Raw genomic sequence first — 57,671 nt, 5'->3', positions numbered from 1 at the left:
GCTGACGCCCTCAATGATATACTTTGATGCCAATTCGCGGATGGCGTCTCGTCCCCAGTGGTCTTTAATGTCCGAGAAGTCCTTCGAGCGATCCATCATGGCAACGGAACGATTGCCCTTGAACTGGAAGGCGTATACCGCAACGCCTAGCTCCTGCTTCGTCACTGTAGGCACATATCCCGCCTTGTTCAGCACGGAATCATAACGAACGGCTGATGCATTACTACGCTGTATCAATTGTGCGTTGCGCACTTTATATTTCAAGTTAGCCTCAATTGTACGCGGCGTAGCGGAGCCAGCAAATGCCGACAAGCGGAATTCAATCGGATTGACACGCACGCGTGCACCTGTATCGTTCAGGCTGCGCAGCAATGCATTGGAATCCGATCCCGACTGTGATTCTGCTTGAAGCAGCAGATATGCCTGATTGTTTCCCCACTCGCGTTCAAGCGCACGGAAATCCAGCTCACGAAGCGGTACCGACATCAATATATCGCCATAACGAATGGAGAAAATCGCATCATTCGCCTTATTGTATACTTCATTCAACGTTTGCAATGGAACAGCAACCACTGCTCCGCGCTCGGATGTCGGCACATCAAATGCCAGATGATTACGCGTGCCGTTCTTGAGTACATATTCAAAAGATGATTTCAACTTTGTTGCCGGTATTGTATAACGCTTCGCAGTGCTTCCGCTCAAGGAACGATCAGAGCTTGTGTCCGCTGCCGAACTGGAGAGCAAATACCATCCATCATCCAAGAACCAGCGGAACGTAGCCGGTTGCAAATCTCCGGGACGTGTCGTGGAACCATCAGTTTTATTCGTAACGGTCGTAGAAGCAAACGACTGCAGCGAATTCCCTGCCAAGTCCTTAATCGGATTTTTACCCTGCAAGTAAGCAACTGTTACCGCACTGTATGCATTGACCGCTTCGTCCAGCGTCAAGGTAACTTCTTCATTGCGTGTCGAAGCACGCTTTACCTTAATCACCCGATTGTCCGAGTGCACCACGAATTGAGATTCATCCGGCGAAGGCAATTCCTTCAAGCGCTCGGAGAAGACAAGTGTCATCGTGCTGCCCTTCACAGAAGCTGAACGCAAAGTTGGAGCCGTTCGGTCAGAACCATTATCCACCTTCTTCAAGGTAAATACAGGAGCCTTGTTCCCCGCCAGATCCGAAATACGAGGTTCACCCGTACCTGGCACATAGGATACCGTGACATCATCACCATCGCTAACACTGGAGCTCAAGATCAGATTAACCACGTTATCACGCACTTGAACAGAATCGACATTTCGGGATGAGCGATTGACATACACCGAGAAATGACCGCGCGGCGGTACTTTGCTCGTGTCTAATTGCTCATTATAAGTCAACGTCAGCAGGCTCCCGCTTACTTCTGCCCGTTGAAGCACTGGCGCCTTCGTATCCGCATCATTGCGCGCCAGCACATCTGTAAATGCTTCAAGCTTGTTGCCGCTCCGATCCGTCAACGGATATCGATCTGGCTTGTAACTTACTCGCACCGTTTGATTATCGCGGATTACATAAATAAGCGACAGCGTTACCTTCGAGCCGTCCACAGATATGCGGCTGACTGTCTTCTCGCTTCCATCCACGGTCACCTTGAATTGCTCATAAGCACGCGCCGACACTGTATCCAGCGGCTCCGACATATCCAACACTACCTTCATGCCTTGCGCATTCGCTTGCTTCACAACAGGAGGCGTACGATCAACCTCATTGCTTACCGATACTTTCTCAAATGCAGCAGCCGCATTGCCTGCCGTATCCTGAATAGACTTGCGGTCAGCACCAGGACGATAGGAAATGGAAATGCTCTGACCCACAGAGACTCCGTTCTCCAGGCTTACATCCACATAATCGCTGCCCATAGCCGTACCCGTTACACGGCGTGTGTCACCATTTACCCATACTTCGAAGCTTGCAGCTGGTGGAACCGAGGTCTTCTTCAATTCCTTGTCGAACGTTAAGCGAATCGTGTCCACCTTGCTCAGCGCAGCGGACTTCAACGATGGAGCCACTGTATCCGGATTGCCTGTTGTGAATTTCCATGTATTCAATCCAGCATAAGACTTCCCACTTGCATTGCGCAGAGAATCTGCCGCAATCTCGATCGTGTAATCCATATTTGGCTTCAATTGTTGAACGGGATCAATCGTAATTGTATTTGTTCCGTCTCCCGTAACCCGGTTAGAAGACATCGGCAGCGCTTCGAGCACTTTGCCGTCCTTCGCCTGCTTCATAATGACGCTCCCGCCGGATTGCTTCCATACCTTCTCCTTGAAAGTCAACACAAGCTTGGAATCCACACGGACGTCCCGTTGCCCGATCGCTGGCGATACCGTATCCAACTGAGGCGCTCCAGTATCAGCTGCTGTCGTGAACGTCCACTCCGTAGGGTCATAAATACCCAGGAACTCAGAGCTGCCAGACTTGAACGTACCGAAATCAGCTTGAACCCGATAGGAAGTCCCAGACTCCAACGACTTGGATAGCGTAATCGTTGCTTTTTTCTTCGTATCATCGAGCCGAACTTGGCTGCCGTCTACTGCAACATCTTCTACCTTATCGCCATTTTTCTTTCTTACGGTGATGTTCCCGCTTCCTTTTTCCACTTCACTAGTAAATGTAAGAATAAGTTCAGTTCCGACATTGACATCCGTCGCTCCAGCAGCTGGAGACATGGATGCCACCTTAATTGTTTTCAAGCCCTCTATTTTATCTTTCACTGAGTCTTTAAGCACTGTGCTTGAGTCTGTCTGCGGCAATGCCATTGCGGCATTCGCAGAAAGTTCCATCGCTAAAGCAATGGTGAGCAATATCGCAAGTGTTCGTTTCACGTAGAACTCTCCTCCCTTAATTCCCCGTTCGTTCCCCAGGACGCAGCTTCGCATAGTTTCACGAATAAAATATACGGCGTCCATCCTTAATTACCGCCGTATCCAATTCTTTAAACGCGCCGAACAACATATTTGTTGTTCATAATTGCGAAACTTTCTGAAAAATAGGTCTTAAGTAGGATATTCCGTTCCCGTGATTTCCCTCCACTACCGATAAATGCTCACACTGTCTTTCTTCGGATTTGATAGGCTACAATATGCTGACAGATTACTTTTACGACTGCAAAGAAAGGAACCGCAAGGATTAGCCCCACAACTCCAGCAATCTCCCCGCCCACTAGCAGGGCGAAAATGATCGTCAACGGATGCATATGAAGCGTCTTGCCCACGATCTGTGGAGAAATAATATTCCCCTCTACAATTTGGCAGATGGTATTTACAGAAATGACAAAAATAACCATTTTGAGCGATACCGTCGCTGCGAAGATAAGTGCGGGAGCAGCACCGAAGTATGGCCCGAGATAAGGAATAATATTGAACACGGCTACACATAACGCAAGCAGGAGCGCATAGGGCATGCCAATTATCCAATAGCCGATATATGCAAGCACACCGATAATAAGGCATACGAGAAATTGACCCCGGACGTAGCTTCCTAGTGCAGCATCAATTTCTCTAAATAGCATCACCGTATGCTTGCGATGCGAACGCGGCACATAAGCTATTACCGCCCTCTCGAATACGTCAAAATCTTTCAATATGTAGAAAATGAGGAATGGTACGATAAGCGCAATGAATAGCAAATTAATGGCGGCCCCAATATTCTCCATAAAGTCCGATATCGCTTTGCCTATACGCTCCTCTAGAGCATAAATGGAGTCATTTAATCCGGAACGTACAGATGACGGCATCGTCTTGCTAACCCCGTCCATCATCTGTTCCGCCTTCGCATTTAGGTGGGGCATCTGATTGTTAAGCTCAGCAAGCTGCTTCACCAGCATGGGGATGATATTGACTAAAATCACGGTAACTACCGCAATAAACACTGCATAAATAAGCAGCACTGCCATCGTTCGCGGCACTTTCCGCTCATTGAGCAGGATTACGATCGGATTTAACACATAGGCAATGATCATGGCCACGAAGAAGGGGGCAAGCACGGCCTTGAGGAAGCCGTATACATGCCCGATAAGAGGTTTCATCATAAATAGAAAATAGAGGATGATAAGACCAAGCAGACAATAGATAGCCATTACAAAAAGACGGTTCTTCCAAAAACGCTCCACTGTATTACACACTCCGTTCATGTACGCTTGTGATGTAGAATGCTTGCAATACAGTAAAGTATGTGTAGCCTAGAGAGAAATTAATCCAACTGGTATCCCTTCCTCCATCCGCCATATGCGCTGATTGTCACTGCCGCGGAAGGGAAGTCCTGGACAACGGCGCTCCGCTATGAACGGACCATCAACCAATACATCCACACAGCGAAGCAGCTCTTGCTGGTCAGCTGTTCCTCTTTCAAGCAGCTGCTCCACCGTATATCCCGTATATACCCATATATGTCGACCCGACTGACGCAGTAGCCGGGTCAATTCCTTCACTTCCTTTGCTTGCATGAACGGTTCTCCACCGGACAGTGTGACATCCGTAAGCGGATTGGACAGCAACTCGGCTGCCACCTCCGCTACACTCATTTCCGTGCCGTTCATCATGTTCCACGATTGCGGGTTATGACACCCCTCGCACTGATGGGGGCAGCCGCTGAAGAACACAACTGTACGCAGCCCTTCGCCGTCAACGACACTGTCATGCAAAATAGATAGAACACGCATACTCATCGATGCTTCACCCGCTCCGTCTCTTCCTTCCGCTTCGCAGAGTTCCACTTGTCCATATCCCCTACCAAATAACCGGTAATGCGGCGAATGCGCTCAATCTGCGAACCTGAGCTTCCACACATCGGACAGCTATCTTCAATCGTATCTTGATGGCCGCATGTACGACAGCGATCAACAGGATGATTAAGAGAACCATACCCAATCCCGCTCATCGCCATTGCACGCACGATACGGTCAAGTGCCTGTGGGTTGGCTTTCGCGCTTCCATCCAGCTCAACATACGTGATATGCCCGGCATTGCACAGCTCATGGAACGGCCCTTCGATTTGAATCTTGTCGATTGCTTTCAACGAGTAATAGACGGGTACATGAAACGAGTTGGTGTAATATTTCCGATCCGTAATTCCTTGTCTCACTCCAAAATCATCTCGATCCCGGCTCGTAAATTTACCCGATAGACCTTCAGCCGGCGTCGCGATTAAGGAGAAATTAAGACCTGTCGCTTCAATCGCCTCATCCATTCGCATACGCATATGAGACACGATGCGCATGCCTAGCTTGCGTGCATCCTCAGACTGGCCATGATGGGAACCAACAAGCGCTACAAGCGCCTCAGCAAGTCCAATAAAGCCAACACTAAGTGTCCCCTGCTTCAGGATATCTCCCAGCTCATCCTCGGGTTGCAAGTCCTCGCTTCCGCGCCATACCCCTTGCTTCATAAGAAAAGCAAAGTCACGCACCTGCTTCTTCGATTGATAGTCGAATCGCTCCCTCAACTGCTTCACTGTCAAGGACAGAAGTGAGTCCAATCGGCCAAAGAAATCATCCACACTGGACGACATCATAGCAAGGCGAACAAGATTCAAAGAGGTAAATGACAAGTTCCCTCTGCCGATCGCCGTTTCGTCCCCGTTCACATTGCCCATTACGCGCGTTCTGCAGCCCATGTAGCATGCCTCGCTCTCGGGTGTGCCGTTATCGTACTGCGCATTGAACGGAGCATCGAGAAAGGCAAAGTTAGGGAACAGCCGCTGCGCTGTCGTTTGCAAGGCAAGCTGGTACAGATCATAATTCGGATCAGCAGGATCGAAGTTGACGCCTTTCTTCACTTTGAATATTTGAATCGGGAAGATAGGTGTTTCTCCTCTGCCGAGACCAGCCTGCGTTGCGAGAAGAAACTGTTTAATCAGCATTCTCCCCTCCACAGAGGTGTCCGTGCCATAGTTCAATGAAATGAACGGTACCTGCCCGCCGCCTCTAGAATGCATCGAGTTCGCATTATGAATGAATGCCTCGCAAGCCTGATATACGTCACGCTCCGTTAGTCTCCACGCCTCTGTCTCTAGATCGAAGTCTGCTTGCAGCGGCAGTGATTCCATATAGCGAATATGGCGATTGAATGTCTTGCGCACATAAGGGGCCACATCATAATCGAACATCGGATACGCCTGTCCGCCATGCTGCTGGTTTTGGTTCGCCTGCAATATAATCGATGCCAGCGCAAGCGCGCTCTTAATATCCTGCGGCTCGCGCATATATCCATGACCTGTGTTGAACCCCTGCTTCAACATCTTGCCCAGAGGAATCTGGCAGCACGTTGTCGTACCGGAAGCATAGAAATCAAGATCATGTGGATACATCAAGTTCTGCTCCACTGCATCTCTTACGTCTGCAGACAGCAGATGTTGAACCGCATACCAGCGTGCGCTTTCGCTAGCGATCTTCCCCATCATACCCATTGGCGATCTTCCATCTACATTCGCATTTTCCTGCATCAGATCCTGATTGCCACCGTCAACAATCTCATGCAGCGATGCCGTCAGCCGCTCTGTGCTGGTCCGTTTGCTCCGATCCCATACTGCGTTCGTCCGTTTCATGGATACCATCGTCATATCAACTCATTCCTTTCTCTTTATGTACCATCATTTTCAGTGCAATTTGTCTATGTTAACTATATCTAGTGTTGTTATTTGAAAATGAGCACAATATGCATTATGAACGAACTCTTTTTCTCACAATATGAGATTCATCACGGACAAATGGCCGACCATGCAAAAAGCGCCCGCAATCGCCTCTACAAGGCGATTACGAGCGCTCATGTTCCATATGGTGGATATTTCTGCCTGACCCTTACGATGAAGCCTGCGCCTCTGGGAACGAAGGTGCAGCAAATTCATCACCAAAAAACAAGTCATCCAGAGAGCTTAATGTGCCATCCTCTTCGACCTGGTAAACAGACATCTTGTCACCGTTCACCGTCAGCTCTATATAACATCCCCAGCAATAAAATTGGTGGGAACCAATTTTCCCGATATCTTTGGAATTGCAATTCGGGCATCGCAACATCGTATTCACCATTCCGTCCATTGACTAATTTGTTCGTACCGTTCAGGTTATCCGCCATCCTCGAAGATGATAACATCTGATCCCCATTTCAAGCGGCTTGTCCCATCTATCCGCCGTCTGCCTTCCAACAAGTCAGACAGCAAACCGTCTGAAATTTCCAGACCTGTTACTTGGTTACCCATATTTGGCTGAAAATAAACATCGGCGACCCATCCTAATTGCGATCCTTCACTTGTCATGACAGGCAAATCCTTCAACGCTCCATTCCCTGTCAAGAAAGCCCTCTCTATATGGATAGCCTCCGTATGCCGGATGGCTGTATCATTCGCGATCATTATTGCATCCTCACCACAAGCCGTTACCTCTTCCCAGCTCACAGAAGGAGGTGGTGATCCCTTGCGGGAACGACCTTCAAGCTCTATATGTGTGATAGTCCAATCATTCGATATGCGGATATCCTTTACCTTGGTCAACCGCTTCCCCGTCTCGATTCCGTATACGGGAAGGCCGATTAGTTCCAACAGCTTCATATCGGGGCCCCCTCTTCAGCTAACGGCATTCACTTCAAAATGCAGGACGTTCCTCATCAGAATCAGGGAGATTCTCATTTCACGTACGTCCCCGGCCAACATGCCGCGTTATCTTCAAACGCCCCTCCTTTCACGCTGTGACAGTTCCCTTACTGTCTAGTACGAACACGTGATACGATGGTTGCAATTTGTTGCGCAGCGCAAGCAGCCTCTTCCCTAGTATTGCCCAAACCGAAGCTGAATCGTACAGCCGTTCTCTTGCGCTCATCTGGTAAATCCATAGCCTCTAGCACATGCGACAATTCAAGCGAGCCTGATGTGCAGGCAGATCCGCTCGATGCCATAATTCCCGCCAAGTCCAAATTCATCAGCATTGTCTCCGTAGGCACATCCAAGAAACTGACATTCAATATATGAGGCAAATGCTCAGTAGGATGGCCATTCATGACCACTCGATCGCCGAGAACTGCTGACAACTCTGTCCACAGCGTGCTGCGCACCTGCGCTAGTTCCTCCAGCTTCGCTGGAAGTGAGCCATTCGCTATCTCCATTGCCTTCGCCATTCCGGCAATCCCTGCTGCATTCTCCGTCCCTGCTCTGCGCTTGCGTTCTTGGCTTCCACCATACAGCAGAGGATCCCAGTGAACACCTGCGCGAGCATAGAGAACGCCTACTCCCTTGGGGCCATTAATCTTATGGGCAGAGAAACTGGCGAAGTCAACCGGCAAAGCGCGCAGTTCGAGCTTCAAATGGCCGAGCACCTGAACAGCATCCGTATGCATCAGAATGCCACGCTCACGTGCCAAGCGGCCAATTTCTTCTATCGGCTGAAGCGTGCCCACCTCGTTGTTGCCATACATGACACTAATGAGACAAGTATGCGGGCGCAGTGCAGCTTCAATTGCCTCAACCGATACTCGACCCATCTGATCCGGCGCAACATAAGTAACCTCGAAGCCCAACTGCTCCAAGCGCTCGCATGCATGCAGCACTGCATGATGCTCCAATTGAGTCGTCACGATATGCGGCTTGCGTGCGGATGCATCGCCACTGCTACCTTGTTGAGCAGCAGTTTCTGACGATTGCTGCAGCCAGGCAGACCATGCTGCACCGAAGATGGCAGCATTATCCCCTTCCGTTCCTCCACTCGTGAAGACAAGCTCCTGCGGCTGGCAGCCCAACTGGGCGGCAATATGATCGCGAGCTTGATTCAAGGCGAGCTTCGCTTCACGTCCGAACGCATGAACGCTGGAAGCGTTTCCGAACACTTGATGCATACTGTCGGTCATGGCTTGAAGTACGTCCGGATGAAGCGGAGTTGTCGCTGCATGGTCAAAATAGATGCGTTCCATTGTATTCCCTCGTTTCTGCTAATCCGTATGACAAATAACAATATCAAACTTCTCTCTCAAGATAAGTGGTCGTCAACCTATAGCTTGCTGTCCATCCATCGTCTAAATATAGAACATGTAGCTGTCCTGGCTTCCCACGTCCTTAAAGTTAACCAGATCGGCAAGAGTCGTGGAATCAAGCACCTGCGCAATGCTGTCCCGGATACGCAGCCACAAGTCACGCTTAGCCGGATCATCCTCTTCCGTGAAGTCGACTGGGGAGATTGGCCCTTCCAGCACGCGAATAATTTCACCTGCTGTAATATGTTCAGGAACGCCTGCCAGTATATAGCCGCCGTATGCGCCGCGAATACTCTTAACCAATCCAGCATTGCGTAGCGGCGCAATCAGCTGCTCCAAATAATGCTCGGACAGTTGGTTCTTCTCTGCAATACTCTTTAGCGACGTTGGGCCTTCTCCACAGCTCTTTGCCAGCTCCATCATAATCGTCAGGCCATAACGGCCTTTCGTTGAAATTTTCATATTATACACCTCATAGTTTTATTATCGTATAAATCCAATGTATTCCGATTAAGGTTCCCTGTATATCGTAACATAACTCTTCTCTTTATGGACAATAAACTGATGTGCTATTCCCGAATTATTTCCATTTGCTTGAAATTTTCTTGACATCATCTCTTATTTCCGGTATACAAGCCCTTATGGTACAATACTAAAGGAAGTGAATAAAACTCACTTTTGTATCAAGCCTGTATTAGTTTCAAGCTATTATGATAAAATCGCGAGCCGATAGCCATTATCGCAAGGCCATTCTTACAGCTCGCAGCAAAGACGGTGATACCATGACAAACTCTAATGCGAACACTCGCGTCGTCGTCGGCATGTCGGGCGGCGTAGATTCCTCGGTGACAGCACTGCTGCTTAAGCAACAAGGCTACGATGTCATCGGCATATTTATGAAAAACTGGGACGACACTGACGAGTTCGGACAGTGTACAGCCGAAACCGACGCGGAAGATGTTCGCCGCGTATGCGAACAAATCGGCATCCCTTATTATACGGTGAACTTCGAAAAGGAATATTTCGATAAGGTCTTCACCTATTTCTTAGACGAATATCGTCACGGTCGTACGCCAAATCCAGATGTAATGTGCAACCGTGAGATCAAATTCGGTGAATTCCTGCAGAAAGCACTCGATCTGGGTGCAGACTATCTGGCGACAGGCCATTACGCGCGTGTCCTTCATGAAGACGGCAAGCATACGCTGCTGCGCGGTGTGGACGGGAATAAGGATCAGACTTATTTCCTTAATGCGCTGAATCAAGAACAACTAGCGAAGGCTATGTTCCCGATCGGCCATCTGCCGAAGCCGGAGGTTCGCCGCATTGCAGAAGAAGCAGGACTAGCCACTGCCAAGAAGAAGGACAGCACCGGCGTATGCTTCATCGGTGAACGCAACTTCAAGCAGTTCCTGAGCCAGTACTTGCCTGCACAGCCTGGACAGATGATTGACATCCGTACAGGCGAGGTGAAGGGCCGCCATGACGGGCTTATGTATTACACGCTAGGTCAACGCCAAGGCTTGGGCATAGGCGGCTCAGGCAACGGAGAGCCATGGTTCGTTGCTGAGAAGGACTTGGCCAACAATGTTCTGTATGTGGTACAGGGCGATGATCACCCAAGCCTCTATTCCACAGGGCTCGTTGCATCTCAGGTCAACTGGATCGAAGGCGACATGCCAACTGAACCGATCCGCTGCACAGCCAAATTCCGTTACCGTCAGCCTGACCAAGGCGTTACTCTCCAGAAGAATGCGGACGGAACAGTTGAGGTAACATTCGACGTCAACCAACGCGCTGTAACACCTGGACAAGCAGTCGTCTTCTATGATGGCGACATTTGCCTGGGCGGTGGCACGATTGATGTCGTCCACAAATTGAAGGCGTAACACCCAGCAGGATTGCTGAACGAATACAGGGGGTTATCCCGCACTGTGGAATTTTCACACGGTGCAGGATAACCCCCTTCGTCATTGGTTCTAAATGCTTGATGCCGGATTCAGCATCGCATCATGGCTGGTTGCCGCCCCCAGCTTCTTCACATGAAGTCGCGCAATCCGGAAATGATCTGTCTCCTCAATGATGAATTCGTACTCAAAGGCGCCTTCCACTCGAGTTCGCAGCCCCACTCTCGGAGGTACCTCCACCATGGCATACATCCAGCCGCCAATTGTATCATAATCCTCGGAAGAAATATTCGTCCCGAAGTACGCATTCACTTCTTCAATCAGCAAACGTCCATCAATCGAATAATTGGTTTCATTTTTCTTCTCAATTTGCGGACGCTCTTCATCAAATTCATCCTGAATCTCGCCAACGATCTCTTCCATAATATCTTCTAATGTGACCAAACCGGCTGTCCCACCGAATTCATCAATAAGCAGCGCGATTTGCACCTTATTTTTCTGCATCAGTTTCAACAAGGCACTAATTGACATCGATTCTGGGACACTTAACATTGGCCGAACAATCGAATGAATGCTCTCCAAATCATCAGGAGCCTTCACAATGTCGCGAATATGGATAAAGCCGATAATATTATCCTTATCGTTATCGCATACCGGATAACGAGTATGCATTTCCGTCAGCACTTTGGTCTTGTTTACTTCAAATGAATCCTCTGCATACAAACAGACCATATCGGTTCTTGGAATCATAATTTCCCGTGCATGCGTTTCCGTAAAGTCGAAAATGTTGTCTACAAGTGCCAATTCAGTATTATCAATGAGACCGCTCTTATGGCTTTCCTTCACTAGGATACGAATCTCTTCTTCCGTATGAGCTGATTCATGCTCAGAAGCCGGCTCGATGCCGAATACCTTCAGCACCATATTAGCCGTACCATTCAATAGCCAGATGAACGGATACATCACTTTGTAGAATAAGCTTAATGGTCCTGCAGTCCACAATGCTACACGTTCCGATTTGCGTATCGCAAGCGTCTTAGGCGCAAGCTCGCCGAGAACGATATGCAGCACGGTAATGATAATGAAGGCGATAGCAGTAGATATCGATGTAATCACCGCATTACTTGCACCAAGTGCCGTCAACGGTTCATACAGCAGCTGTGCGACAGTCTTCTCCCCGATCCATCCGAGACCAAGAGAAGCAAGCGTAATTCCCAATTGGCAGGCAGACAAGTAAGCATCCAAATGCTCTGTCACATGCCGAGTCAGCTTCGCTTTCGCATTCCCCTCCTGCACGAGTGTATCCAGACGACTTCCGCGCACCTTCACCATCGCGAACTCTGCCGCAACGAAAAAGCCATTCAAAAATACTAATAGCAGTACAAACAACAATCCCCAAAATATCGGTAACGGATCACTACTCACCCGATCTCCTGCCCACTCCCACTTCGAAACGGACAGGAACACCTCCCCATACAATAAAATAAAGACATATATATATTATATAAGAAAATACATAAGAATCCTACTCCCATACGCCTCATCGTTGAACATATGAGAATTAGCGGGATTTGTTGTCTTTATGTATATTCTTTCTTTATATCGTCCTATCACCATTTTTGTTGAATATGAATCGGAACAATCAGTCTGCGCTTTCGCGAAATTACTGCTCAATCGCGTATCGAACTGCTTCATTTAACAGCTCAAGTATATAAGCATCATCGCAAATATATAAAATATTTTGACCTTCTCTGCGATATCTGACGAAGCGATATGCACGAAGTGTTTTCAACTGATGAGATACTGCCGATTGTGACAATTGCAGAGCGTCAGCGACTTGATTTACGGCGCATTCCTCACGCGCAAGAAGTGACAAAATTCGAATACGTGTCGGATCACCCAACGCTTTGAACGTTTGCGATACCCGCTCCAGTACATCTGCATCCAAATCTTTTCCCAGGAAATAATTCATCTTCTTCTTCTCCTTTGTGTTGTTCATCTATATCTGGCTGCTTATGCGTGGGAACGAGATGAACATACCTACATATGTATGGCCCTGTTGCCTGTAGGTTATGACAAAGCGAAGAAAAATAAACATGGATTCCGAAGGAATCCATGCCAATTGATTCAGAGCATGCATGAAGCCTGCTCCTACACAGCAGGAAGTGGTGTAGGAGTAGGTTCTGCATATCCCTCTTTGTATTTGGTATCAATAGCTTGGCGAATGTCTTTGACCGACTTCCCGTCCCTCAGCATGAGGGACGCCTCTACGGCAATATCAAGGCACACACCACAGCGAGTGCCGTGATCATCCCATTCGATCTTCGCCTCTTCCTTCGAGGCGACGAAGCAATTTAAATTGCTCTGGTGGCCAGCTACTTCTCCGCATCCGCAATAACAAGGAATATATTGAAGTAATTCACTGTTCGCAGCAGCCAGTTGATAAATTTGTCGCATTTCCTTCTGTTTGTCATTCAAAAAAGGCGGAAGTTCGGCAACCGATGCCGTCGTTTGACGCAGATCGCCATTCTTCATCAGACGTTCATGATCTCCTGATGCTTGTCCGGCATGTTCTGCGCCTTCTTTGCCCGCAGGAGAACTGCCACAGCCTGCGACAATTGTTAATGCGATAAGACCAATAACCAATGAAAATGGTGCGAGTCGATTCAGACGATGTCCTTTGTTTCTGTTAGCTCTGTGCCTACGAATGAACATGAAAATACCTCCATCAAAGTATTCATTTCAAATTCAGTACAGGTCTGTCTACATTAAACGTACTAAACGTCGCCTCGCCCATGCGAGCCTCTTCTCCGCTCTTGGTTGATGCGCATCTTCGCTTCTGTCCCCTGCTCGTTCGCCATAAAGAATACCCGCTTCTTGATTAGGTCAGGCAGGTATTGCTGCTCTACATAGTGTCCTGGGTAGTCGTGTGGATACTGATAGCCCTTGTGTCCGAGCTTGTCCGCGCCTTTATAATGGGTATCTCGCAAATGCAATGGCACTTCAGCAGTCTTAATATCTTCAAACGCCTGCATGACGCGAGCAATGGCAAGCGGTATCGAGTTGGACTTCGGACTTTCTACCGCGAATAAGATAGCTTGTGCCACGATGTACTTCGACTCCGGCCAGCCAATTCGATGATAGGCCTCCAATGCGCTCACAGCCTGCACCATTGCTTGCGGGTTCGCCAATCCGATATCCTCGCTGCATGCAACGGTTAATCTGCGAATGAACGTCATTGGATCCATGCCCAGCTTCTCTACCGCATACAGGAACCAGTACAATGCCGCATCACTGGAGCCGCGAATACTCTTGTGGAAGGCGGACAAGACGTCATACTGTACAGATTCATCTGCCTGCACAGTCGGCCGCCGAACGGATTCTTCCGCCACTTCCAGCGTAATGTGGACTGTCCCGTCTTCCTCCGGTGTCGTCGTCATTGCCGCCATCTCCAGCGCGTTCAATGCCCGGCGTATGTCACCATTCGCCATGGAAGCGATATGTTCAAGCGCATCCGGGTCTGCCTGAATCGGCATGAAGCCAAGCCCACGCTCCTTATCCACCAAAGCACGCTTCATCGCCATCAGCGAGTGCTCCTTCGTGAGCGGCTTTAATTGGAACAAGGTCGAACGACTGATCAACGCTCCATTTACATGATGGAATGGATTTTCCGTTGTTGCGCCGATGAATATAATCGTCCCCTTCTCAACGGCAGGCAGCAAGGCATCCTGCTGCGATCGATTGAAGCGATGAACCTCATCCAAGAACAGAATGGTCTTGGTGTTGTACATCTTCTTGTTCGTATCCGCCTGTTCAATTACAGCTCGAACATCCTTAACTGATGCATCGACAGCATTTAAACGAACGAATTCACCCTTTGTCTGCTCCGAGATGATATTCGCGAGCGTTGTCTTGCCGCAGCCTGGGGGGCCATACAGTAATATCGAGGAGACCCGATCCGCTTCAATCGCTCTCCGCAGCAGTCTCCCCGGCCCTACAATATGTTCTTGGCCAATATATTCTTCCAATGTTCTTGGCCGGATTCGATCAGCCAGCAATCGCATCGTCGGATGCTGCTGTTCTTCCCCATAAGAGAATAGATCCATATCTGTCACCACGAATTACAAGTCTGCCAGCATATCGCGAATCACGACACTGACCATAATAAGCCCGGCTACCGGCGGTACGAATGCGTTACTGGATGGCGGCTGCTTCGCCTTGCGAATATCAGGGGCAGTATCCGGTACGATGCGCTCCGTAACATCCTCACGCGGCTTGATCGGCTCCTCTGTAGAGAACACAACCTTGACCCCTTTGCGAATGCCATCCTTGCGCAGCTTTTGCCGAATGACGCGGGCAATCGGGTCGTAAGATGTCTGTGAAATATCAGCCACTTGGAAGCGCGAGGGATCCATCTTGTTCGCCGCACCCATGCTGGAAATGATAGGTATTTTACGTTTCAAACATTCTTTGATCAAGTGAATTTTATATACAATCGTATCTGATGCATCGACAACATAATCTAGCTCATACTTGAACAGTTCCTCATAGGTTTCTTCCGTATAGAACATGTTAAGCGCGATCGCGTCACAATCTGGATTAATTAGCTTAATCCGCTCACGCATCAACTCCGCCTTCTTCTGACCTACTGTTGTCGTCAAGGCGTGAATTTGCCGGTTAATGTTCGTAATATCGACTGTATCTTTATCAATGAGAATAATTCGGCCTACACCGGTGCGTGCCAACGCTTCTGCAGCCATTGAGCCGACACCGCCGATTCCTAGAACTGCAACTGTGCTGTTTTTCAGCTTCTCTAATCCTTCAGGTCCAATTGCGAGTTCCGTACGTGAAAATTGATGCAGCATAACGTCCTTTTCCTCCTGCGTCTCATTATCCATGCATGGTTTATGCATCGTGTGATGTGCAATATTTGCACGTCAATTGGCACACGCCTGCACAAATGGCAACACTTCTGCACAAAAAGCCATCATGCATCAAGTTCGCATCTTAGATGCTTAATCTACTACCTTCTATCGTACCATAGACGGGCTCAAGAACATAGCGGAACGCCCCTTGCCCAAGCATCCGCTAGATAGGAATTTCGGGCGAGGGGCGTTATATGCTAACAGCTTCTTTTCAGCCGTCCGGCTTATTGCTCTTCGTTATTCTCTTGAGTCTTCTCTTCTTTTTCTTTCTTCTTGTACGTCGACTTAATATGCAATACATCCAACTGAGACTTATCAACTACGTTAGGCGCATCTGTCATCAAGTCTGTTGCGCTTGCCGTTTTCGGGAATGCGATCGTCTCGCGCAAGTTCGTACGTCCTGCAAGCAGCATTACGAGTCGATCTAAGCCGAATGCAATACCGCCGTGTGGAGGCGTACCATATTCGAAGGCATTCATCAAGAAGCCGAATTTCTGCTGTGCTTCTTCTGGTGTGAAGCCAAGCGCCGCGAACATCTTCTCTTGTACATCGCGGTTGTAAATACGCATCGAACCGCCGCCGATTTCATAACCATTCAATACAAGGTCATAAGCCTGCGCACGGATTTGACCTGGATCTGTGTCGAACAATGCCAAGTCTTCGTCCTTCGGACGTGTGAACGGATGGTGTTCCGCTACATAACGCTTCGCTTCTTCGTCGTAGCCAAGCAATGGGAAGTCAACAACCCATGCGAACTTGAACGCATTGTCATCGATCAGGTTCAAGCGGCGGCCGATCAAGAGACGAAGGTTGCCGAGCACATCGTATACCACTTTACGCTTGTCCGCAGAGAAGAGCAGCAAGTCTCCCTCTTCTGCGCCTGTACGCTCACGAAGGGATGCGATTTCTTCCTCGCTCATGAACTTCACGATTGGACCGCGGAATTCGCCGTCCTTCACTTGAATCCAAGCCAAGCCTTTCGCACCATAGCGTGCTGCATACGGTGCCAAATCATCGATGTCCTTACGGCTCCATGTTCCGCAGCCTTTCGCATTCAGGACTTTAACAACGCCGCCCTTTTCGATTACCGACGCGAACACCTTCACACCGCTGTTTTGAACGATATCACACACATCTACAAGCTCAAGGCCGAAGCGAAGATCCGGCTTATCGGAACCGTACTTCTCCATTGCATCTTGGTACGTAATGCGTTGGAATGGTGTAGGAATATCTACTCCTAATGTTGTCTTGAACAAACGAACCATCAATTGCTCCATCATTTCATGCAATTGCTCTGTAGACATGAAGGACGTTTCGATGTCCACCTGAGTGAATTCTGGTTGACGGTCTGCACGCAAGTCTTCATCGCGGAAGCAGCGCGCAATCTGATAGTAACGCTCAACGCCGGATACCATAAGCAGCTGCTTGAAGATCTGCGGCGATTGCGGCAATGCATAGAATTCGCCTGGATGCACACGGCTTGGTACCAAGTAGTCACGTGCGCCTTCTGGTGTAATCATCGTCAGGATTGGTGTTTCTACATCGATGAATTCATTCTCTTCCAAGAAATCACGGAATACTTTCGTTGCTTTGGAACGAAGCATCAGTGTCTTTTGCATTTCCGGACGACGAAGATCGAGGTAACGATATTTCAAACGAAGGGACTCATCAATTTCGATGCCATCTTCGATGAAGAATGGCGGGTTCTTCGCTGCATTCAAAATTTCAATTTCTGTTACGCGAACTTCAACATCGCCTGTCGGCAAGTTCGGGTTTACCGTTTCTGCATCGCGTTCAACGACTGTACCACGAACAGCAAGCACATACTCGTTACGCGCACGATCTGCAATGTCGTGAGCCTCTTGAGAGAAATCAGGGTTGAATACGACCTGTACAAGACCGCTTCTGTCGCGCAAATCGATAAATAATACCCCGCCTAAGTCACGACGACGCTGTACCCATCCATTCAGGGTAACCGTTTCGCCAATTCGTTCTTTTGTAATTTTTCCGCACTGATGCGTTTTGTACATCATAGGATGCACGCTCCTCACATTAATATAGTTCATCCATTTACGAATGGAATTGAGCCTAGTTAAGCTCTTTCGATTGCTTCAGCCAATTGCTCCAGCTTCACGAACTGCTGCTCTCCTGTTTCCAGATGCTTCAACGCGATCTCTCCACGTGCCAATTCGTCATCGCCGAGAATTCCTGCATACCGAGCCTTCATGCGATCGGCTGATTTCATTTGCGCCTTCATCTTGCGTCCTTGGTAGTCCTTCTCGGCAGCGATGCCAGCTGTACGCAATGTGTACAACAGCTTCGTCACCTCATCCTCAGCTTGTTCACCAAGTCCTACGAGATAAATATCAAGCGGCGGCTGCTCATTGCAGGCAATGCCTTGCTTATCAAGCAGAAGCACAATTCGCTCCATCCCGATACCGAAGCCAATACCTGTCTGCTCAGGACCGCCGATATCAGCGACTAGACCATTGTAGCGGCCGCCGCCCCCTACGGTATCAATGGCTCCAATCCCTTGGGCCTTATATTCGAATGCCGTATGCGTATAGTAATCCAAGCCGCGCACAAGACGGTGGTTCACTTCATACTCGACGCCCATCGCCGTTAAGTGCTGCTTCACCTTCTCGAAGTGTGTTGCACATTCTTCATCCAAGCTGTCCAGAATCGATGGTGCATTCGTGAACTTGTCCTGATCGACCTTACAGTCGAGCACACGCAGCGGATTACGCTCCATCCGGGATTGACAATCCTTGCACAGTGTCTCCTTCATCGGCATCAGGAAGCCAAGCAAAGTCTCGCGGTAAGCCGCACGGCTCGGTGCGTTGCCGACAGAGTTAATCTCGACGCGAACACCGCTCAAGCCAATATCCTTCATGAACTGATAGCCAAGAGCAACAATTTCAGCGTCTAAGCTAGGATCAACAGACCCGAAAGCTTCCACGCCGAATTGGTGGAACTGGCGATAGCGACCCGCCTGCGGGCGTTCATACCGGAACATCGGCCCCATGTAATACAGCTTCGTCAAGTCCGGTTCACCATACAGCTTGTTCTCTACATACGAGCGAACTACGCCTGCAGTATTCTCTGGACGCAGTGTCATGCTGCGGTCGCCCTTATCTCGGAATGTATACATTTCCTTCTCAACGATATCCGTTGTTTCACCAACACCACGCTCGAACAGTTCAGTCTGTTCGAAGATTGGAGTCCGGATTTCCTTAAAGTTGAAACGACGGCAGATATCCCGAGCTTTTTGCTCAACCGTTTGCCAAATTTCAACCGTGCCAGGCAGCAAATCCTGCGTACCCGTAGGTTTTTGATATGCCATGAGCGCTAACCTCCTAATCGTTTTGTCTATAAAATAAAAAATCTCCCGCCCCGCAAATGATTCATTTGCAAAGGGACGAGAGATGGTATGTTCCATTCACCCGTGGTGCCACCCACATTCCGCAATCGCAAGCACTGTGCCCTATATCGGCTGCACATCGAAATCTCCGATTACGCTTCATTCACGTGTAACGTACGTCATACGCCATACAGCTACTTGGACATTAGGTGTCCTACCTTGAGAGCTCAATGCTTTATCCAAGATCGATGCTTCTCGCTTCGCCGCAGGTTCTCGAGGATGTCATTCATCCGTCCATCATCAAGGTTCTTCCAGCCGTGGAACCTCTCTCTGCATATGTGGGTACGAATTACTTGTTCCTGTCATCAAATCATCATTTTCATTTACATGTAAAGTCGGAATATAAAGAACATTGTAAGGATGTAGCACGCTAAAGTCAAGAAAAAAACCTACATCACTGTAGGTTTATCAATAAGATATATTTTTAAAAGGGGGTCATGTCTGTTATTATAGGTATCCAATGTTAAGGAAACATGAAACAAAGATTACAATAAGATTACAAAAAATAAAGCGCTTTATTTATGGCTCTTCCTCTCCAACATCAAAGCAAAAAAATACGCCCCAAAAGGGCGCATCCACTGGTATGATGCAGACTTCGATTAGTTTACCGCTTCATGCCTTCGCCATTTCGACGTGTCGCTTGCCTATGCTCTTCCTCTTGCTGCAATGCCGCAGCGGATTCACGCAGCGACTGCATTCCTGACAAGCAGCTGTACTGGATTGCTAACTGATGCAGTGACTGGCGCATCGAATCGCTCCTTTGCCTTGTGCGTCACAGAAGTGCCAGTTCTAGTATAGCCAGTCAGGAAGCTGTTATTCGGTACGGCTATCGACGACTAGCGTAACCGGTCCGTCATTAATAAGATGCACATCCATCATGGCTCCGAACTTCCCAGTCGCAACTTCCAAACCTAGTGTACGAAGACGTTCATTGAATAAATCATATAATGGTTCCGCCTGCTCAGGACGAGCCGCTGCCATGAAGTTCGGGCGTCTTCCCTTCCGGCAATCCCCGTATAAGGTAAACTGAGATACCGATAAAATGCTGCCGCCTACATTCTGCACCGAGCTGTTCATTTTGCCAGATTCATCTTCAAAAATACGAAGACCTGCAAGTTTATCCGCCATCCATTCAATATCTCGCTCTGTATCTTCGTGTGTAATGCCCACAAGAAGCATTAAACCCTGTCCAATCCCGCCAACTGTTACTCCATCAACGTCCACATGCGCCTCCTTGCAGCGCTGTACAACTACCTTCATGTCGCATCCTCCTTAGTCCCATATTGCGGTCACAACACCCTTGAGGGGCTGGCATGCTAGATATGCGTTCCTGTCATCCGCCATTTTATCCTTCTATTACTAACGTCCTTGCATGTAAAAAGGCAGCGAATTATTGCATAATTCGCTGCACTGTATATACGTCTTTTACTCGTTTGATCTTCTCTACTACAGACTGAAGATGATCCGTATTCCGAATAAGAATCGTCATATGAATCATGGCCAGCTTATTACGATCAGAACGTCCAGACACTGCTGCTATATTGGTCTTGCTCTCGGATACAGCCTGCAGCACTTCGTTCAAGAAGCCACGTCGATCCATCCCCGTAATCTCGATATCGACACTATAATTCGCCTCAGCAGACTCTCCCCACTCCACGTCAATCATCCGTGCAGCGTCTTCGCCATCCGTTGTCGATACGACATTCACGCAGTCTGCCCGATGGACAGATACGCCTCTTCCGCGGGTTACATAGCCGACAATATCGTCCCCCGGCACTGGATTGCAACACCGAGCAAAGCGAACGAGTAGATTGTCGATTCCCTTAACGGTAATGCCGTGAGTCGGACGATGCTTGCGAACAGGCTCCTTCTTGACTTCCTTCACTTCATGCGTCAATTCAATCTGACTTGCTTCCTCGGCTTCCTTGCGCATCTTCTCCGTCATGCGGGTGCATACCTGCGCTGCAGTGATCCCGCTGAAGCCTACGGCAGACATCATATCTTCTATATCGTTGAAGTTGAATTTCTTGGCTGCTTCCATCAGCTTCTCATCGGCCATCCATACGGATGTCTCGAGCCCAAGACGCTTCAGTTCACGTTCAATAGATTCCCGGCCCTTCTGCACATTCTCTTCTCGCTTCTCCTTCTTGAACCATTGCTTAATCTTGGAGCGCGCATGCGAAGATTGTGCGATCTTAATCCAGTCCGGGCTAGGACCATAGGAATGCTTTGAAGTTAAGATCTCAACGATATCCCCGGTCTTCAGCTGATGATCAAGCGGTACGATTCGTCCATTCACCTTCGCACCGATCGTCCGATTTCCAACTTCCGTATGAATGCGGAAGGCGAAGTCGAGAGGTACTGAACCGGATGGAAGCTCAATAACTTCTCCCTTCGGCGTAAATACAAATACGAGATCAGAGAAGAAATCCATTTTGAGCGACTCTACAAACTCCTGGGCATCCTTGGTTTCCTGCTGCAAATCCAAGATTTCACGCAAGAAGTGCATCTTCTCTTCGAAGCTGCCGCCAATCGTGCCATTCCCCTCTTTGTAGGCCCAATGAGCCGCGATACCGTACTCGGCCGTACGGTGCATGTCCCAAGTGCGAATCTGAACTTCCGTAGGCTCGCCCGTAGGTCCGATGACCGTTGTATGCAAGGACTGATACATGTTCGTCTTCGGCATCGCAATATAGTCTTTGAATCTACCTGGCATCGGCTTCCACAGTGTGTGGATAATCCCTAAGGTCGCGTAACAGTCTTTAATATTGTCGACAATAATTCGAATGGCAAGCAAATCATAGATCTCGTTGAACTGCTTGCTCTTCGCCGTCATTTTTTTGTACACACTATAAATATGTTTTGGGCGTCCTGACAGATCAGCTGTAATTCCCATCTCATCGAGTTTTTCTTTGATCCGGGAAATGACATCCGAAATGTACTGCTCACGTTCTGCCCGCTTCTTATGCATCAAATTCGCAATGCGATAATACTGCTGCGGATTCAAATACCGAAGCGCAATGTCCTCCATCTCCCATTTGATCGCGGAAATACCCAGACGATGCGCAATCGGACAGAAAATTTCCAGCGTTTCATACGCGATACGGCGCTGGCTTTCCTCCGACTGAAATTTGAGCGTTCTCATATTATGCAGTCTGTCCGCCAGCTTAATGACGATGACTCGGATATCATTTGCCATAGCTACGAACATTTTGCGATAGTTTTCATTTTGCTGCTCTTCTTTAGAGCGGAATTGGATGCGTTCCAGCTTCGTCAGTCCGTCAACGAGCATCGCGCATATCTCCCCGAACTTAGCTCGCACTTCCTCCAGGGATACGGATGTATCTTCTACGACGTCGTGCAGCAAGGCCGCAACGACAGAGGTAGGATCCATCTGCATGCCAACAACGATGTCTGCAACGGCCAACGGATGCAATATATAAGGTTCACCGGATTTCCGGACTTGTCCGGTATGAGCTTTGTCCGCAAATTCGTATGCATCGCGGATGCGATCGAGATCCGGTTCTTTCATATAGGTCGCAGCTTTCTCAATTAATTGCTCGATACCCATTGGAGTCGACTCGGTTCCTTTCTTCATCCGGGGACACCTCCCCTAGATTACAGAGTATCCTATAATTATGCCTTTATTCGGTGTCACTCGTCAATGGTTTCCGATCCTTATCATCCGTGAGTGGTGTTTATATATGTCGAAATTTGCAGAATAATCTCGTTTCTTATGGGCATTTGACGTTTTTTTATGCAAATCGAGTAAAATGTTGTTGAAATGAAGGGGGCTTAACCTGTAAATTATATAGTTGGGTCTGAAAGCGGTAATTCAAGAAGTTCGAACTTTTTGAACATTGATTGTTTACACGCCCGAATACAACTACATATTTGAAAAAGGAGTGCATTCGCTTGCAACGCGAAATTCAAGTGCATGAAAAACCTGGCTTCGCTCCAGGACTGCTGCTCAGCATTCAACATTTGTTCGCCATGTTCGGTTCAACCGTGCTTGTACCTAACCTATTTGGGGTCGATCCAGGGATTGTACTGCTGATGAACGGACTAGGTACACTATTCTATCTCATTCTGTGCCGCGGTATGATTCCTGCTTATTTGGGATCGAGCTTCGCCTTCATTTCTCCGGTTATGGTCGTTCTCTCTGGTCATGCGGAGAATTATGCACAAGCACTTGGCGGTTTTATCGTATCAGGTATTATATTTATCGTAGTGGCTCTCATTGTCCAAATGGCAGGCACTCGCTGGCTTGACGTATTGTTCCCTCCTGCAGCAATGGGCGCCATTGTTGCGGTTATCGGTTTGGAGCTTGTACCGGTTGCTGCCAACATGTCTGGCTTCATTCCTGCTGGCCCAGATGCCCCATTGGATGGGAAAGCAGTAACGCTCGCATTGATCACATTGGGTGTGACCGTAATCGGTAATGTTATGTTCCGAGGATTCTTTAAGATTATCCCGATATTGATCGGTATTATTACTGGTTATGTGTCGGCTTACCTTATGGGCTATGTGAATATGGATAAGGTCGTTGAGGCATCGTTCATCTCACTGCCTACGGTTACAACTCCAGAATGGAATATGACTGCCATACTTACCATCATTCCCGCGGCGCTCGTCGTTGTCGTGGAGCATATCGGTCACTTGATGGTAACGAGCAACATTGTAGGAAAAGACTTATCCAAAGAACCTGGCTTGCATCGTTCCTTGCTTGGTAATGGTATTTCTACTGTCATTTCTGGCTTCATGGGTTCCACACCGAATACAACATATGGTGAAAATATCGGCGTTATGGCGCTGACACGCGTATACTCCGTATGGGTTGTCGGCGGCGCTGCTGTATTCGCAGTTATCTTGTCGTTCTTCGGCAACGTGTCCGCATTGATTGCGAACATTCCTGTTCCCGTTATGGGCGGCGTATCCCTGCTCTTGTTCGGGGTCATTGCTGCATCTGGTCTCCGCGTTCTTGTGGACTCCAAGGTTGACTTCAGCAAGCCGAAGAATCTGCTGTTGACAACACTCGTCATCGTCATCGGGATCAGCGGTGCCAAACTCCAGTTCGGTGCTGTTGAATTGAAAGGGATGGCGCTCGCAACTGTGCTTGCGATTGTACTGAACCTGTTCTTCATTATTTTGGACAAGCTTCATTTGTCTAACGAATAATATTGAATCATACAAAAAAATCCCTTGCACGCATCTTCATCTATCACGGAAGAAGAGGCGGCAGGGGATTTTTATTATCGTTGCTTCACAAGAGAACGAATTAATATTGAACGAGCGAAATAACGTCGATGCCTTCGCCCAATTTGTCACGGCCGTTCAATTCACTAAGCTCAATCAGGAATACCGCACCAACGACTTCGCCGCCCAACTGACGAACGAGATCAATCGTAGACTTGATTGTACCGCCCGTAGCGAGCAGGTCATCTGCGATAAGCACTTTTTGGCCAGGCTGAATGGCATCCTTGTGCATAGCAAGCTTATCCTTGCCATACTCCAAGTCATAACCGACCTCAATCGTCTCTCCTGGAAGTTTACCACTCTTGCGGACAGGAATGAAGCCAGCTCCGATAGACAATGCCAATGGAGCACCTACTACGAATCCGCGCGCTTCTGGTCCTGCTACGAGATCAATCTGCTTATCCTTTACGAGTTCATGCATCGCTTCAATGGTCGCCTTGTAGGCTTGGCCATCCTTCAACAATGTTGTTATGTCCTTGAAGCTGATGCCTGGTTGTGGGAAATCAGGAATCACCCGAATATGCTGTTTTAAATCCATCAAAAATCCTCCCTTGGAATTATCCAAATATAATATAGCTTACTTGCAACGCGCTTCATCCCAATATGACCATATCCATGCCGCTAATTCCTCAGTCACTGGTTCGTACCAGCGAGATTCCCAGGCTGCTGCGGTCATCCAATCCTGATAGCGCTGTGATTGTTCAAGTGATGTTTTGTTCGGTTGCTGTACAATGCTGTATACGCTGTTGTTCGAAGAAGATGTACAAGTAATAAAGTCCAATTCCTTAAATACTTCCATCAGCATCAGCAGTTCTCGTTCATTCATACGCAATCTCTTCGCAAGCGAAGACATCGTTGACACTTCCATATCCCAAGTGCCGACTCGCTTCAGTTCGCTATATGCATGGGCCATTCGATCACGACTAGGAGTAAACAGCCGCCCGCCTTCCGGCTGGCGCGGGAGTATGGCATGTATTCTTCCTACATTCGGAAGCTGATCTGCCAACCGCTTCAGCTCCCATTCCGATGGAGGGATACTGCACAGCACGAGCTCATGGATATGCTTCGACACGTTCCCAAGCATGGATTCATCCGCTGCCCATGCCCAGGAGCTCGGTATGACGGTAGGCCCTTCAAGCTCATCGCTATACAACCAGACGAACGGTTCAGCGGCGTACACTCCTGCTTGCTCTCGTGTCATAAGTAGAGCGCTCGTCTGCGGTTCATCCTGCTCGAGTGTTCTTGCCAACTCAATAGCTGATTCGAGTGGACGAGCAGTTGCGCGACGATCGAATAGCTGTCGTTCTGTAATCTGGATATCCTGCATCATCAACTGCGGCTTGCGCTGTCCATTCCATTCATTGATCGACAGCTCTCCAAGCACATCAACCTGCACATCATTGGCAATTCGGTAGGACAATGCCCCTTTATGAAATGCCACCGCATCCAATGTAGCACGCTCTTTGCCTAACATCAACTTTAAATGTTGTCCTTCTTTCCCCATCGTGCGCTTATCGCGTACTACCGCGTTGCGAATAACCACACGCGGACTAGGATTGCCCATTCCGAATGGCGCTAGACGCCCTAATTGCTCAATTACTTCCAGCGGAACATCATCAAGCTCACATTCCGCATCGACTTCCGTGCATGGAATGTAATCATCCTCGGTCAATCTCTCCGCAGCCGTCTTATTCAAGCGTTCCTCCAGCTCGGATAATCGATCGCGATGAATCGTCATCCCGGCGGCAGCCTGGTGACCGCCATAGTGTTCGAACACCTCTGCGCATTCCGTCATCGATTCATATAAATCAAACCCTGCAATCGAACGGGCCGAGCCCTTGCAAAGTCCTGATTCTTCATCAATCCCAAGCACGAAGGTAGGCCGATAATAGCGTTCTACAATCTTCGAAGCAACAATTCCGATAACGCCGACATTCCAGCCCTCTGCTGCGAGAACGATGACATTCGGAACCTCGCCTGTATCAGTCATCTTCTCCGTCAACTGTGCCTCTGCTTCCTTCACGATGCCTTCTACGATCTTCTGCCGCTCCTTATTCAATCGATCCAGCTCAGATGCATAAGCGATAGCTGTCTCATCCTCATCAGCCGTTAACAATTGAACCGCGATATCGGCATGATCGAGCCGACCGCTTGCATTAATGCGCGGGGCCATTGAGAAGGCAATACTTGTCGAGGTTACTTCTGTCGGATCGATCGCGCCAATGGTCATCAAAGCGCGAATGCCCGCATATTGGGAACGAGCCATGCGTTTCAATGCTTCCTGAACAATGACTCGATTCTCTCCGAGTAGCGGCATCAAGTCAGCCACTGTTCCAATCGCAGCAAGCTCCAGATAATGTTCCGGCACATTGCCGAGTAATGCATGAGCCAGCTTAAAAGCTACGCCCACCCCAGCCAATCCCTTGAATGGGTAGGGGCAATAAGGAAGCTTCGGATTGACGAGGGCATATGCTTCTGGAAGCTGCTCAGGCGGCTCATGGTGATCCGTAACAACGATATCAATGCCAAGCTCCTTCGCATAGGCAACCTGCTCTACGGCACTAATGCCAGTATCGACGGTTACAATAAGCGTACAGCCTTCTGCCTTCGCATCATCAATCGCGCCGTTGTTGAGTCCATATCCTTCATTCGCACGATGCGGAATATAGTAATCGAAGTTCGCCTCTAACTCTCTCATCAGGTAAATCATAAGCGAAGTACTCGATACGCCATCCGCATCATAGTCACCGTAAATCCGAATTTTCTCTCCGCTATTCAACGCCCGTCTTATCCGTTCCACCGCTTCTTCCATCCCTGCCATGAGGAACGGGTCATGCAGCTGGTTGACATCAGCATATAAAAACTGCTGGATCTGCTCCGCAGTGTCAATCCCACGTACGACCATCATACGAGCCAACAATGGCGATAATTTGGCTTCTTGTGCCAATTGACTCACTTGCTCGTCTGACGTTGCCGCGCAGATCCACCGTGAACGTGGATGAAGCATTCTCTATCTCCTTTATTATCCTTATTGCAGCAATGTGGAGGCATCGTCACCACGTGCTTCCTGAGATCGATAAGGGAATCCCGGATCGAATGGATTCACATGCACGAATACATCCGCTACATGGATAAACCGCTGCAATAAATGTTTTTTGACTCGCTTGGCAACCGCATGCCCTTCCGCTACCGTCAAGCGAGGATTGACGCTTATTTTGACATCAACAATCACATAATGTCCGTGCTCGCGCGCTCGCAGCTCATCAACAGTAATCACACCGTCAACGGATTGCACTGCTCTAATCAGTGGATTCGCATCCTCATCATGCAGGACGTGATCCATGGTGGAGTGGATGGAGTCCAGTACGAGCCGATACCCCATTCGTAGGACGAGCAGAGCTACAACAGCACCCGCGATCGGATCTAAATAGAGAAGCCAACTAATGCCTAGTTTGCCGCCAATCATTGCGCCCCCAACGCCTGCTAGTGCCGCAATAGACGAGTATACATCAGATCGATGCTCCCACGCATTCGCAATTAATGCCTGCGACGATAAGCGCTTGCCCAATCGGAACTTGTACTGGAACATACTCTCCTTCGCTACGATGGACAAAATAATAGCTGCCAGCGCATACCACTCTGGCACGACGACTTTGCCATTCCATATTGACTTAGCCGCAGAGATTGCCAGTTCAATTCCCACGACCAACAGCAGTACAGATACGACAATTGCAGCAATCGATTCTGCCTTGCCGTGACCATATGGATGATCTTTGTCTGGAGGACGCTTAGCCGCCTTCAAACCGACTAGAACAGCGAATGAACCCGCTACATCCGAAGCAGAATGAAAGGCATCTGCGATAAGCGCCTGGCTCCCGGACAAAAATCCGGCTATTCCCTTGACTCCAGCTAATAAGATATTCCCGATAATTCCTACCCAGGCTCCGGTCTCCGCCTTGGCAAATCGGTCAGTAGACATGCAGCATCCCTCGTTTAATCATCATTGTGATCATGGCGGCTTACACAACGCCAAAACCGCGTCACAAACGGACGCGGCTTTATCGTATGTTTCTTAACTCCAGATTATGAGAGAAAAGAAAAACAAATGGTTTCTTTACAAAATAAATTACTTCGCTTCCTGCGGTTTAGCAGAAGCTTTTGGTTTCTTGCTCTCTTTGTTCTTCAATACGACCCACAGCGGGCTTGCAATGAAGATGGACGAGTAAGCACCGAAGCCGAGACCGAATAGAATCGCAAGTGAGAACATCCGGATTGACTCACTACCGAAGATGAACAGACAGAGCGCCGTTACCAATACAGTCAATACTGTATTGATGGAGCGAGTGAGCGTTTGGTAGATACTGTCGTTAACCAAATGAGCCAAGTCATCCATACTCTTGATCTTCGAAAAACGTAAATTCTCACGAATCCGGTCAAAAATAACGATCGTATCGTTAATGGAATAACCGATGATCGTCAGCACCGCAATAATAAACGGCAGCGTGACCTCCAACCGGAAGATGGAGAACAAGCTGATAACCATAAATGCATCATGCAGCAGGGCGACAACCGCTGATACGGCAAAGCGCCACTCAAAGCGGATGCTGACATAGATAATAATCCCGATGCTCGCGATCAATACAGCGAGCAGTGCATTACGCTGCAATTCGCGGGCAATCTCTACATCAACCGTATTGATTTCCATGGAAGAGCCTTCATCAATCTCCTTCATGTCCGCCTTGAACTGCTTTTCGTGCTGCTCATCAAGAACTTCAGTGAAGCGTACGGTAATACGTTCCGCCCCCATCGTAATCGTAGGTTCTTTTTTGAAATTATATGTTTTCAGCAGTTCTTCCACTTGTGATTTCTCAATTTTCTTAGTTAGGTTGATATCCACATTCGTACCAGAGCTGAAATCAACTCCATAGTTCAATCCGAATATCGATAGAGACAACGCACCGAGAATGGTAATCACGATCGAGAAGATAAAGAAATATTTACTCTGATGAACAAAGTTGAATGTTCCCTTAAAGCGCACGGATTTCACTCTCCTTTACGCCAAAATATCCTGGCTTGCTCAATAACTTCGATTTCGCAAGCAGATGTAGGAACACACGAGACAAGAATACGTTTGTGAAAATACTGCAAATGACTGTCATCATCAAGATGAGTGCGAAGCCTTTAACGGAGCTTTCACCCATGATGTACATAACAACACCTGCAATAATCGTCGTTACGTTTGCATCCATAATGGTTCTGAACGAGTTCTTTGAACCAGCCTTGAGTGCGGAGTTAATCGATTTACCGCTGCGCAGCTCTTCCTTAATCCGTTCATAAGTAATGATGTTCGCATCGACTGCCATACCGAGACCGAGAATGAATGCCGCAATACCCGGCAATGTTAGTGTAATATCAGCCAACCAGAACAACACCAGCAGAAGCCATGTGAACAAGACGAGCGAGAAGCTCGCAATTACCCCTGGCAAACGGTAAACAAGCAGCATGAACACGAGAATCAGTGCCGATCCGATCAAGCCGGCTTTCACCGTTTGTTCCAACGACAACTTACCTAGTGTTGCAGCAACACTTTGGGAATATTTTTCTGTCAGTTTCAGCGGCAATGCGCCAAGGTTGATTTTGTCGCGAAGGTCATTCGCTTCCTCAACCGTGCGCTGACCAGTAATCGTCGCCTCTCCACCCGGAATCTCGTAGTTAACAGCCGGATCAGAGATCATATTCTCGTCCATAAAGATTGCCAAATGGTTGCGCTGCTCACCGGCAAGTGAAGCAAGACGTTTCGTCAATTCAGAGAATTTGCCTGCATCCTTCAACTTGATAGCTACAATCGGTTGTTGCAAATCGTTAAATACGACGCTCGCGCCACCCTCCTTGAAGTCTGTTCCCTGCAATTCCACCTTACAGTAGTCCGTGGCTTCCTTGCAGCCGTCAGAACTACGGAAGGTCAGCACCGAAGGCTCCTTCAATTTCTTGCGAACTTCTTCCTCATTCTTCACATCGGCAAGCTTGACACGAATCCGATCCGAACCTTCAATGATGATCTCCGGTTCGCTCGTGCCGTTAGCATCAATACGCTTAGCCAAGCTCTTCGCCGTTTGTTTCAACGCCTCATTTGTAATTTTACCACCCGATTCAAGCGGCGATGCTTGATACAATATTTCAAAGCCGCCCTTCAAATCGAGCCCAAGACGTATGCTGTTGACGATCGAAGGGCTTGTCCAAAAAATGACGCCTAGCGAAACGACAACGATGAGCAGGAATGCGGTCACCCTTTTCATATCGTCCCTAGTCCCCTTTCATATTCAATATTCCTATTATATCGGCGCTCATTTTTCGCGTCAATTTTAAGAATCATGGCAAACAAACAAAAAAAGGCCTCGCCTTATTAAAAGGGAGCGCCCCGATATGCGGCAATTGTCATATAATTCATAAATTGCGTTGCTTTAAGCGATAAAATATCATTTACAACCTTATGCAGCGCAGGCTCGCTTCCATTTTTTACATACTTCGAACTTACACATTCCCATACATCCTTACCGGTAACGTGCTCGTACCCAATCAAGCGCAATTCTTCTGCTTTGCTCTCACAGCACAGTTCAATTGCCTCGATACGTTCCGCATCACTAATCAGTTCTGTCATGCCGCATAACTCCCTTCTCCACGTTAGTCATAATTCGACCCTCTCCTCTTGAATTCCTGCTAATACGCAAGCTCTAGGCTGAAAATCTCCTCAACACTTTCGGTATGGTTTGTGGACAACCGCATATGAATGATATTGGGCAGCAATTACGTGCTGAAGTTTGCGCGAGAAGAGGGATGCTATTGTCAAAAAATACCTTACAAAAACAAACATTTATTCAAGGAACACTTATTTTATTGGCAGCCGGCATCGTGAACCGCATCCTTGGATTCATCCCACGCATTATGCTGCCGCGCATCATTGGAGCAGAGGGCGTAGGCATTTATCAGCTGGGATACCCCTTCCTCATCGTGATCATTACGTTAATAACGGGTGGGATTCCACTAGCAGTGGCCAAGCTTATCGCGGAGGCAGATGCTATCGGCGATCAACAACGGGTAAGACGGATATTGTCATTGTCACTCAAAATAACGATTGGGGCATCCTTATTATTTTCAGTTGCCTTGCTTGTTCTTGCACCATGGATTACGACACACGTTCTAACGGACAGCAGAGTATATTATACGTTCATGGTGATGACCCCTATCATTATCGTGATTGCTGCCTCATCCGTGCTTCGAGGGTATTTCCAGGGCATGCAGAACATGATACCGACCGCGATGTCTCAAGTTACTGAGACCATAATACGGATCTTTACCGTCATTTTATTTGCTTATATGGGCTTGCCTTACGGCTTGGAATGGGCGGCCGCTGGCGCCATGGCAGGTGTAGTGATTGGGGAGATCGGAGGATTTGCCGTACTCGCTTGGATGTATCACAAAGCTCGAAAACGTCACTCTCAGAGCAGCGCTCAACAGCCCAATGCAGTGAAACAGTCAATTGAAGGTGGACAAGAGCCAACGTTCGCAACCTCTTCTCCAGCTCAGGGCAATGTTTTACAAAGATTGCTGCAAATCGCGATCCCTGTTACAGGAGGCAAACTGGTTGGATCTCTGTCCTATTTATTAGAGTCCATCACAATCGCACGCAGTCTTGCAGCAGCCGGTATCATTACCGCAGTCGCAACGGCGCAATACGGAGCACTTCAAGGCATGATTATTCCTATTCTCACCTTGCCAGGAGCACTTACTTACTCTCTTGCAGTCTCACTCGTCCCTGCCCTGTCCGAAGCACTTGGCCGCAGAGATACGACCACCATTCAGAAGCGCATTCATCAGGCTCTCCGGCTTGCGCTCGTAAGCGGAGCACCTTTTGCTGTTGTTATGTTCGTACTGGCTTTTCCCTTATGTTCTCTGCTATACAATGATGCAACCGTTGCTCCAATGTTGAAATGGATGGCGCCTGTTGCTATTTTCATTTACCTGCAAGCCCCGCTCCAAGCTGCTCTCCAAGCGCTAGAACGTCCGGGAACAGCTCTCGTCAATACATTCATAGGGGCATTTCTTAAAATTGGGTTGATTTTATGGCTCGCAGCCGATCCAAAATTAGGAATTACCGGCGCGGTCATCGCCATCAATGTGAACATCGTTGTCGTAACAACCATGCACGCATACAGTGTCGTTCGCCATGTTGGCCTTAAGCTTCCTTGGCTGGATTTCATCAAAGTTGGAGCCGCAATGATCATTACGGCTGGATGCATACAAGCGACATATATTCATTTTCCAGATTCTACGGACGAGCATCTTGTGCTACGATTCATTATTTCTTGTATTGTTGGGATTGTTGTCTATATTCTGCTTCTTATCATGATGAAATTAATCGATCGCAGTGATCTTTCCCGCTTTCCGTTCTTTCGACGCTTCTTTCATGCGAAGCCTGATCCAAAATAATCTCAGCGCTTTAGCTTGCTCGGGTTGCTATCTACGTAAATATGGCCTTTATGGTCTATGGAACAGAAGAACACTTGCTTAAAATCATAGACACCCTTTTGTTGGATTTGATTTTTCAACCAGAACCGTGTCTTGTCGATGCTTAGCAAATTCTGTTCCTGCACCTTCCCCTCCATAATGAGCGGCAAGGGAAGGGATGTGAATTGATATTGGTGTGCTTCCGGCAGGGCGGGCTGTGTATTGGATGGTTTGGACTTGCTTTCCTTCTGCCCTTCCTGCTTGCCTGCATTTGAGCTCGATGAGTTCTGGTTTGGCTTTTCCTCACTTGCCTTAAATACGGACAATTCCCCTGTTGATTCTAAAATGGCGTAGGTAACATCATTGATATTGTCGATCCCTTGTCCCCGCAGTTGCAGCATTAAATCATCCAGATTGTATCGCTGCTTCTTCATAACGTCCTGCTGCAGCACTCCATTGGCAATAATAATGCTTGGAGTCCCGTCAAATACTTCGCGCATTTTCGTGCTCTTTAACGTTACGAAGGCAAGCGTAACCTGGATGACGAGCAGTACAATGATCGGAGCAAATTCCACAAGAAGGGGACGCTCTGAATCGTCAATCGTCATTACTGCAATATCTGCAATCATGATCGAGATCACGAGGTCAAAAACAGACAGCTTGCCGATTTCACGCTTGCCCATTACACGAAGAACAATTAATACCGCAAAATACATCAACACTGTACGAAAAACGACGGTCCAAAGTCCCATATGTTACGCCTCCCTCGCTGCCGATTGTCGGATTGCGATAGCCGCTTTCATTGGTATTCTGACCGTCGTGATCGTGAAGCATACTGCTTCATTATTATTGAATTGTTCCCATCCTGTATCTTACAAATGGACAATTGTAATTATAGGATGAACAGCAAAATGTATCCTGTTGAAATCAAAAGCGAGATAATCGTAATAGGCGCACCTATTCTCAAAAAGTCCATATAGCCAAAACCATGACCCTCACGCTGGGCCATACCCGCCACAATGACGTTGGCAGATGCACCTATCAGTGTCCCGTTTCCGCCAAGACATGCACCAAGCGCAAGTGACCACCAGAGTGGATTCAATTGGTTCGGATCTGTAATCCCCATCTGCGTCCCGATATCCTGCAAGAGAGGAATCATTGTCGCGACGAACGGGATGTTGTCAATCGTAGCCGACGCAATACCGGATACCCAGAGGACGAGCATCGAAGTCTTGGTCATATCACCGTTCGTAAGTCCGAGCGTAAGTTCTGCAAGACGATTGATGACACCTACTTGAATCAAACCGCCAACAAGGATGAACAACCCGATAAAGAAAAGAATCGTAACCCATTCGACTTGATGGAGCGCCTCTTCAAGCTCCTCCTCATTTTTCAATCCGATGAGCATCAAGATTGTTGCTCCTGCCATTGCGACAACCGCTGCCTCAACGTGAATGACTGAATGGAGTGCGAAGCCAAGAATCGTAAAAATAAGCACAGTAAGGGACTTCTTTACAAGCTTAGCGTCTGTAATGTACGAAGCTGCCGACAGCTCCATCAATGCTTGCCGCTGCTCGTCCGACACATGCAGCTGTTTGCGGTAGATGAACAGCAAGCAGCCGATTATGACGATTGCGATGACAAACACAATTGGAGCCAGATGCGTCAAAAACATATTGAAAGTCAGATGCTTATTGGCAGATCCAATCATAATATTCGGCGGATCGCCTATTAGGGTTGCTGTTCCCCCTACATTCGATGCGATAACCTCCGCGATTAGAAATGGCACTGGGTTGATTTTCAACATACGTGTAATGGAAAACGTAATCGGCACCATGAGCAGCACCGTCGTTACATTATCCAAAAATGCAGATCCTACCGCTGTGAGCAGGAACATAATGAGCATGATGCGCTTCGGATGTCCCTTAGCCCGCTGTGCTGCCTTGACAGCAGCGTATGAGAAGATCCCGCTCTTGTTCGTAATCCCCACCAGAATCATCATACCAACGAGCAGGAACAGCGTATTCCACTCGATATAGGTTGTAAATGCCATATGTACATCTACAATCTGCAGGACGAGCATCGCAACTGCGCCTAAGAGCGCAATAACGGCTCGGTTAATCTTCTCCGAAATAATGATGGCATACGTGATTAAAAACACAATGACCGCCGCGGTCACTTGCCAATTTGCTACAGTATGTCCCACAAGACTCCATCCCTCTCTACCTTAATAAGGCTCTGATTGCAACTTTCTTCTTTACTGACCTTTTGTTCACACATTATAACGCTGTCTTTTTTTTTCGTCTATGCCTTGTACTAAATTGGATAGCTTGCCCATACGATGAATACTAATCATAGAAATGATGGGAGGAGCGTGTAAGATGAATGCGATTCAGAATGTAACGCGCTGGAAATTAGGCCACCCTCTAGTGGCGGGAATCGTCTATGCCTTCGTTTGGATGGCTCTCGGTGCACTCGCCTTGTCAGTCTTGCTATATTCAAGCTCAACTAGTGAGGACGAAATGAAAGGCTATATTTATATTATCCATTGTATCGCTCTTTTTATCGGTGGATGGACTTCTGGCAGAAGAAGCGGCAAAAAGGGCTGGTACTATGGAGGAATGACAGGAATCTTCTACGTGCTGCTCGTCATGCTGATTGGTTTTTTGGCAATGGATGCAGGGGTAAGCGTACAAAAACTCGTCCAAACAGTAGCAGCGTTCGCTGTCAGTGCAATTGGGGGTATTATCGGTGTAAATATGAGCAAGTCCGGCCAGTAAGGAGGGAAGCCTTGAGTTCGAATGATCACATCATGTAATCCCCACCCAATTGTGTTATACTATTGGAGTTTACAAAACGGCAATGTGACATTACATTAGGGGGATTCTCGTGGTTCTATTTCAATCCATGCAGACTGTCACGCTGTGGACCATCGTAACCGTCATTGTGCTCGTCTGGTTCGGTTCACGCAGACAGCCGCTAGCTGTCGCTGGAGCATTTCTACGATCACTGTGGACATCACGTTCTTTTCTTATTGCTCTCATTGCGATGGTGCTTATTCTCATGGTCAACGGCATGGAGCTTACGCTCGAAAAAATGCTGCAGATTAATTGGGATTTCACTTCCAATATTCATCAACTTGAAGGGCAATTCGTATACAGTGTACAGCAGATTTTCAATCATCCGTTATTAACGCAATTTGTTTCCTTTTTCTATATTGTTGTCTTTCAAGCACTTATCGTAGCCTCACTCGGGATTTATACAACAAACGGGAATATCCGTATGGCGCACGCTGTATGCTATGCCATTATGATTAACTACATCGTAGCTATCCCATTCTATTTATTTTTCCCAGTTAATGAGGTATGGTCGTATGCACCAGCCGGGGTCAGCTTCCGCATGCTGGAGGTGTTCCCGAACTTCGAGGAGCAATATCGCGCATTCTCTGGTATCGATAATTGCTTCCCAAGCTTGCATACGTCGATCTCTGTAACGGTCGCTCTGCTCGCTTCACAGTCTGGCAATCGAAGATGGGCCATCTTTACGGCCGCAAGTGCAATTATTATTGTGTTCTCGATCTTCTACCTCGGCATTCACTGGTTAACTGATATGCTGGCTGGAACTGTACTTGCTATGGTTGCATCATGGGTGGGCTTGAAGCTTGCTGGTGTTCAACCCAAGCTCAGCTTGCTGCCAGATCGGCAGAAGACATTCAGCAAGTCTTATACCAATTCCAACGACATAAGCTAATCATGCTCCTACTCCCTTCAGCATACGGCGCATGATGCAACGAAAGAAGGGGCTCGCCAATTGCATCTCATGCAACGGTGAGCCCCTTCTCCTATGCTTGGCATCTTAGGATGCGCTTGAAGATTCATCTACAGATACAACTTGACTAATTGCACTGCGATCGAATGTCATTTTTGTAACGTCATTTACACGCAACACGACTGTGTCGTCCGTAATTTCCATGATGCTGCCATGAAGACCGCCAATCGTTACGATCTTGTCTCCCTTTTTCAATGCACCAAGCATTGAGTTCCGCTGCTTCTGCTTCTTCTGCTGAGGACGGATTAACAAGAAGTAAAATACTGCAAACATCAAGACGAACGGCAATAACATTTGAAGAAACCCACCAGTTCCTCCTGCCTCTGCTCCTGCTATCAACATGTATGTATCCCCCTTTCAATAATGAAATAATTATGTATAGACTGCCGAACGAGCTGAAGCATCCACGAATGTGAACGATTCAGCAGGCAGCATGTCTACTGTTAGAACCCGCTCTCGTTGCGGTCCATTCCATAAGCTTCAAAGAATTCGTCTCTGAAATCGCGCAGTCGATCTTCACGGATCGCCTCGCGTACTTGACTCATTAAGTTCACCAGGAAATACAAGTTATGATAAGTCGTCAAGCGAAGACCAAATGTCTCATCTGCCTTAATGAGATGGCGCAAATACGCACGCGAGTAGTTGCGGCATGTGTAGCAATCGCACTTCGGATCAAGCGGCCCGAAGTCACGAGCATACTTCGCATTCCGTACAACAAGACGGCCTTGGCTTGTCATAGTCGTACCATTGCGAGCGATGCGTGTAGGAAGTACGCAGTCGAACATGTCCACTCCGCGCATAGCTCCCTCGATCAAAGCATCCGGTGATCCAACCCCCATCAAATAGCGGGGCTTATTAGCCGGAAGCAACGGAGTTGTGTAATCCAGCACCTCGTACATCAAGTGTTTCGGTTCACCTACACTAAGTCCTCCAATAGCATACCCCGGGAAATCCATCGAAGTCAAATCCTTCGCACTCTGGCGACGAAGGTCTTCATACATGCCACCTTGGATAATCGCAAACAGTGCTTGATCGTGTGGTCTAGCATGGCTCTCCAAACAACGTTCCGCCCAACGAGTTGTACGCTCAAGCGATGGCTTGATATATTGAGGTTCAGCCGGATATGGAGGACATTCATCGAATGCCATCATAATATCAGAGCCTAGCGCATTCTGAATCTCCATAGCCTTCTCTGGAGACAAGAAGAGCTTGTCCCCATTCAAGTGGGAACGGAAGTGAACCCCTTCTTCTTCAATCTTACGCATATCGCTAAGACTAAATACCTGGAACCCGCCGCTATCCGTCAAAATCGCACGATCCCAATTCATAAACTTATGAAGCCCGCCAGCTTCGCGAATGATTTCATGCCCTGGACGAAGGAAGAGATGGTACGTATTGCTCAATATAATCTTGGCTTCCATCTCTTTCAACTCTTCTGGGCTCATCGTCTTTACCGTTGCCAATGTCCCGACAGGCATGAAAATTGGTGTTTCGAAGGAGCCGTGTGGGGTATGAACCTTGCCAAGCCGCGCTCCCGTCTGCTTGCATGTCTTAATTAATTCGTAAGTAACTGCTGCCATAATTGTATCTCATCCTTGTATTAGGTTTCCGTTGCATTATCATAAATGAACATGGCGTCGCCAAAGCTGAAGAAGCGATATTCCTGCTCAATTGCTTCCTGATAGGCAGCCATAATATGTTCACGGCCAGCCAGTGCGCTGACAAGCATCACTAATGTCGATTTCGGGAGGTGAAAGTTCGTTAGTAGCGAGTTCACAAGCTTGAATTCATATCCTGGATAGATAAAAATGTCTGTCCAGCCCGAACACGGCTCAATCGCCTTTCCGACAAATCTCCCTGCAACCGTTTCTAGTGTTCTTGCTGATGTAGTTCCTACTGCAACTATACGGCCGCCTTGCTCTTTCGTTTCATTAATTGTTCGTGCCGTCTCTTCACTCACTTCATAATATTCCGAATGCATGACATGCTCTTCAATCGTATCAGAAGACATTGGTCGGAACGTGCCCAATCCTACATGAAGGGTAACATACGCAATTCGAGCTCCCTTATTTTCCACTTCCGCTAGGAGTTCTTTCGTAAAGTGCAATCCTGCCGTAGGTGCAGCAGCAGATCCCTCGTGCTTCGCATATACGGTCTGATAACGTTCACGATCATCCAGTTGTTCTTTAATATATGGAGGAAGGGGCATTTGCCCAAGCTCATCCAATATTTCATTGAAAATGCCCTCATATGTGAAGCGTAGCAATCTCGCCCCCATCTCACGCTCTTCCAATACTTCCGCTTTCAACTTATCACCGAACACTACAACCGTTCCCAGCTTGACTTTCTTCCCTGGCTTCACGAGCGCTTCCCAGCAATCATTCTCTTCCTGCTTGAGCAAGAGAACTTCCACCTTAGCACCCGTATCTTCCTTAACTCCGAACAACCGGGCAGGGATAACCCGAGTGTCGTTCAGTACCAATAAATCACCTGGCTGTAAATAATTTATGATTTCAGGGAATGCATGGTGCCCCACTTCACCAGTCTGGCGATTCAATGTTAATAATCGAGATGCAGTCCGTACTGCCAACGGTGTCTGCGCAATCAAATGCTCTGGTAAATGAAAATCATATAAGTCCACATTCATCTGCTATCCGTCCTAACGCTTCACTAGCTCTACATTTTTGTAATAGTATTGCAAAATCGCTTTATAGTCATACCCTTGATCGGCTAATCCCTTGGCACCCCATTGCGACATTCCGATTCCGTGCCCATTACCTTTGCCAACAAACAAGAACGATGTCGCTTCTACGACTGGCTTCTGCTCTTCCTTGGTAGGCGACACTTTGCTTGTCGTACCTTTCCCATTTACAGCTACCATGCTGTTTAGGAGCTTCCCGCTTGTCTTGCTGCTGCCGCTGACAACACGAAGCTGTGAGGTATCTTTAACGGATTGCAATTTGCCATCTGCCCCAACGATAGAAATCGAGGATGTGCCTGTCCCGCTGCCATTGCTGAGGACATCAGACACCACACCTGATCCGCCAGGAACGATATCGAACAAAGTACTCGGCAGACCGCCAAATGCATAACGGAAGTTGTCTGGATAACTAACCGCGACAGGCTTGCCATTAGCTTCGATCTTGACAGCACGTCCAGATGGACCTCTTTCCGTAACCGCTAGAGTCTTAATCGTTCCGCTTAATGTCGTCTCTGTCCGATCCTTCAGCCAGCTGGTAATCTGCTCCGCTGTATAAGGGCCTCGTACCCAATTCATTTCATTATTTTCTTTAATCGTTTCAAGCACAGTTAACTTTGTACCCTTATCAACCTTCCCTACAGGCTGAACGTCTGTCTGAATAGCCGGTGTTGGGCGTACATTCGTACCATTTTCAAGAACGGTTGCCGTCTGCCCGGATAGACTCACTACATCCTCACGAACATATCCTGTCTTACCATCTGGCAAGGATACGCGATACCATGATTTGGAACCTGCCTCTGCGACATCGTCTGGACTATCGACAACTTGGAAGTAATCGTAAGAACCGCCCCAGACTTCCATCGGATCAGCCGTCTTGCCGCCTGCATTGGAATTGAAAATGGCCTCGATTAGCTTGCCGTTCTGCATCAACACTTCTCCAGCAGTCTCTTCCACGGCTCTCTTAATGTCTGGATGCTCTTTCTCCACACCGAAGTAGGCTTGGCTTAATGTTGTATCTACCACATTGGCAATCTCGAATTTGTTTCCTTGATACAGCGCAAATGTGCGGGCGGCTACCGCCTGCGCTTTCAATGCATCCATCGGCCAGCTGGAATAGACCTCTCCACCAACGACCGATATCAAATATTCTTCAAGCGGCACTTCATTAACCAGCGCCAGCTTGTCCTTATATAAACTAACCTCCATCACGCCGCGGTACGCTCTTCCGCTTCGTTCACTTACCTTAATCGTCGTCGTCGTTTTCGGCTTCACAATCCACTTCGCACTGCCGTATACGCGATAATGAGGAGTAAGCGCGTTGCCCGTCGATTCCATGCTATGTACAGCAGCACCTTGGGCTTGTACAGCGCCCGCCGCATATCCCTTCGATGCGACTACAGTTTGTATCCCGCTAAGCTGTGCATCCGAAGCAGCTTGACCTGCCCAGACCGCTGTCCGCACTCCACTATCCGTTGCCAATGTCACCACATAAGCATCAAGATCTGCATCCAACAAGGATTGTTGTACATTTTTAGCCTCGTCTTGGGAGCCATATGTGCCAGCTTGCACATAATGGGGGCCAACGACGGATGGTTCATATCCATTCACCGTCATTCCACGCATCTTGTCCATAGCTTGGGAGGCAGATTTGCTGGTTGTATAGCTGCCGACATAGACAGCGAAGAATGTCGTTCCACGTCTTGGAATCTGGGTAATATATGCTGGCCCTGAAGACTGTGCCTTCTTCATAACCGATTGCGCCTCAGTTAAATCATCGGTTTCGAGTAATTTCACTTTATAATCATCCGCACTAAAGCGAGCTTGTCCACCTTCCACATCAACGCTGCCTTTGGAACTCGCTCCAATTCGTGCTTCCAATTGCAGCGATGCTGTGGAGGCCAGAGACAGGAGCGATGTTTGCCCAGGTGATCCTTTGCTCAAATTAGCGAACAAAGCCACTCGGATATGATTCTGAAGAGCAGCTTGCTCAGGTCTTGCTTCGTTACTTGCTGCCGCATACGCGACGTTAGCTGGCTGCATAAGAGCATACGGAGCTCCACATAGCAGAAGAGCCCCCGTAAGCACACTTGCAACGGATCGGATAACGTTCCTGTTGTTATTCAAGTTTCCCCATTCCTTTCTTCTGTCACGTCTCCTCTGCATACGCCAATTTGTACGCGTTTTACTTAATTTTGTTCCGGTATAGGCAATCCTAAATGAGTATAGGCTTGAGGGGTAACCATTCTCCCCCGAGGTGTCCGCTGAAGAAAACCAATTTGCAGCAAATACGGCTCGTATACATCCTCGATGGTCTGGCTCTCTTCGCCAATCGTTGCCGCAATTGTATCCAGCCCTACTGGGCCTCCACGAAAATTCGTAATCATCGTGCGCAGCATTTTGTGATCAATTTGATCAAGGCCAAGTGGATCAACCTGAATAAGGCGCAGCGATTCCTTCGCAATGGCTGCGGTAATGATGCCATCACCACGTACTTGTGCGAAATCTCTCACCCGCTTCAATAATCGGTTAGCAATCCGCGGTGTCCCTCTTGAGCGAACAGCAATCTCATCCGCTGCTTCTCCCACAATTTGGACTTCCAATATGTCCGCGGCACGCGACACGATATAGCTCAATTCATCCTTATTGTAGAACTCCAAGCGGCTCACGACGCCGAAGCGATCACGAAGTGGAGCCGAGAGTAATCCCGCTCTAGTTGTGGCACCGATCAAGGTGAACTTCGGCAGATCCAAACGCACGGATCTGGCGCTCGGCCCCTTCCCGATAATAATATCGAGTGCAAAGTCCTCCATAGCCGGATACAATACTTCTTCTACAGTCCGATGCAGTCTATGAATCTCGTCTATGAAGAGGACATCCCCTTCCTGCAAGTTCGTTAGCAATGCCGCGAGATCGCCCGGTCTCTCAATCGCCGGCCCCGAAGTCGTACGAATATTTACGCCAAGTTCATTGGCAATAATGTTAGATAAGGTCGTCTTTCCAAGACCAGGAGGTCCATACAGCAGGACATGGTCAAGCGCTTCCTTGCGGAGCTTAGCAGCTTCAATGAAAACCTTCAAATTATCCTTCACCTGCGACTGACCGATATACTCGGACAAATAACGCGGTCTTAGGCTTAACTCGACTGCCTGATCTTCCATCATGCAATTGGCTGATATGATGCGTTCGTGCTCTTCCATCTTAACCGCCTTTCTTATCCTTTAAACAACGCCTGCAGCGCCTTCTTCATTAAAGAATCTACACTTTCATCCGCATGAATGCGATGTTGCAAGTCATTCCATACACGATCAAGTTCTGTCTCCGTATATCCCAATGCTTTGAGTGCTTCTCTAGCTTCTGACCATACATTGCCGTCCACACTGTCATCGTCTGCTACTGTGACATTCATGAACAAGGCGTCCGGATGGATATCCAGTCCGATACCGTCCAGCTTATCCTTCAGGTCCAGAATGATACGCTGAGCCGTCTTCTTGCCGATACCCGGCAGCTTCGTTAAGAACACAATATTCTCTTGCTGAATGGCAGTTACAACTGCTTCCGGCTTGCCACAGCCTGCTAGAATGCCAAGCGCTACCTTCGGCCCTACTCCGTTCACATCGATCAGCCTGCGGAATAGCTTCTGCTCCTCTCGCGAGCTGAATCCAAAGAGCAATGTTGCATCCTCACGCACATGATAATGAATATATACGGTGACTGCCCCTTCCTGCTTTGCAAAAGCATAGGGATTCGGGGTAAAGACACGGTACCCAACGCCTTGAACATCCAAGACGATATATTCGGTTTCTAAATGAGCAACCTGTCCACGCAAAAAATCGATCATGATCGCCATACTCCATTCAATTTGTCATTAAGCCCACTCGAATGCGCATGGCATATCGCCACCGCAAGAGCATCAGCAACATCATCGGGCTTCGGTATCTCCTTCAGCTTCAAGAACAGCTTCACCATCTCTTGAACCTGCTTCTTCTCTGCCTTCCCATAACCAACAACAGCCTGCTTCACCTGCATGGGCGTATATTCTGCAATCGGTATGCCGCGCTTGGCAGCTGCTAGAATGATAACACCGCGTGCTTGTCCAACAGCAAACGCATTCGTGACATTTCGATTGAAGAACAATTTCTCTATTCCCATAGAATCTGGTTTATACTTGTCTAGCAGCTGCTCCGTAGCTTCATACACCTGCAGCAGCCGCATCTCCGGCGCTGTCGAAGGTTCTGTCTGAATACAGCCATATTGTACAGGTACAATCCGACTTCCTTGTTTATCTACAAACCCAAATCCTGCAATCGCAATCCCTGGGTCAATCCCCAAAATACGCAAAAAAAATCTCTCCCTCACCGCATCCATGTACCAGTAAGCGAACATATGTGTTCACTCCATTATAACATAGATCGTGAAGAAGAGAATGAGTCATTCCTATGATGTTTGCAGGGAAAACAGCCTAATTACGGCCGATTACTTCCCAGCTGATACTTGATTTGCCGCTGTCTCAGTTGTAGAATGACGGAATGCTATCTTCAGCATCGGAGGCGTCACCAATGTCGTCATAATGATGACAATAACGAATGGTGTGAAATACACTTTATCGAACAAGGCGCCTTCAAGACCCGTCGTTGCAATAATAAGTGCAACCTCACCGCGGGATACCATCCCGGATCCGATCCCGATCGCACTCTTGCGATCAAATCCAGTCAATCGAGCTCCCAATCCACAGCCGAACAGCTTCGTTACAATCGCGATGATGGTAAACAATACAATAAACCATACATACTCCCCGAGGCCTTCGAAGTTGACATTAATCCCAACACTTACGAAGAAGATTGGTACGAAGATACCGTAAGCAATTGGCTCAAGGCGATGCTCCACCTCATGCTTGAACTTCGTCTGCGAGATGGCAATCCCGGCAGCGAATGCACCAATAATGCCTGCAACGCCCAAATAGTCTGCAAAGTAAGAAAAGGCAAAGCAAATAATAAGCGCCGCACTAATAACGGCTTCGGTAACACGAAGCGGTGCAAGCCACTTCATTACTCGAGGCACTACATAAATCCCTGCTAGTATTGCTACTACGAAGAAAAGAACTTTCTTCCCGATAATAAGTCCGATTGAAGCGCCACCGCCTGCACCGAGCAAGCTGAGCATGAAGGCGAGAAGTATGACAACCAGGATGTCATCCACGACGGCTGCACCAAGAATCGTCGTACCTTCCCTAGTGCTAAGCTGTCCTAGATCCTTCAGTGTCTGTACCGAAATACTTACCGATGTTGCGCAGAGCAGCAAACCAACAAACATGGATTGGTTCGAATCTAATCCGAACAATAGACCACCACTATATCCACCGATAAACGGAAGAATGACTCCGCCGATTGCTACTGCGAATGCCGCCTTCCAATTCTTCTTCAATTCATCCAAATCTGTCTCCAGACCAGCAATGAACATCAGCAAAATGACGCCAACTTCCGCCATTTCCTTAATTAGTTCACCGTCTGAAACCCATCCGAGCACAGCTGGACCGATAATTATCCCCACAATGAGTTTACCAAGTACGGCTGGTTGACCCAATCGTACAGTGAGATCACCTGCGATCTTTGTCGAAGCCAAAATGATGAGCAACATGAGAATAAGTTCCATTGGCATTCCCCTTTCCGCTGTACAATTATTATGACCGCAAACCGACATTTTTTTTGTAGGTGGCTAAGGGCAATCCATACCATTTTTCTTTATGTTACATTTCATGACCTAAACCCGAGAATATACAAAAAAAGAAGGACGTCGGTTACGGCGTCCTACTTGTTACTGCCTCTATTTTGTAATACGTTCATTCAGGTGGGTTGGTTTCATGACTTTCTTCGTTTCTTCGATCGCATAATCGCTAAACGTAGACAGCACACTATGATAAGCATCGACATCTGTAATGCGAATCCCTTGATATAACTGCTTCATTACCTTCGGAGGGAGCGAACTCTCCATGGACTCTACATCCAATTGGAAAAATGTACGTATCACCTTTCCACCTTCAGGTGGACCGTCATACAACGTCAAATTCCCATCCTTATCGAGACTAATATGCGCCTTATCCTTGCATGTACCTGACAACTCTTCAACCTGTTCCTCCAGGATCACCCGTCCGTTTGCATCCATGGATACTGACCAGTCTGGATGGTTGAGCACGAGCTGAATAATGTCACGTGTTGGCTTTACACCCAACACTTCATCATTTTTTCCGCATATATATTGCTTGCGAGCAATGACTTCACGCTGTTCATCCTGCTGAATCAACTGCGCGATCACAAGCTGGGCTGATTCATTAAGCTTAGACTCATTATCCTTCCATAAGGCGAAGGTCTCAATCGAAGATGGCTTATCATAGTCCGCCAGCATATTGCGCACTCGATCAGACAACTGTATCCCGATGGCAACTACCGCTACGAACAACACAATTGCAGCCAAAGACCATATCGGCTTGCGGAAGCGCCGCAGACGCTTCTTCCATTGCTTCACTCGAAAATAGAACCTAGAGACGGTACGGTGTTCTCGAGCCATAAGTAATCCCCTCTAACTGCTTGTTAATTTTGAGTAGAGCAATTGATTCCACGATGCCCGAATCATCTTGCTTTGCTCACAAGAAAAAGCCGCCAGAATCATCACTTATAGAGGTTGTTCAAAAAGTCCGCTTTTGATCACGAAGTAAATCATGAAGTGGACTCGGCATCGAATCTTGAATTCAGCCGGACCTTCCGGTGCTCATGTACCCAAAACGTACATTCCGCTCCTCAGGCCCTAGCTTCATCCAATCTTCTCGGTGCTGAAAACCGGTCTTTTTGAACACGCACTTATATACTTGGAGGCTTTTCTTATAGTGTGGCCCAGATAAAGGGGAAGTTATACAATTAATTCTGTCTGTTCCTTCATTTCAATTTTCTCCACGGCCGAATAACGAAGCATATATAGACAAGCAGCGGGAGAGGGGTTCCCGTGAATCCCCAAATCCCCCAGAACCAAGGGTACTTATTCCGCCTGCGAGCATCCAGAAACAACCAAGTTCCTTGAATGAGCAGAATGATTCCAATTAGAACCCAGACCCACCAAGGGACATTCTCAGTACCATTATTCATTCTGCTCACTCCCATTGCTCGGATGGATACAAATTGCCCAGATAAGAACTGCGCCACACAGGGAAATGAGCTGCATCCAGACATAGATATACCAATTCGCTTGGGCAAGACTGCACCCGCCGCCAACTAGCAGCAATGCAGCACTCCATAAGACAAGCAGTTCTTTCCACAGCCGTTTACGGTTCCTCTTCTTCGCCTGAAGCAATACCTGCTGGATGTGGGCAGCACTCGGATGCGGAGAATGGCGATCACTCCATTCATCTAAGTGTTCCCAGTGAGGATGCAGTCTCTCCTCCCACACCGAGTCCTGTTCCGGACGTGTAGCATGATTGGACATCGGTACTTGATGTAGAGAATCTACATGTCCTTTCTTGTTATCTTGCTTCTCACTCATCTTGCTTCCACTCCTTCCGCAGCTTCTCCAAGCCATAGTGCATGCGTGACTTTATCGTACCTGCCTGAACGTTCAACATTTCTGCAATTTCATTAACCTGATATCCATAATAATATTTCAACACAATTGGAGTCCTCTGTTCGTAGGACAGCTCACTAAGGAGTTCCAGCGCTGCCGTCCACTCCATATTGCTTGATTCCATTTGATAGCGCAGCTGACGTACAGCTTGTTCCTGCTCTCGCCATTTGCTCTCCACTTTCTTGCGGCGCATCTTGTCATAAAACAGGCGTGTCGCAATCGTAATTAGCCATGACGAGAATCGTGAACTCCCATTGTACGTATGAATCTTCTCCATACACCGCACCATCGTGTCTTGAACCAAATCTTCAGCATTCGAAGAGCTCATCGTTAATTTCAAGGCATATTTATATAGAAAGGAGTAATTCTCATGCAGCAGCACAGCAAGTTCATCCATGTCTCCTCTGACTGCTCGCTCTATCCGATGCTGCTCAGACATGTATTCGCCTCCTTTCCTTAATATCATAACGCAACGAGCTTTGCGCAAAGCAACTATATTACGAACTATCGTTAGGAATCGTTCAAGGGAATTATTAAAAAAGTTGAAATAATCATTTAGGAAGGAAGGGTGGAAAAAAAGAAGGATTAGAATAGCAAAAACCGTCGGTTATAACCGACGGTTGATGATAATGGTCGGGACGACACGATTTGAACATGCGACCCCCTGGTCCCAAACCAGGTGCTCTACCAAGCTGAGCTACGTCCCGAATGGATGGTGCCGGTGAGAGGACTCGAACCTCCACGGTTTCCCTCACGATTTTGAGTCGCGCGCGTCTGCCAATTCCGCCACACCGGCTTAGTAGTATCCATTATGAAATTAAGTGGCGCGCCCTGAGAGATTCGAACTCCCGGCCTTTTGATTCGTAGTCAAACGCTCTATCCAGCTGAGCTAAGGGCGCATATTCTGGAGCGGACAACGAGATTCGAACTCGCGACCCTCGCCTTGGCAAGGCGATACTCTACCACTGAGCTATGTCCGCATATTATTGTATTAACCAATCTGTACAACTTCATTTGCTTCGTTGTCGTCGTTGCCGTTCAACAAGGACAAGTAATAATATATCAGACTGATAATTGAATTGCAAATCTTTTTTAAAGATTTTTTGATGGTATTTTTTTCTTGCCAAAAGACCTGCTTGCCAAGCCATATCTCAGCTCATACAAGCAGGTTCTAATAGTATGTTCTTAGTTTCTTATGATCTAACCCACTCAAGTGTAAAAGCAGGCTTGCGAATTCCTACTACCCTCGCATTGTCGTTTTTCGTCTCCGCAGGGCTCAGCTTTTTTAAGCGTTCAATGGTTGCTGTCGTCGGGTATTGAATCTGCTCTAAAATGTCAGCAGCAATGATCGGCCATTGATCTTCCGATCCGTCCATCACTTTGAAGGCTATCCCTATTCTCTGATCGCGCAAGCCGAAGCAATAGATGCCTTTGGCTCCGCCTTTCGCTACGATATTCGGATCCTGCAGCAGTGTTGGACAAATAAGCTCCGTTCCGGATACATAGAATGGATGTTTGTTCATTAGACCCGTCAAGCGTGTAATCGCTCTGCGCACTTCCTCATCTGCAATTAAATCCGGACAAGCCAATCTCAAATACAAGAGGGCTATATTGCGAATTGGAATCGCATATACCGGGAACCCGCAGCCATCCGTTCCTAATTTAATTTGCCGGGCAGGCACATCAGCAAGCTGAGACATCAAGCGCAGCACCTTCTGCTGAACGGGATGCTCCGGTTCTGCATAGTTATCGGTTGGCCACCCCATCATCTTGCATAATGCCAGAACACCTAAGTGCTTGCCCGAGCAGTTGTGATATAAGGAGCGCGGTGGCTGCCCGTTGGCAATCCGCTCGTCCCTTGCAGCGCCATTCAGTGGATAGGTAGGCTTGCATACGAATTGATCCTCAGTGATCCCCGTCTTCTTCATGAACGATTCCAGTGCTTGTACATGGAACTGCTGTGCACGATGAGATGCAGTCATTAAGACGATCTCTTCCTCACTTAATCCGTAATGCTCCGGAACACCTGCTAACAAAGCAGGGAGCGCCTGCACCGGCTTCGAAGAAGAGCGCATAAAGCTTACATAGTCAGGGTCGCCAACATGGAATAGTGTCTCAGCTTGTTCGTTAACACCTACAATATGTCCTGTATATGCACATTCCAACCAACCGCCTCGTGATTCCTCTACTAACACCTTGCCCAAATCAACCATTATTGTTCCTCCTCGGCAACACATGCTGTCATCATTCTCATTTCAAGACTTCCCCTATCATGACATAACTCTGCAAACATAGTATCATGTTCCTAGCTGCTCGTATTTATAACAAGTTCCTGTCAGTTATAAAAATTTCCGCTAACGAACCGGAGGGATAGGCATGATGACCATTGCGGATATAAGGCCATACATCCGTGCAGCGCATATGTATAATTACCGAGGAACGCGAGAGGAACAGCTGCGCAGAGGATACAGCTATGCATTCCACTTATTCTTGGACGGCCATGGCCATATGACGATAGATGACCAACGATATGCGGTCGCGAACGGCACGCTCATCTTTGTCCGCCCTGGACAATGGCATTCCTTCGAGCATGCACCAAATGAAACGATGAATGCATGTAATATCTACTGCGATCTATGGGAGGCTCCTCCGCCGAACCAGCCTACCTTTGCTTATGAATGGGATGAATTCGATCCGAGGTGGTTAACCGCACATAACCCTTGCACAGAACTGGAATCATTGCCGACCTGCACTTCGCTTCGCCCTTATCCTTACTTCATTGAGCTGATGAAGCATGTGCTTACCGCATATAATCGGCGCGGCTGCTATACGAAGCAGGCTGCATCAGCTAGTTTTTACTCCTGGCTGATTCAATGGTTCGATGCAAGCAGATTGCCCATTCCTACGGATTACCGCATAGCTCGAATCTTGGAGCGAATGGACGAACATCCCGAGCAGCGGCATTCGGTTGATTACTGGTGCAGCGAATGCGGGCTGGAAAAGTCCCAATTTTATCGGCTTTTCAAGCAAGAGACAGGAGCATCGCCTAAAGCGTATTTGCTGCAGGCTCGCATGAAAAAGGCGGCCGTTCTGTTGATGGAAAGCCGCCAATCAATTACGGAAATCGCACTAATGTTGGGCTACGATTCAATTCATTACTTCTCAAATCAGTTTACCTACGTGTATGGAATCAGTCCTACCTTATACCGAACAAACAATAGTTACCAGAAAATTGATCGCTAGCATTATGATAAAAGCAGCCCTCTCCCAAGTGGAGAAGAGCTGCTTTTTTAGGTAACCTTATTAAGCGCTTACAATTTCGGTGTGTGCACTCGCGTCCTTCGTTCTTTTGTCCTCAGCAGGGAGCGTGACAAAAATCATCATAACGCCTGCTGCTGCAAATAGCCCAGCGAATAGCCACGTAATGCCGGCGTAACCGAGGCTTCCAATAAATAAAGCAACAAGAGCTGGACCAACGAATGCGCTCAATCCCGCGCCCAGGTTTAAGATTGACATCGCTGCACCCTTTTCTTCCTTTACCAAAGACGGGGCTATCGCAGACAATGGCACGAAGCCTGCCAGACATCCGCCCCACAAAATCCCGACAATTTGCACAAGCCATACATTGCCTGCCGCAAGTTGAGGAACGTAAAAGAGTAAAATCGTAAAGAAGGCCGAGCCTGCACATCCAAACCACATTACCGTATTTCTCCAGCCAAGCTTATCGCCCACAATGCCAAACAGCAGGTTGAACGCGATGTTTCCGATAAAAATCATAGCCCATAGATGCAGCCAGGACGAAATGCTAATGCCTTGACTCTCCATGTATAGCGGCATATATATGGGGAAGCCGAATTGTGCAGCCGTATTGATGATGCGAACTAAGCCGACCAATACGATTTTCGGTTCCTTTTTGACAATTGCCAATCCTTTGGCAAGCTCTTTTACTTTGTTGTCATGCTGTTCTGCCTTGGACTTATCCAGCTTACCGCCGGGATTGATGACCAGTGCGAACAATGCCCCAAGCAGTACCCATACGATTGCACTCCATAGTGTATTGATATGCCCCAAGTGCTTCAATGCCCAGGTGGAATAGTATGCGCCGAGTACGTTCATGCCCCCAGTGAACACGAACCAGAACCAGCCGACAGCCGTTCCCAGCTTCTTCTGAGGTGTCTGATAAGCGATCCAGACGAGGAACGAGTATGCGAACAAAGGATAGCCGAGACCCTTAAACGCATACGTCGGCAGCATCGTTGCAAATGAAAGCTGGGTAATTCCTAAACCAATAAAGCCTACGGAACCGAGAATGTATAGGATTAACCCGGTCAACATTGCTTTTTTAGGTCCAATCGCGTCAACGAATAATCCGGACAGGAAAGAAGACAATGCAATCGTAACCCCGTATACCGTAAATAAAATGCCGGATTGCTGTACGGTGAGTCCCTGTTCAACCAGATATGGGCTTAACCATCCCTGCTCCAGACCATCCCCCATCATAAAGATCAGAATGCCGAGATAGCCCCAAGCTAGAGATGAAGGAATACCTATTTTGTCCAAAATATGTTTGTCTTTCAAGTGCATCACTTCTTTCCTGGATGATCTATTCCTTCTTCTACTGTCCGTAATGCAGCTATTCTATAAAGATGTTAATTTGAACTCTCTCCACCCATCACTTCCAATTTAATCGCTTTCAATTGTTTAATCGGACTCTGTTCATTGCGCCCAAAATAATCATGCAGCCGCACATACTGGGCATAGAGTCGATTATAAATGTCCCGGTGCTTACCTTGTGGCTCATACGTTTTCTTAATGCCTCCACCCATTGCTTTCCCAGCCTGCTGAATGGAGTCGTATCCTCCATTAGTACTGCCTGCCGCTACGGCTCCGAGCATGGCGGCCCCCATCGCTGTTCCTTGCTGAGTTGACGCGACGTGAATCGGCATGCCGATGATGTCCGCGAAGGTCTGCATAATGAATGGGCTTTTTTCCGCAATCCCGCCTGTGGCCATGATTTTGGCAATCGGAACTCCGTGCTGTACAAAGTTCTCAATAATCATCCGCTTCCCGAATGCAACTGCTTCAACCAATGCTTTGTACATTTCTTCGGCTGTCGTAGCCGTCGTCATGCCGAACATTGATCCTGTCAGATCCGCATCCACCAGAACGGAACGGTTTCCATTCCACCAATCCAGCGCAATCAAGCCGCTGGCGCCGGGCTTAATCTTCTCTGCCTTCTCATTGAGAAGCTGCAGCACATGCTTGTTCGCAGCTCTGGCCTCTTGCCCTAGATGCTCTGGCACACAGTGATTCGCGAACCATGAGAAATGGTCTCCCATGCAGGATTGTCCTGCCTCATAGCCGTAGAACCCAGGCAAAATGCCGTCCTCGCAAATGCCGCTAATGCCCGGCACCTTCACTGCTGTTTCACTGACCAGCATGTCGCAGCCGGATGTCCCCATCACCATCAATAAAATATCGGGAGTCGTAATCCCGCAGCCGATTACGGCGCAATGGGCATCGCCTATTCCTACGGATACCGCTGTCCCCGCAGCCAGCCCCGTCCATTTTGCACTATCTTCTGTAATTGATCCTGCTCTGGTGCCTACCGGATAAATGGTTCTCGACATTTTCTCGTCAACGACGTGTTCCAGCTTTGGATCGAGCGCTTTCAAAAATGAATTTGATGGAAATCCGTTTTGCTTGTGCCATATGGCCTTATATCCAGCTGTGCAGCTATTTCGTGTTTCTGTTCCAGTTAGCTGTAGTGTAATCCAATCGGCAAGCTCCATGAACCGATCAGCGGCTTCATATATTTCGGGTGCTTCATTAAGAATTTGCCATATTTTTGGAAACATCCATTCTGAAGAAATTTTCCCACCGTAGAAGTCCAAAAATTCCTCGCCCCGCATACGGGCTATATCATTCAGTCGGTTGGCTTCCTCTGCTGCCGCATGGTGCTTCCACAGCTTCACATACGCATGCGGATTGTTCTTGTATGCATCCAGCATGCATAGGGGCGTTCCATCCGCCTTTACGGGAAGCATCGTACATTCCGTAAAATCGGTGCCGACGCCAATAATTTGGCGGGCATCAATGCCGCTCGAATCCAGAACCTTTGTCAGCGTTGCAGTGGTGCATTGTAAATAGTCCTGCGGATGCTGCAAAGCCCAATCCGGCCCCAGCTTCGTTACGCCGTCCGGCAGCACCTGATCCATTACGCCATGAGGATAGTTCATCTCTGCAGATGCACTTATCTCTCCAGTGGATACGTTAACAAGTATCGTACGGGCACTTAATGTGCCATAATCAATTCCAACTACATATTTCTCCATTTTGCATTCACCCTTTTTAGAACGTAATCGCTACCTTGAAGTCACCATGCTTACCAGATGCATATTCAAAGGCTTCTTCCCATTGCTCAATCGGGAACTTACGAGTCACAATGCCGTTCGTTTTCAGATTGCCGTTTGCAACATTTTCAATGACGAATGGGTAACAATACGGGCTCAAGTGAGATCCCAATACATCCAGCTCCTTGCGGTCGCCGATGATGGACCAATCCACGGTAGTCGGCTCCCCGAACACGCTGAATTCTACGAAGCGTCCAAGCTTGCGAATCATGCTCAATCCTTGCGTTACGCTGGAAGGATGACCTGTAGCTTCGATGTAGATGTCGCAACCGTAACCCTCCGTCATATCCAAAATCGTTTGAACCACATCCGTCTCTTTCGGATTGAGGACGATATCCGCGCCAAATTCCTTCGCCTTTTCCAAACGGTTCTCAACCAAATCCAGCACAATCAATTTTTTTGGATTTTTCATTCTCGCATATGTGATCATTCCTAAACCGAGAGGCCCCGCCCCAGAGATAACGACGACGTCCTCGCATCCGATTTGCGCCCGATCCACGGCATGCTTCGAGCAAGCGTAGGGCTCAATCAGCAACGCGGACTCCAATTCCATCTGTCCAGGCACCTTATGGACAACCGCCGTTTTTGGGTATCGAACATATTCCGCCATTCCCCCGTTGTTCGAGCCTTGGAAACCGAATATGTTATGGGGCTGGCACATCCAGTACTCCCCTCTTTTGCAAAATCTGCATTCTTGGCAAGGAACGATCTGATCCGCAGTTACTCGATCCCCAATTTTGAAATCGGTTACATTTTCGCCAATTTCTACGATTGTTCCTAAAAATTCATGCCCCGGAATAAACGGAGGCTTCACCCATTCTGGCTGTGTCTCGTCGCCCCAGAACATTGCTGCGCCATGCATGCACTTCAAGTCTCCTGCGCAAATGCCGCATGCTTCCGTTTTAATGATCATATCGTCTGGCCCACATTCAGGCGTAGGATAGTTGGCTTCAAAGCGGTAATCATGCTTCCCATACGCTACAAGCGCTTTCATAGTTGCTGGTACGTTCCCTGTCGTGGCTTTTAAGCTGGTAGATTGTTGTTGATTCATTATGCATCCGCCTCCCCAATAAGTAAATTACTTTTGTTAAAGTGTTTTATAAAACTACTTAATGCAAGGATATTCCCTCTCGTCCTTCTTGTCAATATGCAATTTAAAAAATAAGTATTATTTTGCAGCACAAGATGCGAAGCATCTCCTGCTTGTTCAGCCGATTGAAAGATAAAAAAACGCATGAAGCAGGTAAAGGAACTTGGCTCCTTTAAACCGACTCCATGCGATTGTTATAAGCTTGGTATCTTCTTATATTTGATTAATGAACTGATCGATGAACGGCAGGGCAGCCCCAGCGGCAATAGCCTCGGTTTTATAACTGCATATCCGCACATAATCTGCATGATCTTCGAACGTATTGCGGCTGGCCACCAGCTTCTTCAACTTATCGATATGATTCTCCATATAAGCCCCTACGTAACCGCCAAGGATAATGTCACAGTCGAACAGCATGCGAATATTATTAATGGCTATCGAAAGATGGCGCAAATAGTTGTCCCATACGATCAGCTTTTCACGATTGCCACCCTGTACCTCCTCAAAAAAACGCCCCAAACTCCCATCAGCTGTATCTGCTAATAAAGAAGCTGAGCAATATGCCTCAAGGCAGCCTTTTTGACCGCAATAACAAGGGAGACCGTCTGGAATGATCGTAATATGCCCGATTTCCCCACTCTTTTGATTCTCTCCGGCAAACACTTTATTTCCAATATAAACGGCCCCGCCAATATTATTGCTAAGAGAAATATAAAATGCATTTTTCGTGTCCGGCGTTGCCCATATTTCCGAGAACCCAGCCGCATTCGCATCATTCACAAGAATGGCCGGATACGGTATGTACTTGGTGAAGCGCTGCAGCGTCTCTCCGGTGAAATTCAGGATCTTCCCGTAAAAGACAGTCTGGTGGTCTTCCGTAATCAATCCCGGCACCCCGATGCCGACACCTAATATTTTCGAATCGTCAATATCCAGTTCTTTTATGTCCTCCTGAATGATATTTCCCAATAGCTGAAAATAAGGATCCGAGGTTTCAAACTTTTGTCTTCTTCTGTTTATATGAATAATATCCCCATTTAAATCAACAACCACAGTTGTGACATGGTTCCGCGTAATATCTAAGCCAATAGCGATTTTGGCATCGCTTATATAAGAATAGACCTGTGCATTGCGTCCTCCGGTATTACCAATGGTCCCCGTATTCGCAATCAGCTTCTCCTGCAGCAAATAATTTAAATTCTGCGTAATGGTTGGTAAGCTAATCTGCAAATGCTGCACAATATCCTGCTTAGATAAGTTTTTTTCTTGCCGCAGCAGCATATATATTCGATTTCGATTGAATTCCTTAATATTAACGGTTTTGTCTACCACCATAACGTCCCACCTTATTGAAACCCTTTTATAAAAGGAGTTAGTTATCTATTCCTTTAATCATAATGTCTTTCGAATAAAACATCAATAGAGCATGCCCTTATCATAATTCTAGGGGTAGTACAAATTAGCACCCTTAAATCAAAGATTGCGTACTCAGAGCATCTTACGCTCTCTCGAATCAGCTCTCCTTGTCCAAACAACGACAAAAAAAGCCCGACGCTTCCGCATCAGGCTGAAAATTGCACAAACTGGTGAGCCATGAAGGACTCGAACCTTCGACACCCTGATTAAAAGTCAGGTGCTCTACCAACTGAGCTAATGGCTCTCATAAGAGAGAAATGGTGACCCGTAGGGGATTCGAACCCCTGTTACCTCCGTGAAAGGGAGGTGTCTTAACCCCTTGACCAACGGGCCTTATTCAATTTGATCATTTCTCAAGAAGAAAAATGGCGGAGCTGACGGGATTCGAACCCGCGGTCTCCTGCGTGACAGGCAGGCATGTTAGGCCTCTACACCACAGCTCCATATTTGGTTGCGGGGGCAGGACTTGAACCTGCGACCTTCGGGTTATGAGCCCGACGAGCTACCAACTGCTCCACCCCGCGATATAATGGTGGACGCTGACGGGATCGAACCGCCGACCCTCTGCTTGTAAGGCAGATGCTCTCCCAGCTGAGCTAAGCGTCCATATAATATTTCATATAAATGCTATGTATCTTAATCTATCAAAAATTATTTCATAGCTCTTTATGGTGGACACTAACGGGTTCGAACCGCTGACCCCCACCCTGTCAAGATGGTGCTCTCCCAGCTGAGCTAAGTGTCCTTAACAACTCAATCGCAATCCTATATAAGATAGTGATTACATATTTGGTTGCGGGGGCAGGACTTGAACCTGCGACCTTCGGGTTATGAGCCCGACGAGCTACCAACTGCTCCACCCCGCGATATTCACGCTGGATACTAACAAATTTGAATGTAATGATCCCACCCTGTTCAGATGGTTCCTATCTAGTTGACTAGTACCCTGTACTACGTAATTTCATTCATAAAATGGTGACCCGTAGGGGATTCGAACCCCTGTTACCTCCGTGAAAGGGAGGTGTCTTAACCCCTTGACCAACGGGCCAAACTGGCGGAGAGAGAGGGATTCGAACCCTCGAGACGCTTGTGGCGCCTACACGATTTCCAATCGTGCTCCTTCGACCAAACTCGGACATCTCTCCATGGCTCCCCGAACAGGACTCGAACCTGTGACAACTCGATTAACAGTCGAGTGCTCTACCAACTGAGCTATCAGGGAATATTAACTGCTTGGCGACGTCCTACTCTCCCGGGACCCTGCGGTCCAAGTACCATCGGCGCTGGAGGGCTTAACGGTCGTGTTCGGGATGGGTACGCGTGGAACCCCTCCGCTATCGCCACCAAACAGCATTGGCATTAGCCAATATGAAATTCAGGTTCAGCACGACCAAGTGCTGTGTGCGTTTCTTCGTCTGCACTAGTCAGACTCCAAAACATTGCACCCTGAAAACTGAATGCGAAAGTGTCGTGCTCTGAATCAATAGGATAAGCCCTCGACCGATTAGTATTGGTCAGCTCCACACATTGCTGTGCTTCCACCTCCAACCTATCTACCTCGTCGTCTTCAAGGGGTCTTACTAATTGGGAAATCTCATCTTGAGGGG

General features: G+C 47.9%; 49 protein-coding genes, 14 tRNA genes and 2 rRNA genes (1 of these 65 running past the window's edge). 6 read left to right on the top strand and 59 right to left on the bottom strand.

Annotated elements, in window-relative coordinates:
* From ABN764_RS16750 to cymR, 8 genes are all read right to left on the bottom strand, one after another.
* Positions 1–2,868 carry the 5' portion of a SwmB domain-containing protein gene (locus ABN764_RS16750; protein WP_446672571.1) on the bottom strand. It extends 477 nt beyond the left edge of the window, so the window shows 2,868 of its 3,345 coding nt (coding positions 1–2,868); its start codon is at positions 2,866–2,868; its stop codon lies beyond the left edge, outside the window.
* Positions 2,869–3,089: 221 nt separating this feature from the next.
* Complete coding sequence (locus tag ABN764_RS16745; RefSeq protein WP_446672570.1) at positions 3,090–4,154, bottom strand: AI-2E family transporter; 1,065 nt, start codon at positions 4,152–4,154, stop codon at positions 3,090–3,092.
* Positions 4,155–4,223: 69 nt separating this feature from the next.
* Complete coding sequence (gene nrdG, locus ABN764_RS16740; protein ID WP_268625967.1) at positions 4,224–4,703, bottom strand: anaerobic ribonucleoside-triphosphate reductase activating protein; 480 nt, start codon at positions 4,701–4,703, stop codon at positions 4,224–4,226.
* A 2-nt stretch (positions 4,704–4,705) separates the two neighbouring features.
* Positions 4,706–6,595 (bottom strand): anaerobic ribonucleoside triphosphate reductase, encoded by a 1,890-nt coding sequence (locus tag ABN764_RS16735; RefSeq protein WP_446672721.1) that lies wholly within the window; start codon positions 6,593–6,595, stop codon positions 4,706–4,708.
* A gap of 244 nt (positions 6,596–6,839) precedes the next feature.
* Positions 6,840–7,055, bottom strand: coding sequence for a YrzR-like zinc ribbon domain (locus ABN764_RS16730; RefSeq protein ID WP_036592596.1), 216 nt, complete (start codon positions 7,053–7,055; stop codon positions 6,840–6,842).
* 47 nt (positions 7,056–7,102) lie between these two features.
* Positions 7,103–7,585 (bottom strand): PRC-barrel domain-containing protein, encoded by a 483-nt coding sequence (locus ABN764_RS16725; protein ID WP_065292198.1) that lies wholly within the window; start codon positions 7,583–7,585, stop codon positions 7,103–7,105.
* Between the two features lie 149 nt (positions 7,586–7,734).
* Positions 7,735–8,937 (bottom strand): cysteine desulfurase family protein, encoded by a 1,203-nt coding sequence (locus tag ABN764_RS16720; RefSeq protein ID WP_268625941.1) that lies wholly within the window; start codon positions 8,935–8,937, stop codon positions 7,735–7,737.
* Between the two features lie 102 nt (positions 8,938–9,039).
* Positions 9,040–9,459 carry a cysteine metabolism transcriptional regulator CymR gene (cymR, locus tag ABN764_RS16715; RefSeq protein ID WP_021260656.1) on the bottom strand — a complete coding sequence of 140 codons (420 nt, stop codon included), beginning with the start codon at positions 9,457–9,459 and terminating at the stop codon, positions 9,040–9,042.
* Between the two features lie 320 nt (positions 9,460–9,779).
* Here cymR and mnmA point away from each other — a divergent pair, with 320 nt between their 5' ends.
* On the top strand, positions 9,780–10,886 hold the full coding sequence (gene mnmA / locus ABN764_RS16710) for a tRNA 2-thiouridine(34) synthase MnmA (protein ID WP_072730363.1): 1,107 nt from the start codon (positions 9,780–9,782) through the stop codon (positions 10,884–10,886).
* A 90-nt stretch (positions 10,887–10,976) separates the two neighbouring features.
* On the opposite strand, the gene ABN764_RS16705 is transcribed toward mnmA, so the two are convergent.
* The 10 genes from ABN764_RS16705 to ABN764_RS16660 form a co-directional block, all read right to left on the bottom strand.
* Positions 10,977–12,329, bottom strand: a complete 1,353-nt coding sequence (locus tag ABN764_RS16705) for a hemolysin family protein (RefSeq protein ID WP_021257012.1) — start codon at positions 12,327–12,329, stop codon at positions 10,977–10,979.
* Between the two features lie 238 nt (positions 12,330–12,567).
* Entirely contained in the window at positions 12,568–12,876 is a 309-nt protein-coding gene (locus tag ABN764_RS16700) for an ArsR/SmtB family transcription factor (protein WP_021257013.1), read from the bottom strand.
* A gap of 179 nt (positions 12,877–13,055) precedes the next feature.
* On the bottom strand, positions 13,056–13,619 hold the full coding sequence (locus ABN764_RS16695) for a PCYCGC motif-containing (lipo)protein (RefSeq protein WP_083545230.1): 564 nt from the start codon (positions 13,617–13,619) through the stop codon (positions 13,056–13,058).
* Between the two features lie 62 nt (positions 13,620–13,681).
* Complete coding sequence (locus tag ABN764_RS16690; RefSeq protein WP_072730362.1) at positions 13,682–15,010, bottom strand: replication-associated recombination protein A; 1,329 nt, start codon at positions 15,008–15,010, stop codon at positions 13,682–13,684.
* 15 nt (positions 15,011–15,025) lie between these two features.
* Entirely contained in the window at positions 15,026–15,769 is a 744-nt protein-coding gene (locus ABN764_RS16685; protein WP_021257016.1) for a tRNA threonylcarbamoyladenosine dehydratase, read from the bottom strand.
* 284 nt (positions 15,770–16,053) lie between these two features.
* Entirely contained in the window at positions 16,054–17,862 is a 1,809-nt protein-coding gene (aspS, locus tag ABN764_RS16680) for an aspartate--tRNA ligase (RefSeq protein WP_174811042.1), read from the bottom strand.
* A 59-nt stretch (positions 17,863–17,921) separates the two neighbouring features.
* Positions 17,922–19,172 carry a histidine--tRNA ligase gene (gene hisS, locus ABN764_RS16675; protein ID WP_446672569.1) on the bottom strand — a complete coding sequence of 417 codons (1,251 nt, stop codon included), beginning with the start codon at positions 19,170–19,172 and terminating at the stop codon, positions 17,922–17,924.
* A 682-nt stretch (positions 19,173–19,854) separates the two neighbouring features.
* Positions 19,855–19,998, bottom strand: a complete 144-nt coding sequence (locus ABN764_RS16670) for a hypothetical protein (protein ID WP_162833953.1) — start codon at positions 19,996–19,998, stop codon at positions 19,855–19,857.
* 65 nt (positions 19,999–20,063) lie between these two features.
* A complete protein-coding gene (gene dtd, locus ABN764_RS16665; protein ID WP_446672568.1) occupies positions 20,064–20,510 on the bottom strand; it encodes a D-aminoacyl-tRNA deacylase in 447 nt (148 codons plus the stop codon).
* Between the two features lie 130 nt (positions 20,511–20,640).
* Positions 20,641–22,821 (bottom strand): RelA/SpoT family protein, encoded by a 2,181-nt coding sequence (locus ABN764_RS16660; protein ID WP_446672720.1) that lies wholly within the window; start codon positions 22,819–22,821, stop codon positions 20,641–20,643.
* Between the two features lie 344 nt (positions 22,822–23,165).
* On the opposite strand from ABN764_RS16660, the gene uraA reads away from it, so the two are divergent.
* A complete protein-coding gene (uraA, locus tag ABN764_RS16655; protein WP_072730359.1) occupies positions 23,166–24,428 on the top strand; it encodes a uracil permease in 1,263 nt (420 codons plus the stop codon).
* A 100-nt stretch (positions 24,429–24,528) separates the two neighbouring features.
* Here the strand turns inward: uraA and ABN764_RS16650 are convergent, their stop codons facing one another.
* The 6 genes from ABN764_RS16650 to ABN764_RS16625 all read right to left on the bottom strand — a co-directional run bounded on the left by ABN764_RS16650 (position 24,529) and on the right by ABN764_RS16625 (position 31,164).
* Positions 24,529–25,044, bottom strand: a complete 516-nt coding sequence (locus ABN764_RS16650) for an adenine phosphoribosyltransferase (RefSeq protein ID WP_021257022.1) — start codon at positions 25,042–25,044, stop codon at positions 24,529–24,531.
* Positions 25,045–25,083: 39 nt separating this feature from the next.
* On the bottom strand, positions 25,084–27,513 hold the full coding sequence (recJ, locus tag ABN764_RS16645) for a single-stranded-DNA-specific exonuclease RecJ (protein WP_446672567.1): 2,430 nt from the start codon (positions 27,511–27,513) through the stop codon (positions 25,084–25,086).
* Positions 27,514–27,534: 21 nt separating this feature from the next.
* A complete protein-coding gene (locus tag ABN764_RS16640) occupies positions 27,535–28,485 on the bottom strand; it encodes a cation diffusion facilitator family transporter (protein WP_174808291.1) in 951 nt (316 codons plus the stop codon).
* A gap of 147 nt (positions 28,486–28,632) precedes the next feature.
* Positions 28,633–29,544, bottom strand: a complete 912-nt coding sequence (gene secF, locus ABN764_RS16635; protein ID WP_446672566.1) for a protein translocase subunit SecF — start codon at positions 29,542–29,544, stop codon at positions 28,633–28,635.
* Entirely contained in the window at positions 29,534–30,802 is a 1,269-nt protein-coding gene (gene secD / locus ABN764_RS16630) for a protein translocase subunit SecD (RefSeq protein WP_021257026.1), read from the bottom strand. Before secD ends, secF begins: the two co-directional genes overlap by 11 nt.
* Before the next feature lie 107 nt (positions 30,803–30,909).
* Entirely contained in the window at positions 30,910–31,164 is a 255-nt protein-coding gene (locus ABN764_RS16625) for a post-transcriptional regulator (RefSeq protein WP_446672565.1), read from the bottom strand.
* Positions 31,165–31,340: 176 nt separating this feature from the next.
* On the opposite strand from ABN764_RS16625, the gene spoVB reads away from it, so the two are divergent.
* Positions 31,341–32,993: a stage V sporulation protein B gene (gene spoVB, locus ABN764_RS16620; RefSeq protein WP_446672564.1), complete on the top strand. Its 1,653-nt coding sequence runs from the start codon at positions 31,341–31,343 to the stop codon at positions 32,991–32,993.
* A gap of 2 nt (positions 32,994–32,995) precedes the next feature.
* On the opposite strand, the gene ABN764_RS16615 is transcribed toward spoVB, so the two are convergent.
* Positions 32,996–33,763: a YetF domain-containing protein gene (locus ABN764_RS16615; protein ID WP_021257029.1), complete on the bottom strand. Its 768-nt coding sequence runs from the start codon at positions 33,761–33,763 to the stop codon at positions 32,996–32,998.
* A gap of 140 nt (positions 33,764–33,903) precedes the next feature.
* A complete protein-coding gene (locus ABN764_RS16610; RefSeq protein ID WP_446672563.1) occupies positions 33,904–35,217 on the bottom strand; it encodes an ArsB/NhaD family transporter in 1,314 nt (437 codons plus the stop codon).
* Between the two features lie 175 nt (positions 35,218–35,392).
* Between ABN764_RS16610 and ABN764_RS16605 the strand changes: the two genes are divergently transcribed.
* Together ABN764_RS16605 and ABN764_RS16600 are read left to right on the top strand one after the other, a co-directional pair.
* Complete coding sequence (locus tag ABN764_RS16605) at positions 35,393–35,791, top strand: TIGR04086 family membrane protein (RefSeq protein WP_021257031.1); 399 nt, start codon at positions 35,393–35,395, stop codon at positions 35,789–35,791.
* 109 nt (positions 35,792–35,900) lie between these two features.
* Entirely contained in the window at positions 35,901–36,761 is an 861-nt protein-coding gene (locus tag ABN764_RS16600) for a phosphatase PAP2 family protein (protein WP_021257032.1), read from the top strand.
* A gap of 105 nt (positions 36,762–36,866) precedes the next feature.
* On the opposite strand, the gene yajC is transcribed toward ABN764_RS16600, so the two are convergent.
* The 17 genes from yajC to ABN764_RS16515 form a co-directional block, all read right to left on the bottom strand.
* Positions 36,867–37,181, bottom strand: a complete 315-nt coding sequence (gene yajC, locus ABN764_RS16595; protein WP_021257033.1) for a preprotein translocase subunit YajC — start codon at positions 37,179–37,181, stop codon at positions 36,867–36,869.
* A 101-nt stretch (positions 37,182–37,282) separates the two neighbouring features.
* Positions 37,283–38,419, bottom strand: a complete 1,137-nt coding sequence (gene tgt, locus ABN764_RS16590; protein WP_021257034.1) for a tRNA guanosine(34) transglycosylase Tgt — start codon at positions 38,417–38,419, stop codon at positions 37,283–37,285.
* 20 nt (positions 38,420–38,439) lie between these two features.
* Positions 38,440–39,486, bottom strand: coding sequence for a tRNA preQ1(34) S-adenosylmethionine ribosyltransferase-isomerase QueA (gene queA, locus ABN764_RS16585; RefSeq protein ID WP_446672562.1), 1,047 nt, complete (start codon positions 39,484–39,486; stop codon positions 38,440–38,442).
* Positions 39,487–39,498: 12 nt separating this feature from the next.
* A complete protein-coding gene (locus ABN764_RS16580) occupies positions 39,499–41,664 on the bottom strand; it encodes a SpoIID/LytB domain-containing protein (protein WP_446672561.1) in 2,166 nt (721 codons plus the stop codon).
* A gap of 62 nt (positions 41,665–41,726) precedes the next feature.
* Positions 41,727–42,737, bottom strand: a complete 1,011-nt coding sequence (ruvB, locus tag ABN764_RS16575; protein WP_021257037.1) for a Holliday junction branch migration DNA helicase RuvB — start codon at positions 42,735–42,737, stop codon at positions 41,727–41,729.
* Positions 42,738–42,751: 14 nt separating this feature from the next.
* On the bottom strand, positions 42,752–43,378 hold the full coding sequence (ruvA, locus tag ABN764_RS16570) for a Holliday junction branch migration protein RuvA (RefSeq protein ID WP_021257038.1): 627 nt from the start codon (positions 43,376–43,378) through the stop codon (positions 42,752–42,754).
* A complete protein-coding gene (ruvC, locus tag ABN764_RS16565) occupies positions 43,375–43,878 on the bottom strand; it encodes a crossover junction endodeoxyribonuclease RuvC (RefSeq protein WP_036592604.1) in 504 nt (167 codons plus the stop codon). The genes ruvA and ruvC overlap by 4 nt, the downstream gene beginning before the upstream one ends.
* A gap of 135 nt (positions 43,879–44,013) precedes the next feature.
* Entirely contained in the window at positions 44,014–45,189 is a 1,176-nt protein-coding gene (locus ABN764_RS16560; protein WP_446672560.1) for a cation:proton antiporter, read from the bottom strand.
* A 171-nt stretch (positions 45,190–45,360) separates the two neighbouring features.
* The gene (locus tag ABN764_RS16555; protein ID WP_446672559.1) at positions 45,361–46,101 is read right to left on the bottom strand and encodes a BofC C-terminal domain-containing protein; all 741 of its coding nucleotides are present in this window, start codon (positions 46,099–46,101) and stop codon (positions 45,361–45,363) included.
* Between the two features lie 365 nt (positions 46,102–46,466).
* Positions 46,467–46,673, bottom strand: a complete 207-nt coding sequence (locus ABN764_RS16550; RefSeq protein WP_021257042.1) for a hypothetical protein — start codon at positions 46,671–46,673, stop codon at positions 46,467–46,469.
* Complete coding sequence (locus ABN764_RS16545; RefSeq protein ID WP_021257043.1) at positions 46,666–47,067, bottom strand: YxlC family protein; 402 nt, start codon at positions 47,065–47,067, stop codon at positions 46,666–46,668. The genes ABN764_RS16550 and ABN764_RS16545 overlap by 8 nt, the downstream gene beginning before the upstream one ends.
* Entirely contained in the window at positions 47,060–47,584 is a 525-nt protein-coding gene (gene sigY, locus ABN764_RS16540) for an RNA polymerase sigma factor SigY (protein WP_174808285.1), read from the bottom strand. Before sigY ends, ABN764_RS16545 begins: the two co-directional genes overlap by 8 nt.
* Before the next feature lie 191 nt (positions 47,585–47,775).
* Positions 47,776–47,852, bottom strand: a tRNA-Pro gene (locus ABN764_RS16535).
* A 6-nt stretch (positions 47,853–47,858) separates the two neighbouring features.
* A tRNA-Leu gene (locus ABN764_RS16530) sits at positions 47,859–47,941 on the bottom strand.
* 26 nt (positions 47,942–47,967) lie between these two features.
* Positions 47,968–48,044: transfer RNA gene (locus ABN764_RS16525), tRNA-Arg, on the bottom strand.
* Positions 48,045–48,050: 6 nt separating this feature from the next.
* Positions 48,051–48,125 (bottom strand) — tRNA-Gly (locus ABN764_RS16520).
* Between the two features lie 213 nt (positions 48,126–48,338).
* The gene (locus ABN764_RS16515; protein ID WP_446672558.1) at positions 48,339–49,358 is read right to left on the bottom strand and encodes an asparaginase; all 1,020 of its coding nucleotides are present in this window, start codon (positions 49,356–49,358) and stop codon (positions 48,339–48,341) included.
* Between the two features lie 163 nt (positions 49,359–49,521).
* Between ABN764_RS16515 and ABN764_RS16510 the strand changes: the two genes are divergently transcribed.
* Complete coding sequence (locus ABN764_RS16510) at positions 49,522–50,388, top strand: AraC family transcriptional regulator (RefSeq protein WP_268625956.1); 867 nt, start codon at positions 49,522–49,524, stop codon at positions 50,386–50,388.
* Positions 50,389–50,448: 60 nt separating this feature from the next.
* Here ABN764_RS16510 and ABN764_RS16505 read toward each other — a convergent pair whose 3' ends face one another.
* The 16 genes from ABN764_RS16505 to ABN764_RS16430 all read right to left on the bottom strand — a co-directional run.
* Positions 50,449–51,729: an MFS transporter gene (locus tag ABN764_RS16505; RefSeq protein WP_446672557.1), complete on the bottom strand. Its 1,281-nt coding sequence runs from the start codon at positions 51,727–51,729 to the stop codon at positions 50,449–50,451.
* Between the two features lie 65 nt (positions 51,730–51,794).
* Entirely contained in the window at positions 51,795–53,480 is a 1,686-nt protein-coding gene (locus ABN764_RS16500) for a ribulokinase (RefSeq protein WP_446672556.1), read from the bottom strand.
* Between the two features lie 16 nt (positions 53,481–53,496).
* Positions 53,497–54,609, bottom strand: coding sequence for an MDR/zinc-dependent alcohol dehydrogenase-like family protein (locus ABN764_RS16495; RefSeq protein WP_021257049.1), 1,113 nt, complete (start codon positions 54,607–54,609; stop codon positions 53,497–53,499).
* A gap of 252 nt (positions 54,610–54,861) precedes the next feature.
* Positions 54,862–55,983, bottom strand: a complete 1,122-nt coding sequence (locus tag ABN764_RS16490; RefSeq protein WP_174810929.1) for an ROK family protein — start codon at positions 55,981–55,983, stop codon at positions 54,862–54,864.
* A 249-nt stretch (positions 55,984–56,232) separates the two neighbouring features.
* Positions 56,233–56,308, bottom strand: a tRNA-Lys gene (locus ABN764_RS16485).
* Positions 56,309–56,322: 14 nt separating this feature from the next.
* Positions 56,323–56,397, bottom strand: a tRNA-Glu gene (locus tag ABN764_RS16480).
* A gap of 33 nt (positions 56,398–56,430) precedes the next feature.
* Positions 56,431–56,507: transfer RNA gene (locus ABN764_RS16475), tRNA-Asp, on the bottom strand.
* A gap of 5 nt (positions 56,508–56,512) precedes the next feature.
* Positions 56,513–56,588 (bottom strand) — tRNA-Met (locus ABN764_RS16470).
* A gap of 6 nt (positions 56,589–56,594) precedes the next feature.
* Positions 56,595–56,670 (bottom strand) — tRNA-Val (locus tag ABN764_RS16465).
* A 63-nt stretch (positions 56,671–56,733) separates the two neighbouring features.
* Positions 56,734–56,809 (bottom strand) — tRNA-Val (locus tag ABN764_RS16460).
* A gap of 45 nt (positions 56,810–56,854) precedes the next feature.
* Positions 56,855–56,930, bottom strand: a tRNA-Met gene (locus ABN764_RS16455).
* Between the two features lie 107 nt (positions 56,931–57,037).
* Positions 57,038–57,112, bottom strand: a tRNA-Glu gene (locus ABN764_RS16450).
* Positions 57,113–57,116: 4 nt separating this feature from the next.
* Positions 57,117–57,209 (bottom strand) — tRNA-Ser (locus ABN764_RS16445).
* A 1-nt stretch (position 57,210) separates the two neighbouring features.
* Positions 57,211–57,286: transfer RNA gene (locus tag ABN764_RS16440), tRNA-Asn, on the bottom strand.
* A 9-nt stretch (positions 57,287–57,295) separates the two neighbouring features.
* Positions 57,296–57,412 (bottom strand): 5S ribosomal RNA (gene rrf, locus ABN764_RS16435).
* A gap of 136 nt (positions 57,413–57,548) precedes the next feature.
* A 23S ribosomal RNA gene (locus ABN764_RS16430) occupies positions 57,549–57,671 on the bottom strand; the annotation flags it as partial.

The organism is Paenibacillus wuxiensis, from assembly GCF_040195695.1.
GTDB lineage: Bacteria > Bacillota > Bacilli > Paenibacillales > Paenibacillaceae > Paenibacillus_B > Paenibacillus_B suaedae.
This window is presented reverse-complemented; position numbering and strand designations above follow the sequence as displayed.

What these genes read in the sequence shown, in the direction of transcription:
- ABN764_RS16495 (WP_021257049.1), bottom strand. Translation starts at nt 54,609, where the DNA reads ATGAATCAACAACAATCTACCAGCTTAAAAGCCACGACAGGGAACGTA.
- recJ (WP_446672567.1), bottom strand. Translation starts at nt 27,513, where the DNA reads ATGCTTCATCCACGTTCACGGTGGATCTGCGCGGCAACGTCAGACGAG.
- cymR (WP_021260656.1), bottom strand. Translation starts at nt 9,459, where the DNA reads ATGAAAATTTCAACGAAAGGCCGTTATGGCCTGACGATTATGATGGAG.
- ABN764_RS16695 (WP_083545230.1), bottom strand. Translation starts at nt 13,619, where the DNA reads ATGTTCATTCGTAGGCACAGAGCTAACAGAAACAAAGGACATCGTCTG.
- yajC (WP_021257033.1), bottom strand. Translation starts at nt 37,181, where the DNA reads ATGTTGATAGCAGGAGCAGAGGCAGGAGGAACTGGTGGGTTTCTTCAA.
- ABN764_RS16670 (WP_162833953.1), bottom strand. Translation starts at nt 19,998, where the DNA reads ATGCGCCAGTCACTGCATCAGTTAGCAATCCAGTACAGCTGCTTGTCA.
- ABN764_RS16700 (WP_021257013.1), bottom strand. Translation starts at nt 12,876, where the DNA reads ATGAATTATTTCCTGGGAAAAGATTTGGATGCAGATGTACTGGAGCGG.
- nrdG (WP_268625967.1), bottom strand. Translation starts at nt 4,703, where the DNA reads ATGCGTGTTCTATCTATTTTGCATGACAGTGTCGTTGACGGCGAAGGG.
- ABN764_RS16555 (WP_446672559.1), bottom strand. Translation starts at nt 46,101, where the DNA reads ATGGCTCGAGAACACCGTACCGTCTCTAGGTTCTATTTTCGAGTGAAG.
- ABN764_RS16625 (WP_446672565.1), bottom strand. Translation starts at nt 31,164, where the DNA reads ATGACAGAACTGATTAGTGATGCGGAACGTATCGAGGCAATTGAACTG.
- ABN764_RS16690 (WP_072730362.1), bottom strand. Translation starts at nt 15,010, where the DNA reads ATGGATCTATTCTCTTATGGGGAAGAACAGCAGCATCCGACGATGCGA.
- ABN764_RS16510 (WP_268625956.1), top strand. Translation starts at nt 49,522, where the DNA reads ATGATGACCATTGCGGATATAAGGCCATACATCCGTGCAGCGCATATG.
- ABN764_RS16545 (WP_021257043.1), bottom strand. Translation starts at nt 47,067, where the DNA reads ATGAGTGAGAAGCAAGATAACAAGAAAGGACATGTAGATTCTCTACAT.
- ABN764_RS16685 (WP_021257016.1), bottom strand. Translation starts at nt 15,769, where the DNA reads ATGCTGCATCAATTTTCACGTACGGAACTCGCAATTGGACCTGAAGGA.
- ABN764_RS16640 (WP_174808291.1), bottom strand. Translation starts at nt 28,485, where the DNA reads ATGTCTACTGACCGATTTGCCAAGGCGGAGACCGGAGCCTGGGTAGGA.
- mnmA (WP_072730363.1), top strand. Translation starts at nt 9,780, where the DNA reads ATGACAAACTCTAATGCGAACACTCGCGTCGTCGTCGGCATGTCGGGC.
- ABN764_RS16615 (WP_021257029.1), bottom strand. Translation starts at nt 33,763, where the DNA reads ATGGGACTTTGGACCGTCGTTTTTCGTACAGTGTTGATGTATTTTGCG.
- ruvA (WP_021257038.1), bottom strand. Translation starts at nt 43,378, where the DNA reads ATGATCGATTTTTTGCGTGGACAGGTTGCTCATTTAGAAACCGAATAT.
- spoVB (WP_446672564.1), top strand. Translation starts at nt 31,341, where the DNA reads ATGCTATTGTCAAAAAATACCTTACAAAAACAAACATTTATTCAAGGA.
- dtd (WP_446672568.1), bottom strand. Translation starts at nt 20,510, where the DNA reads ATGAAGGTAGTTGTACAGCGCTGCAAGGAGGCGCATGTGGACGTTGAT.
- ABN764_RS16490 (WP_174810929.1), bottom strand. Translation starts at nt 55,983, where the DNA reads ATGGTGGTAGACAAAACCGTTAATATTAAGGAATTCAATCGAAATCGA.
- ABN764_RS16650 (WP_021257022.1), bottom strand. Translation starts at nt 25,044, where the DNA reads ATGGATTTAAAACAGCATATTCGGGTGATTCCTGATTTCCCACAACCA.
- ABN764_RS16660 (WP_446672720.1), bottom strand. Translation starts at nt 22,821, where the DNA reads ATGGGTATCGAGCAATTAATTGAGAAAGCTGCGACCTATATGAAAGAA.
- ABN764_RS16720 (WP_268625941.1), bottom strand. Translation starts at nt 8,937, where the DNA reads ATGGAACGCATCTATTTTGACCATGCAGCGACAACTCCGCTTCATCCG.
- ABN764_RS16560 (WP_446672560.1), bottom strand. Translation starts at nt 45,189, where the DNA reads ATGGAACTTATTCTCATGTTGCTCATCATTTTGGCTTCGACAAAGATC.
- hisS (WP_446672569.1), bottom strand. Translation starts at nt 19,172, where the DNA reads ATGGCATATCAAAAACCTACGGGTACGCAGGATTTGCTGCCTGGCACG.
- ABN764_RS16730 (WP_036592596.1), bottom strand. Translation starts at nt 7,055, where the DNA reads ATGTTGCGATGCCCGAATTGCAATTCCAAAGATATCGGGAAAATTGGT.
- secD (WP_021257026.1), bottom strand. Translation starts at nt 30,802, where the DNA reads ATGAAAAGGGTGACCGCATTCCTGCTCATCGTTGTCGTTTCGCTAGGC.
- ruvB (WP_021257037.1), bottom strand. Translation starts at nt 42,737, where the DNA reads ATGGAAGAGCACGAACGCATCATATCAGCCAATTGCATGATGGAAGAT.
- ABN764_RS16505 (WP_446672557.1), bottom strand. Translation starts at nt 51,729, where the DNA reads ATGCACTTGAAAGACAAACATATTTTGGACAAAATAGGTATTCCTTCA.
- queA (WP_446672562.1), bottom strand. Translation starts at nt 39,486, where the DNA reads ATGAATGTGGACTTATATGATTTTCATTTACCAGAGCATTTGATTGCG.
- tgt (WP_021257034.1), bottom strand. Translation starts at nt 38,419, where the DNA reads ATGGCAGCAGTTACTTACGAATTAATTAAGACATGCAAGCAGACGGGA.
- ABN764_RS16500 (WP_446672556.1), bottom strand. Translation starts at nt 53,480, where the DNA reads ATGGAGAAATATGTAGTTGGAATTGATTATGGCACATTAAGTGCCCGT.
- ABN764_RS16735 (WP_446672721.1), bottom strand. Translation starts at nt 6,595, where the DNA reads ATGGTATCCATGAAACGGACGAACGCAGTATGGGATCGGAGCAAACGG.
- ABN764_RS16515 (WP_446672558.1), bottom strand. Translation starts at nt 49,358, where the DNA reads ATGGTTGATTTGGGCAAGGTGTTAGTAGAGGAATCACGAGGCGGTTGG.
- aspS (WP_174811042.1), bottom strand. Translation starts at nt 17,862, where the DNA reads ATGATGTACAAAACGCATCAGTGCGGAAAAATTACAAAAGAACGAATT.
- sigY (WP_174808285.1), bottom strand. Translation starts at nt 47,584, where the DNA reads ATGTCTGAGCAGCATCGGATAGAGCGAGCAGTCAGAGGAGACATGGAT.
- ABN764_RS16550 (WP_021257042.1), bottom strand. Translation starts at nt 46,673, where the DNA reads ATGAATAATGGTACTGAGAATGTCCCTTGGTGGGTCTGGGTTCTAATT.
- ABN764_RS16605 (WP_021257031.1), top strand. Translation starts at nt 35,393, where the DNA reads ATGAATGCGATTCAGAATGTAACGCGCTGGAAATTAGGCCACCCTCTA.
- ABN764_RS16725 (WP_065292198.1), bottom strand. Translation starts at nt 7,585, where the DNA reads ATGAAGCTGTTGGAACTAATCGGCCTTCCCGTATACGGAATCGAGACG.